This is a genomic window from Allobosea sp. OK403, from assembly GCF_900113835.1.
Classification (GTDB): domain Bacteria; phylum Pseudomonadota; class Alphaproteobacteria; order Rhizobiales; family Beijerinckiaceae; genus Allobosea.
The window spans coordinates 57,672-114,417 of record NZ_FOQV01000011.1 but is presented as its reverse complement, the minus strand read 5'-3'; the positions used below and the strand labels follow the sequence as shown (position 1 = coordinate 114,417).

The 56,746-nt window shown below is 66.5% G+C and carries 49 protein-coding genes (2 of these 49 only partly in view); 34 read left to right on the top strand and 15 right to left on the bottom strand.

Annotated elements, in window-relative coordinates; genetic code table 11:
* Positions 1-976, bottom strand: partial view of a polyamine ABC transporter substrate-binding protein gene (locus BMZ97_RS25840; RefSeq protein WP_244546599.1) — the 5' portion only. 92 nt of this gene lie to the left of the window's left edge; 976 of the gene's 1,068 nt are visible here — the first part of the coding sequence; it begins with the start codon at positions 974-976; its stop codon lies beyond the left edge, outside the window.
* A gap of 187 nt (positions 977-1,163) precedes the next feature.
* Here BMZ97_RS25840 and BMZ97_RS25835 point away from each other — a divergent pair, with 187 nt between their 5' ends.
* The 3 genes from BMZ97_RS25835 to BMZ97_RS25825 all read left to right on the top strand — a co-directional run bounded on the left by BMZ97_RS25835 (position 1,164) and on the right by BMZ97_RS25825 (position 4,005).
* Positions 1,164-1,901: a DUF3750 domain-containing protein gene (locus BMZ97_RS25835; protein ID WP_092176688.1), complete on the top strand. Its 738-nt coding sequence runs from the start codon at positions 1,164-1,166 to the stop codon at positions 1,899-1,901.
* Between the two features lie 309 nt (positions 1,902-2,210).
* The gene (locus BMZ97_RS25830) at positions 2,211-3,293 is read left to right on the top strand and encodes a hypothetical protein (RefSeq protein WP_092176685.1); all 1,083 of its coding nucleotides are present in this window, start codon (positions 2,211-2,213) and stop codon (positions 3,291-3,293) included.
* Between the two features lie 25 nt (positions 3,294-3,318).
* Complete coding sequence (locus BMZ97_RS25825; RefSeq protein ID WP_139221336.1) at positions 3,319-4,005, top strand: SH3 domain-containing protein; 687 nt, start codon at positions 3,319-3,321, stop codon at positions 4,003-4,005.
* Positions 4,006-4,190: 185 nt separating this feature from the next.
* Here the strand turns inward: BMZ97_RS25825 and BMZ97_RS25820 are convergent, their stop codons facing one another.
* Positions 4,191-5,474, bottom strand: a complete 1,284-nt coding sequence (locus BMZ97_RS25820) for a cystathionine gamma-synthase family protein (RefSeq protein WP_092176680.1) — start codon at positions 5,472-5,474, stop codon at positions 4,191-4,193.
* A gap of 149 nt (positions 5,475-5,623) precedes the next feature.
* Between BMZ97_RS25820 and BMZ97_RS25815 the strand changes: the two genes are divergently transcribed.
* Entirely contained in the window at positions 5,624-6,082 is a 459-nt protein-coding gene (locus BMZ97_RS25815; RefSeq protein WP_092176678.1) for an Lrp/AsnC family transcriptional regulator, read from the top strand.
* A gap of 125 nt (positions 6,083-6,207) precedes the next feature.
* On the opposite strand, the gene BMZ97_RS25810 is transcribed toward BMZ97_RS25815, so the two are convergent.
* From BMZ97_RS25810 to BMZ97_RS25800, 3 genes are all read right to left on the bottom strand, one after another.
* Positions 6,208-7,125: an alpha/beta hydrolase family protein gene (locus tag BMZ97_RS25810; protein ID WP_092176675.1), complete on the bottom strand. Its 918-nt coding sequence runs from the start codon at positions 7,123-7,125 to the stop codon at positions 6,208-6,210.
* Between the two features lie 296 nt (positions 7,126-7,421).
* The gene (locus tag BMZ97_RS25805) at positions 7,422-8,429 is read right to left on the bottom strand and encodes an alpha/beta hydrolase (RefSeq protein ID WP_092176673.1); all 1,008 of its coding nucleotides are present in this window, start codon (positions 8,427-8,429) and stop codon (positions 7,422-7,424) included.
* A gap of 404 nt (positions 8,430-8,833) precedes the next feature.
* Positions 8,834-9,985, bottom strand: a complete 1,152-nt coding sequence (locus BMZ97_RS25800) for an alpha/beta hydrolase (RefSeq protein ID WP_175525744.1) — start codon at positions 9,983-9,985, stop codon at positions 8,834-8,836.
* 153 nt (positions 9,986-10,138) lie between these two features.
* Between BMZ97_RS25800 and meaB the strand changes: the two genes are divergently transcribed.
* Positions 10,139-11,146 (top strand): methylmalonyl Co-A mutase-associated GTPase MeaB, encoded by a 1,008-nt coding sequence (gene meaB, locus BMZ97_RS25795; protein ID WP_092176667.1) that lies wholly within the window; start codon positions 10,139-10,141, stop codon positions 11,144-11,146.
* 320 nt (positions 11,147-11,466) lie between these two features.
* Positions 11,467-12,846, top strand: coding sequence for a TIGR03808 family TAT-translocated repetitive protein (locus BMZ97_RS25790; RefSeq protein WP_175525743.1), 1,380 nt, complete (start codon positions 11,467-11,469; stop codon positions 12,844-12,846).
* A 458-nt stretch (positions 12,847-13,304) separates the two neighbouring features.
* Here the strand turns inward: BMZ97_RS25790 and BMZ97_RS25785 are convergent, their stop codons facing one another.
* Positions 13,305-14,978, bottom strand: a complete 1,674-nt coding sequence (locus BMZ97_RS25785) for a SulP family inorganic anion transporter (protein WP_092176662.1) — start codon at positions 14,976-14,978, stop codon at positions 13,305-13,307.
* Positions 14,979-15,206: 228 nt separating this feature from the next.
* Positions 15,207-16,205: an asparaginase gene (locus tag BMZ97_RS25780; RefSeq protein ID WP_092176659.1), complete on the bottom strand. Its 999-nt coding sequence runs from the start codon at positions 16,203-16,205 to the stop codon at positions 15,207-15,209.
* A gap of 185 nt (positions 16,206-16,390) precedes the next feature.
* Between BMZ97_RS25780 and BMZ97_RS25775 the strand changes: the two genes are divergently transcribed.
* Together BMZ97_RS25775 and BMZ97_RS25770 are read left to right on the top strand one after the other, a co-directional pair.
* A complete protein-coding gene (locus BMZ97_RS25775; RefSeq protein ID WP_092176657.1) occupies positions 16,391-17,230 on the top strand; it encodes an alpha/beta hydrolase in 840 nt (279 codons plus the stop codon).
* A gap of 72 nt (positions 17,231-17,302) precedes the next feature.
* On the top strand, positions 17,303-17,539 hold the full coding sequence (locus BMZ97_RS25770) for an Lrp/AsnC ligand binding domain-containing protein (RefSeq protein WP_069690405.1): 237 nt from the start codon (positions 17,303-17,305) through the stop codon (positions 17,537-17,539).
* Positions 17,540-17,568: 29 nt separating this feature from the next.
* Here the strand turns inward: BMZ97_RS25770 and BMZ97_RS25765 are convergent, their stop codons facing one another.
* From BMZ97_RS25765 to BMZ97_RS25755, 3 genes are read right to left on the bottom strand one after another with little or no spacing between them, the layout of a single operon-like run.
* Positions 17,569-17,955: an LCCL domain-containing protein gene (locus tag BMZ97_RS25765; protein WP_092176654.1), complete on the bottom strand. Its 387-nt coding sequence runs from the start codon at positions 17,953-17,955 to the stop codon at positions 17,569-17,571.
* Complete coding sequence (locus BMZ97_RS25760; RefSeq protein ID WP_175525742.1) at positions 17,952-19,211, bottom strand: vWA domain-containing protein; 1,260 nt, start codon at positions 19,209-19,211, stop codon at positions 17,952-17,954. The genes BMZ97_RS25765 and BMZ97_RS25760 overlap by 4 nt, the downstream gene beginning before the upstream one ends.
* A complete protein-coding gene (locus BMZ97_RS25755; RefSeq protein WP_210188332.1) occupies positions 19,208-20,242 on the bottom strand; it encodes an AAA family ATPase in 1,035 nt (344 codons plus the stop codon). Before BMZ97_RS25755 ends, BMZ97_RS25760 begins: the two co-directional genes overlap by 4 nt.
* Positions 20,243-20,575: 333 nt before the next feature.
* Between BMZ97_RS25755 and BMZ97_RS25750 the strand changes: the two genes are divergently transcribed.
* The 5 genes from BMZ97_RS25750 (at position 20,576) to BMZ97_RS25730 (ending at position 28,931) form a co-directional block, all read left to right on the top strand.
* Positions 20,576-22,879 (top strand): NADP-dependent malic enzyme, encoded by a 2,304-nt coding sequence (locus BMZ97_RS25750; protein ID WP_092176649.1) that lies wholly within the window; start codon positions 20,576-20,578, stop codon positions 22,877-22,879.
* 252 nt (positions 22,880-23,131) lie between these two features.
* Entirely contained in the window at positions 23,132-24,733 is a 1,602-nt protein-coding gene (locus BMZ97_RS25745) for a peptide ABC transporter substrate-binding protein (RefSeq protein WP_092176647.1), read from the top strand.
* A 155-nt stretch (positions 24,734-24,888) separates the two neighbouring features.
* Positions 24,889-25,809: an ABC transporter permease subunit gene (locus tag BMZ97_RS25740; RefSeq protein WP_092176644.1), complete on the top strand. Its 921-nt coding sequence runs from the start codon at positions 24,889-24,891 to the stop codon at positions 25,807-25,809.
* A 10-nt stretch (positions 25,810-25,819) separates the two neighbouring features.
* Complete coding sequence (locus BMZ97_RS25735; protein WP_092176642.1) at positions 25,820-26,971, top strand: ABC transporter permease subunit; 1,152 nt, start codon at positions 25,820-25,822, stop codon at positions 26,969-26,971.
* 361 nt (positions 26,972-27,332) lie between these two features.
* Positions 27,333-28,931, top strand: a complete 1,599-nt coding sequence (locus tag BMZ97_RS25730; RefSeq protein WP_092176639.1) for an ABC transporter ATP-binding protein — start codon at positions 27,333-27,335, stop codon at positions 28,929-28,931.
* Positions 28,932-29,037: 106 nt separating this feature from the next.
* Here the strand turns inward: BMZ97_RS25730 and BMZ97_RS25725 are convergent, their stop codons facing one another.
* Positions 29,038-30,030 (bottom strand): D-2-hydroxyacid dehydrogenase family protein, encoded by a 993-nt coding sequence (locus tag BMZ97_RS25725; protein ID WP_092176636.1) that lies wholly within the window; start codon positions 30,028-30,030, stop codon positions 29,038-29,040.
* A gap of 305 nt (positions 30,031-30,335) precedes the next feature.
* Between BMZ97_RS25725 and BMZ97_RS25720 the strand changes: the two genes are divergently transcribed.
* Complete coding sequence (locus BMZ97_RS25720; protein ID WP_092176634.1) at positions 30,336-31,193, top strand: D-amino-acid transaminase; 858 nt, start codon at positions 30,336-30,338, stop codon at positions 31,191-31,193.
* A gap of 445 nt (positions 31,194-31,638) precedes the next feature.
* Here BMZ97_RS25720 and guaD read toward each other — a convergent pair whose 3' ends face one another.
* Entirely contained in the window at positions 31,639-32,937 is a 1,299-nt protein-coding gene (gene guaD, locus BMZ97_RS25715; protein ID WP_092176631.1) for a guanine deaminase, read from the bottom strand.
* A gap of 327 nt (positions 32,938-33,264) precedes the next feature.
* On the opposite strand from guaD, the gene BMZ97_RS25710 reads away from it, so the two are divergent.
* The 13 genes from BMZ97_RS25710 (at position 33,265) to BMZ97_RS25650 (ending at position 49,204) form a co-directional block, all read left to right on the top strand.
* Complete coding sequence (locus BMZ97_RS25710) at positions 33,265-34,842, top strand: xanthine dehydrogenase small subunit (RefSeq protein ID WP_092176629.1); 1,578 nt, start codon at positions 33,265-33,267, stop codon at positions 34,840-34,842.
* Positions 34,835-37,195 (top strand): xanthine dehydrogenase molybdopterin binding subunit, encoded by a 2,361-nt coding sequence (xdhB, locus tag BMZ97_RS25705; RefSeq protein ID WP_092176626.1) that lies wholly within the window; start codon positions 34,835-34,837, stop codon positions 37,193-37,195. Before BMZ97_RS25710 ends, xdhB begins: the two co-directional genes overlap by 8 nt.
* A 217-nt stretch (positions 37,196-37,412) precedes the next feature.
* Entirely contained in the window at positions 37,413-38,255 is an 843-nt protein-coding gene (gene xdhC, locus BMZ97_RS25700; protein WP_092176624.1) for a xanthine dehydrogenase accessory protein XdhC, read from the top strand.
* Positions 38,239-39,795, top strand: a complete 1,557-nt coding sequence (locus BMZ97_RS25695) for an ABC transporter ATP-binding protein (RefSeq protein ID WP_092176621.1) — start codon at positions 38,239-38,241, stop codon at positions 39,793-39,795. Before xdhC ends, BMZ97_RS25695 begins: the two co-directional genes overlap by 17 nt.
* Entirely contained in the window at positions 39,788-40,852 is a 1,065-nt protein-coding gene (locus tag BMZ97_RS25690; protein ID WP_092176619.1) for an ABC transporter permease, read from the top strand. Before BMZ97_RS25695 ends, BMZ97_RS25690 begins: the two co-directional genes overlap by 8 nt.
* A gap of 277 nt (positions 40,853-41,129) precedes the next feature.
* A complete protein-coding gene (locus BMZ97_RS25685) occupies positions 41,130-42,053 on the top strand; it encodes an ABC transporter permease (RefSeq protein ID WP_092176616.1) in 924 nt (307 codons plus the stop codon).
* 31 nt (positions 42,054-42,084) lie between these two features.
* Entirely contained in the window at positions 42,085-43,167 is a 1,083-nt protein-coding gene (locus BMZ97_RS25680) for a BMP family ABC transporter substrate-binding protein (protein ID WP_092176613.1), read from the top strand.
* 390 nt (positions 43,168-43,557) lie between these two features.
* Positions 43,558-44,727: an ABC transporter substrate-binding protein gene (locus tag BMZ97_RS25675; RefSeq protein WP_092176611.1), complete on the top strand. Its 1,170-nt coding sequence runs from the start codon at positions 43,558-43,560 to the stop codon at positions 44,725-44,727.
* A gap of 273 nt (positions 44,728-45,000) precedes the next feature.
* On the top strand, positions 45,001-45,927 hold the full coding sequence (locus BMZ97_RS25670; RefSeq protein WP_092176608.1) for a branched-chain amino acid ABC transporter permease: 927 nt from the start codon (positions 45,001-45,003) through the stop codon (positions 45,925-45,927).
* Positions 45,924-46,943 carry a branched-chain amino acid ABC transporter permease gene (locus BMZ97_RS25665; protein WP_092176605.1) on the top strand — a complete coding sequence of 340 codons (1,020 nt, stop codon included), beginning with the start codon at positions 45,924-45,926 and terminating at the stop codon, positions 46,941-46,943. Before BMZ97_RS25670 ends, BMZ97_RS25665 begins: the two co-directional genes overlap by 4 nt.
* On the top strand, positions 46,936-47,685 hold the full coding sequence (locus tag BMZ97_RS25660; protein WP_092176841.1) for an ABC transporter ATP-binding protein: 750 nt from the start codon (positions 46,936-46,938) through the stop codon (positions 47,683-47,685). The genes BMZ97_RS25665 and BMZ97_RS25660 overlap by 8 nt, the downstream gene beginning before the upstream one ends.
* Before the next feature lie 169 nt (positions 47,686-47,854).
* The gene (locus BMZ97_RS25655; protein WP_092176603.1) at positions 47,855-48,553 is read left to right on the top strand and encodes an ABC transporter ATP-binding protein; all 699 of its coding nucleotides are present in this window, start codon (positions 47,855-47,857) and stop codon (positions 48,551-48,553) included.
* Positions 48,554-48,745: 192 nt separating this feature from the next.
* Complete coding sequence (locus BMZ97_RS25650) at positions 48,746-49,204, top strand: cupin domain-containing protein (protein WP_092176600.1); 459 nt, start codon at positions 48,746-48,748, stop codon at positions 49,202-49,204.
* 165 nt (positions 49,205-49,369) lie between these two features.
* Here the strand turns inward: BMZ97_RS25650 and BMZ97_RS25645 are convergent, their stop codons facing one another.
* Positions 49,370-49,846 (bottom strand): tudor domain-containing protein, encoded by a 477-nt coding sequence (locus tag BMZ97_RS25645; RefSeq protein ID WP_244546598.1) that lies wholly within the window; start codon positions 49,844-49,846, stop codon positions 49,370-49,372.
* 249 nt (positions 49,847-50,095) lie between these two features.
* On the opposite strand from BMZ97_RS25645, the gene BMZ97_RS25640 reads away from it, so the two are divergent.
* The gene (locus BMZ97_RS25640) at positions 50,096-50,461 is read left to right on the top strand and encodes a PilZ domain-containing protein (RefSeq protein ID WP_092176596.1); all 366 of its coding nucleotides are present in this window, start codon (positions 50,096-50,098) and stop codon (positions 50,459-50,461) included.
* 103 nt (positions 50,462-50,564) lie between these two features.
* Positions 50,565-50,882, top strand: coding sequence for a PilZ domain-containing protein (locus BMZ97_RS25635; RefSeq protein WP_175525741.1), 318 nt, complete (start codon positions 50,565-50,567; stop codon positions 50,880-50,882).
* Here the strand turns inward: BMZ97_RS25635 and BMZ97_RS25630 are convergent, their stop codons facing one another.
* Positions 50,883-52,127: a flavin-dependent oxidoreductase gene (locus tag BMZ97_RS25630; RefSeq protein ID WP_092176591.1), complete on the bottom strand. Its 1,245-nt coding sequence runs from the start codon at positions 52,125-52,127 to the stop codon at positions 50,883-50,885.
* Positions 52,128-52,296: 169 nt separating this feature from the next.
* Here BMZ97_RS25630 and BMZ97_RS25625 point away from each other — a divergent pair, with 169 nt between their 5' ends.
* From BMZ97_RS25625 to BMZ97_RS25610, 4 genes are all read left to right on the top strand, one after another.
* The gene (locus tag BMZ97_RS25625) at positions 52,297-52,689 is read left to right on the top strand and encodes an HU family DNA-binding protein (RefSeq protein WP_348272132.1); all 393 of its coding nucleotides are present in this window, start codon (positions 52,297-52,299) and stop codon (positions 52,687-52,689) included.
* A 414-nt stretch (positions 52,690-53,103) separates the two neighbouring features.
* Positions 53,104-54,279 (top strand): vWA domain-containing protein, encoded by a 1,176-nt coding sequence (locus BMZ97_RS25620; protein ID WP_092176586.1) that lies wholly within the window; start codon positions 53,104-53,106, stop codon positions 54,277-54,279.
* A gap of 92 nt (positions 54,280-54,371) precedes the next feature.
* A complete protein-coding gene (locus BMZ97_RS25615; protein ID WP_092176583.1) occupies positions 54,372-54,644 on the top strand; it encodes a BrnA antitoxin family protein in 273 nt (90 codons plus the stop codon).
* Between the two features lie 113 nt (positions 54,645-54,757).
* Positions 54,758-55,360 (top strand): hypothetical protein, encoded by a 603-nt coding sequence (locus BMZ97_RS25610; protein ID WP_092176580.1) that lies wholly within the window; start codon positions 54,758-54,760, stop codon positions 55,358-55,360.
* A gap of 3 nt (positions 55,361-55,363) precedes the next feature.
* Here BMZ97_RS25610 and BMZ97_RS25605 read toward each other — a convergent pair whose 3' ends face one another.
* Positions 55,364-55,786, bottom strand: coding sequence for a universal stress protein (locus BMZ97_RS25605; protein WP_092176578.1), 423 nt, complete (start codon positions 55,784-55,786; stop codon positions 55,364-55,366).
* A gap of 225 nt (positions 55,787-56,011) precedes the next feature.
* Between BMZ97_RS25605 and BMZ97_RS25600 the strand changes: the two genes are divergently transcribed.
* Positions 56,012-56,746, top strand: partial view of an MFS transporter gene (locus BMZ97_RS25600; protein WP_210188331.1) — the 5' portion only. 504 nt of this gene lie beyond the right edge of the window; only the first 735 of its 1,239 coding nucleotides appear in the window; the start codon lies at positions 56,012-56,014; the stop codon falls past the right edge of the window.

The following is a 56,746-nucleotide window of genomic DNA, read 5'->3' as shown; positions in this document are numbered from 1 at the left end:
CGGCCTCCGACGGATAGATGCCGGGATTGCCGCGCACCGAGGCCGAGAGCAAAGGCTGCGAGGCGAGGTTGCCATTGGCGTATTGGATGAAGTCGGAGTTCTTCGCCGCCATGGCGGGGCGATTGACGAAATCGATGAAGGCCAGCGCCGCCTCGGGATTGCCGGCGTCCTTGGGGATGACGAAGGAATCGAACCACATCAGCGCGCCCTCCTTCGGAATGGCATAGGCGATCTCGACCTTGTTCTTGGCCTCCTCGGCCCGCTTCTTGGCCTGCAGCACGTCGCCAGAATAGCCGACGGCGAGGCAGATATCGCCGTTGGCGAGGGCGTTGATGTATTCCGAGGAGTGGAACTTCTGGATGTGCGGCCGGATCTTGCGCAGCAATTCGCCGGCCTTGTTGAGGTCGGCTTCGACCTTGGAATCCGGGTTCAATCCGAGATAGCGCAGGGCTGCGGGAAACATCTCCTCGACGGCATCCAGCACATGCACGCCGCAATTGGAGAGCTTCTTGAGCTGCTCGGGCTCGAAGATGATCTTCCAGCTGTCGATCACGGCGTCAGGCCCGAGCCGCTCCTTGATCTTGGCGACGTTGTAGCCGATGCCGGTGGTGCCCCACATATAATCGACGGCATATGTGTTGCCGGGATCATATTTGGCGAGCCGCCCTTGGATCTCCGGCCAGGCGTTCTTGAGGTTGGGAACCTTGCTGGCGTCGATCGGCGCATAGAGCCCGAGCGGGATGTGGCGCGGCAGGAAAGAGGCCGTGACCACGATCAGGTCATAACCGGTCTTGCCGGCGAGCAGCTTGGTCTCGACCGTCTCCATCTGGTCGAAGGTGTCGTAGACGACGGTGATCCCGGTCTCCTTCTTGAAGGCGTCGAGCACTTCGGGATCGACATAATCGGACCAGTTATAGATCCGCAGCTCCTTGTTCTGAGCCAGCGCAGCCTGCCCGGCCAGCAGCGCAAGCCCCATCGCCGCGCCCACGAGAACTCCCTTCGCCCAACCACACGCCGTCATCGAAAGCCTACTCCCCCTTGTCGCAACCGCCGCGAAGCTAGCAGCTTGCTCGCGCGCCTCAAGTCATTGTGATCGCGGCACGACGCGCAGTCGTCGCGCCCGCGACCTTGCGATGCAACATGGCGGCCACATATCCTGCCGCATGCATCACCTGCGCCGCTTCCTCACGTTTTTCGCGATCCTGTTCCTGCTGCCGCTGGCAACCCATGCCGCATGGTGGTCTCTGCAGGCCAATGCCAGCGACTGGCGTGGGGCCGACTGGTCGAGCGCGAGGCTCCTGCCTACTGCCGCGAGCGAGCCGGAGGCGGTGGTGCATGTCTTCGCCGCCCGTGTCGGGCGCTGGCGCGGCATCTTCGCGCATCACTCCTGGATCGTGGTGAAGGAGAAGGGCGCCGCCGCCTACACCCGCTTCGACGTCGTCGGCTGGGGCACGCCGGTGCGCATCAACCTGCGCGAGGCCGATGGCCGCTGGTTCGGCAACGCTCCCGAACCGGTCGCCGAAATCCGGGGCGAGCAGGCGCAAGCACTGATCCCGCGCATCCGCGCCGCCGTCGCCGATTACGCCTATCCCGCGCCGGGCAGCTATCTCGCCTGGCCCGGCCCGAACTCGAACAGCTTCGTCCAGCATGTGCTGGCCGAGGTGCCGGACCTCGCGCAAGCCCTGCCGCCGACGGCGATCGGCAAGGATTGGCGCGATGAGGGGCTCTTCGCCGGGCTCACCCCAAGCCGCACCGGCGTGCAGGCCTCGCTTTATGGCCTCGCCGGCGTGACGCTGGGCTGGGTCGAAGGCGTCGAGCTCAACCTGCTCGGCCTCGTCGCCGGCCTCGACCTGCGCCACCCCGCCCTCAAGCTGCCGGGCTGGGGGCGAGTCGGCTTCTAGGACCATGCTCGGAAACACCGCGTCATTCCGGGGCTACGCGAAGCGGAGAGCCCGGAACCCAGAACCGACGGAACTGGCAATCAGGCGTCGACATCAGCAGCGCTCATGTCGTCACCACCTGCGGTTCTGGGTTCCGGGCTCGCCCCTACGGGGCGCCCCGGAATGACGCGATGTTTCCGAGCATGAACAGCATGATCTCGGCACGCCGCTGTCGACACGCTTGCACAGCCCTATGACGCATGGTTAGCTCCGGCCCGTTGCCAACCGAAGCTGCCTGGCTCCAAGGGCCTGCCATGACGGAGCGATTGCATGCCGTGGCCTGATCTGACGATCGGCGGGCGCGATCAGCCCTCCTGGATCATCACGCCGCGTGCCGATGCGCGGGCGCATCTGGCGGTCGTCTCGAACCAGCCCGTCGTCGCGGACCAGCCCGTGGTCAATGAACATCGCCCGCCTGACTGGCTGATGGAAAGACCGCTCGATTTCGCGGCTTTCGGCCGGCAGTTGAACAAGGCCTTGTCCAGCCAAGCGCGCCTTGATGTCGAGGCCTGGCTGGCGCTGGTCGAGACCGTACCCTGGCCGCTGCAAGACTATGTCTGGCGGGCCGCTGAGACCCGCCTGGGCAAGGCGGCCAAGGCCGCGCTGCGCAGGCCCAACAACCGGGTGCTATGGGAGCAGATCGAGGCGGTGCGGCTGTGCAGGCCCGATGGCGGCAAGCTCTATTTTCAGACGCCGAAGCAGGAATTCGACGCCTACGCCGCCGTGTTCCGGCGTTTCGCCAGCCCCATGGCGTGCATGTACTTCATGGGCGGCATGGTCTCGCTTTTGTCCCTGCGCAATGAAAGCAGCACGCTCGCGCATCACGGCGAGGGCTCCTATGACGACAGGCTCGTCGTCCTGCGCAGGATCGGATCGACAGGGATGGCGACGCTCTTCCCGATCTGCACCGAGCCCGGCGCCCAGTATTCGCAACGCGCCTCCAACCGGCAGGACCGGCGCTATGGCGGCGTGCATTTCAGCAAGACCGACGGCGAAGACGTCAACAACGACAAGATCAAGGATCTCGGCCGGCTGATCGAGGGCACCTATCACTATTACGAGAAACCGGGGGGGCATGTCGGCGCCCGCGCCTTCCAGACCAGGATCACCCAGGTCGTCGAGCGCGACACCGATGGCGACGGGCGCTTCACCACGGCCGACCCCAACCGGATCGACGCCAGGAAGGCCGGCACCTCGATGTTTATCCACCAGGGCGGCAAGGACAGCGTGCTCGAGCCCGACACCTGGTCCGCCGGCTGCCAGACCATCCCGACGAACCGCTACAAGGCGTTCCTGGCGACGGTCGGAAGGCCGCCTTCGCTGTTCTACGTGCTCGTCAACGCGGCGCGCTGAGGCCATGCCCGCCGAGGCCATGCCCATGCTGCCGGCCCGAAAGCGCTTTCCGATGCTGCTCGCGGCCATCATCGCCTCGGCCTGGTCGGTCGCGGCCGCCTGCGCCCAGGAGCGCCCGATCGAGGCTCCCCCGGGCGAAACCGCCTGTGCGATCGGCGCCTTCGTCACCGAGACCGATCCCGCTGGCCTCAATGTCCGCTCGGGGCCGGGGACGGGCTTCGGCATCGTCGGGCGGCTGCCGCCCGTGACGCTCAGCAAGGAGATCGATGGGCTCTCCGTCATGGTCGAGGTCGAGATCACGGCTAGCGCCAAGGGCTGGTTCCGCATCCGCAACGCCCGCGACAACACGAAGCTGACCGGCGCGCGCGGGCGGGCGATGTATGGCGGGCGGGGCTGGGTCAGCGGCCAGAAGCTGACCGTCAAGACGCAAAGCCCGGCCGGCCGGGCCCTGCCAAGTGAGAAGGCCGCCATCGTTCTCAGTACTGAGGCCGGGCTGACGCTCGACAATGACGGCTTGCGGGCGGTGGGACGGCTGATCGGCTGCCAGGGCAAATGGGCCCTGGTCGAGTTCGGTCCCCTGCCCGCCGGCGACGCCCTGGGGCAGCGGCTCGATATCGCGCCGGCCGCGCAGAGCGGGCTGCCGCCGGGCCACTTCCGGGCTTGGCTCAACCAGATCTGCGCGATTCAGGAAACCAGCTGCAGCGGGTTCTAGAACGCAATGACTTGACCCTCCACCGTCATTCCGGGGCAGGCCTGAGCCCGGAACCCAGAACCCAGAACCCAGAACCGATGGAGTTGGGATTCAGGCCTCGTCATCGGTAGCGCCTATCTCGTCACAACCTGCGGTTCTGGGTTCCGGGCTCGACCCTATGGGTCGCCCCGGAATGACGGCGCGCCTCAGACCGCCTCCAGCGCCTGCGCCAGATCCGAGATCAAATCCTCGATGTTCTCGATGCCGACCGAGATGCGGATCAGCGCATCGGTCAGACCGATCTCCTCGCGCAACTCCTTCGCCACGCCCGAATGCGTCATCGCGGCGGGATGCGACACAAGCGTCTCGGTGCCGCCGAGCGAGACCGCGAGCTTCATGATCTGCAGGTTGTCGAGCAGCGCGAAGGCCTCTTTCTCGCCGCCCTTGACATCGAAGGCGAAGGTCGAGCCGGCGGCGGTGCATTGCCGGTCGAACACCGCCTTGCGCGGGTCGCCATCCCGGAGATCGCCGAGGTAGTGCACCTTGGCCACCTTCGGGTGGCTGGAGAGATACTCCGCCACCAGCTTGGCGTTCTCATTGGCGCGGCTCATGCGGATGTCGAGCGTCTCCAGCGAGCGCATCAGCATCCAGCAGGAGTTCGGGTCGAGCTGCGTGCCGAGCGAACCGCGCCAGCTCTTGACCTGCCGCACCAGCGCGTCCGAGCCGCTGATCGAGCCGCCGACGAGATCGCTGTGGCCGCCGACATATTTGGTCAGCGAGAGCAGCGAGAGATCGGCGCCCTGCTTCAAGGGCTTCTGGTATTTCGGGCCGAGCATGGTGTTGTCGACCACGACCGGCGGGCGATGCCCCTGGGACTTCTCCAGCTCGTCGGCGATCATGGCGCAGGCGGCGAGATCGACCAGCCCATTGGTCGGGTTCGCCGGCGTCTCGACCAGGATCATGCCGACGCGGCCCTTGGCGGCCGCGGCCTTGGCGGTTTCGCGCATCTGCGCGATGTCGAGACCATCGGTGAAGCCGAAGGGCGTGACGCCGAAGGCGCCCATCTGGTTCTTCAGCAGCGTCTCGGTGCCGCCATAGAGCGGGCGCGAGTGGATGACGGTGTCGCCGGGGCGCAGGAAGGCGAAGCAGGTCGTGGCGATCGCGGCCATGCCGCTGGCGAAGACGGCGCATTTCTCCGCCTCGTCCCAGATCGCCAGGCGATCCTCGAGGATCTCCATATTGGGGTGGTTGAAGCGCGAATAGACCAGGCCGGGCTTTTCGCCGGGCTTGGGCCGGCGCCGGCCGGAGGTAAAGTCGAAGAAATCCTTGCCCTGCTGGGCGTTCTCGAAAACGAAGGTCGAGGTCAGGAAGATCGGCGGCTTGAGCGAGCCTTCCGACATCGCCGGCGAATAGCCGAAGCCCATCATCAGCGTCTCCGGATGGAGCTTGCGGTTGGCGATCCGGTCCTTGTGATAGCTGTCTTCGCTCATCGATAATGTCCTCCGCGGCGGCACGGTTCGCCCATGGCTCGTGAGCGTCAGGTTACGCCTTTCGCCACGGCATTGCATGACCGATCATCATTGCCGTAAAGGCCCTTAGTGCAGCTTTCTGCCAATGATGAGCCGAACAGGAGCAGACCATGCTCGATTCCATCGATCGCCGTATCCTCGCCGTGCTGCAGGAGGATGGCCGCATCACCAATCAGGAGCTGTCGGAGAAGGTCGGGCTTTCGCCGACGCCCTGCCTACGCCGGTTGAAGCGGCTGGAGGAGACCGGCGTCGTCAAGGGCTATGCCGCGATCGTCGATGCAAAAGCCTATGGCCTGCCCTTCAGCGTCTTCGTCTCGGTGCGCCTGTCGCAGCAGACGCAGGAGAACATCTCCGAGTTCGAGAAGGCGGTCGAAAGCTGGAGCGAGGTCACCGAATGCTATCTGATGACCGGCAGCCAGGACTACCACCTGCGCGTCCTGACCGATGGCATCGAGGGCTATGAGCGCTTCCTGAAGCAGAAGGTTACGCGCCTGAAATGCATCCAGTCGGTCGAATCCAATTTCGCGCTGGCCGTGATCAAGAAGCGCAACGGCCTGCCGCCGCTTTAGGGGCCACAGCAAACCACGCCGTCATTGCGAGGAGCGAAGCGACGAAGCAATCCAGAGCGGCAGAGCTCGACGTCCCCTGGATTGCTTCGCTGCGCTCGCAATGACGGCGCGGACGGTCTTGCCCCCTAGTTCCCTCCGAAGAGCGCCGCCGCCGCGGCGCTCGCCATCTTCTTCTGTTCATGGGCGACACCGGGCACGGTGATCTCGCGCCAGCGGCTCGCGACGCCAAGCCGTTTCGCCTCGGCTGCGGCGACCGCGACGAAGTTCTGGCCGCGCGTGAAGCGGTTGGGGCCCTGCGCCTCCGCGCCCTTGCTCGTGTTCAACTGGGGATGGTTGGGGTCGATATCCTTGTCTCCCAGCATGATCAGCAGCGGCTTGGCGAAGGCGGCCTTGAGATTGGCGTCCGTCGCCGGCGTGCCGTCGAGCGAATAGGGAAAGCTGAACCCGCCCGCCGCATCCTTGCCGACAGGCAAGGTATAATAGCCGGCATTGGCCGAGATCGCGGTCGAGAAGCGCGCATCGGGCATCAGCATCACCATGCGGTGGACGAACTGCGCCCCGGCTGAATGGCCGAAGAGCACATAGGTCGAGCCCGAAACGCGGCCGCTCTTCAGGCCTGCGTCGAAGAAGCGCTCGATCACCGCATAGAGCCATTTCGAGCGGTCGGGCTCATTGCGGACGCCGCCTTGCTGGAACAGCCGGGTCGGGAAGCGGTCCTTGTCGAAATGCGGCGCCGCAATCAGCAGGCCATGGCGGTCGGCCGCCTCGATCCAGTAGTCGCGCGTATTGGCGGCGTTACGCCCGAGGCCGTGCACCGCGATGACGAGGGGACATGGCTTGCTGGCGCAGGCCTGCGGAACATAGGTCTCGATATTAATCGTTTCGCTGCCCGCGGGCGAAACGTCTTCGTAAAGCACATGGCCGCTGCCGACCTCCTGGAACGGCGTCAGGTCATGCGCCGCCACGGGCGTGGCAAAGGATGCGGCAAGAGGCGTAGAAAGACAGGCGGCCAGCATCGCCGCCATCGTCGAGAGCTTGATCATCGTCAGTGCCTTGAAGCATCGCCCGACACGATCCTGCGCTGGGAGGCGATAACGGGCAAGTGCGATGACTCATCTTGACGGCCTTCAGCACTGAGCGATGGCGTTATTCTCGCCCGTCATTCCGGGGCAGGCCGCAGGCCTGAACCCGGAACCCAGAACCGATGCGTGTGGTCATGAAGCGAGCCGGCGACCCGCACCTTCCCAAGCAGCGGCATCGGTTCTGGGTTCCGGGCTCGATCCTTCGGATCGCCCCGGAATGACGGGGGAGGCTCCGCCATAAGCCGGTCTCAAAACCCTCAGGCGCCCACGCGCTCCATCGCCCGGCGCACCACCAGCGTGACCTCATTGTCGGAGAGGAAGAGGTCGTGGCGCAGCATGCTCCAGCCGCGCCCCGAGGTATCGGCGACGCGCACGCCCAGCGCCTCAAGCCGCGCGCGCTCGGCCGCGCCGGCGCGGGCGACGCCGCCGGCGATGCGGGCGGAGACGGCGAGCGCCCGGTCGCCCGGGTCGATGATCAATGTCATCCGCTGCGCCAGCGGGCCGAGCTTCGAGACCGTCTGCTCGAAAGCGTCGATATCGATATCGGGCGAGGCGAAGATGACGGCGCCGATGCGCGAGGAGACGTCGGTCTCGGTGCGCAATTCGCGCAGCGCCTCCAGCGTCAGGAAGGTGCCCATCGAATGCGCGACGATATGGATGCGCCCGACGGTCGGGTTGTTGACCAGGGCCCGCAGCGCCTGGACGAAACCGTCACGCGACCAGAGCGCGCTCTCGCGATCATAGCCATAGTCGAGCAGCGCGCCGCCGGACGGCCAGCTGAACAGGGCCGTGCGGCCCTGGAATTCGAGCGCGTGCGAAAGCTGCGCCGCGCTGCGTGCCGCGGATTCGAAGGTCTCGTTGTAGCCATGCACGTAAAGCAGCACGTCGCGGCCGTTGACGGCCTCGGCGAAGCTGCGGGCCGCCCCCGTCGAGGTCCGCCGATCGAGGCCGAGCACGGCCCAGTCGCCATTGACGACGGAGGAGACCCGGCCGGCAATGCCGCGCCCGGGCGGGGAGAGCTGCGCCTCGGCGAAGGTCAGGGTCCCGCGCTCCGGTCCGAAGAAGGGCTGGCCGCTGCCGGTCGGCTTGCGCGTGGTCACCACCAGGAGCGTCGGCTCCTTGCCGAGCGCCGAAGCGTCCGCGCGCGTCGGCTCGGAAAATGGTGAGACGGCGGCTTCGGTCTGCGCGCAGGCTGCCAGGGTCGTGGACAGCAGCGCCAGCAGCAGGGAGCGTCGGCAAAGGGAAGCGTGCCGCGAATCTGGCATGGGTGAAGACGATCCAAAGGGTCCGGAGGTGGCCGACTTGGCCAGCATCGGCTTAACGCCACGCTAACGCGGCCAGATTGCGGCGTCTTCGAGGCCGATTAGGAGTTGGAGGCTGATTGAGATTTCGAGCCCTCGTCCTGGCGAGCCTAGCCCGGATGGGGCCAATGATTTCAATGGCTCTGCCTTGACCACCTACACGCCGTCATTCCGGACGCAGCGAAGCGGAGATCCGGAATCCATCGTAGAGCTCCGGTGGCCTCCGATGGATTCCGGATCGGCGCCGCTGACGCGGCTTGTCCGGAATGACGGCGCGGGTGACGGCTAGCGAAGGGAAACCGTTGATAACGCTTGCCTCATGCCAAGCCAGGCTCCTCAGGATGAGGACAGGATTATCGAACGCTCGCTCAGCGGGCGATGATGGCGCCGGGCGCGGTGACCACCAGCTCGACGGTCGAGCCGACCGCGCCGACCACCCCACCGGCGATGTCGCCGAGCTTGTCGCCCAAGCGTGGGCCGGCGATGGCGATGCCCTTGTCGGCCTCGAGGCGGCGGCCGATCAATTGCACGATCTTGGGCGAGGATGCGAATTTGGCGTGGTTCAGGCGGTCATCCGTCGAAATCTCCGACAGGTCGATGATGCGCGCACCGAGCTTCTCCAGCTCGGAGACGATTTCGGTATCCTTGGCCGAGATCGCTCCCAGCCGCGTCTTGTCGCCGGCGAAGCGCCTGGAGAAGGCGAGCGCCCGGTCGTCGGCCGAGACGAAGACCGTCACCGGCCGCTTGATCTGGCGCATCTGCGTCTTGAACACGTCGAGATCGACATCGGGCGCGGCGAGGATGATGTCGCGCAGCTTGCCGCCGAAGCCGCCATCGCCACGAATCGCGGCCTGCCGCACCGCCTCCAGCGTCAGGAAGGTGCCCATCGAATGGGCCAGGATGTCGATGCGCGTGGTGCCGAGATCGCGTGAGATGGCGTGAAGGTTCGCCTCCAGGAAATCGCGCGAATAGAAGGCGCTCTCGCGATCATAGGGGTATTGCAGCAACTGCCCGCGCGAGGGCCAGGTGAACAGCACCGGCACGCCCTTGAAGCCGGAATCATAGATGATCTGGGCGAAGCGATAGGCCGCATCGGCGAAATTGGTGTTGTAGCCGTGCACGAAGACCAGCACGTCGCGCTCCGAGGCCGGGCGGCGCTGGATCTCGCGCTTCACCTCGGCGACGATCGGCGGCAGGTCGAGACGGTCGACATCGACGACGGCAAAATGCTTGGCCGGGTCGGCGGCGGCGCCGATATCAGGCAGTTCGAGGTCGCCGGTCTTGTGCGTGCGCGGCACGGTGATGTCGAGCTTGGCGAAGGCCAGCTTCGGGCTGCGCTCGCCATTGAAATATTGCGGCAGATCGGCCGCCTCGCGCGTGGTGGCGACGAAGATGCGCACCTTGCCGGCGGCATCGCCCTGCTTCTCCGACGCCGTCAGCAGCAAGCTCCGCTGCTCGCCGCCGCAGGCCGACAGCACCAGCGCGGCCGACAGCACCAGCGCAACCCAACGAAACCGCAACACCGCATCCACCATATCGAAGTGCTCTCACCGAAGCGGCCGATGATCAAGAGGTATCCATGACACAGTGACGACGGGAGCGATGCCTTGTCGCGCAAACCTTGCCATGCCCAAGCCTTGTCGCCCATGCCCAAGCCTTGTTAGCTCAGCGCCATGAGCGATGCTTCCTCCTCCGCCACCGTCTCCTCCGCGTCCGTCCCGGCGCTTGGCGACGCGATCCTCGCCGGTGAGCGGGCGGCGCTGGCGCGCGCCATCACCTTGGTGGAATCACGCCGGGCCGATCACCGGCAGCAGGCGCAGGCGCTGATCCAGCAGCTCCTGCCCAAGGCGGGCAAAGCGATCCGCGTCGGCATCACCGGCGTGCCGGGCGTCGGCAAATCGACCACGATCGACGCACTCGGCAGTTATCTCACCGCCAAAGGCCACAAGGTCGCGGTGCTGGCGGTCGATCCATCCTCGACCCGCACCGGCGGCTCGATCCTCGGCGACAAGACCCGGATGGCGCGGCTCGCGGTCGACCCGCGCGCCTATATCCGCCCCTCCCCCTCCTCGGGCACGCTCGGGGGCGTCGCGGCCAAGACGCGCGAGACCATGCTGCTCTGCGAGGCGGCCGGCTTCGACGTCATCCTGGTCGAGACCGTCGGCGTCGGGCAGTCGGAGACGGCGGTCGCCGATCTCACCGATTTCTTCCTGGTGCTGATGCTGCCCAATGCCGGCGACGAATTGCAAGGCATCAAGAAGGGCATCATCGAGCTCGCCGACATGATCGCGGTCAACAAGGCCGATGGCGCGGGCTCCACCGCAGCGCGGACGGCGGCCGCGCAATACCAGGCGGCACTGCATATCCTCGCCCCCGCCTCGCCGCTCTGGTCGCCCCCCGTCATCACCATCTCCGGCCTGACCGGCGACGGGCTCGAAGCGCTCTGGAGCAAGGTCGAGGCGCATCGCGCCCGGCACGAGGCGAATGGGCTGATCGCCGAGAAGCGCCGCCGCCAGGATGTGAAGTGGATGTGGGCTATGGTGCAGGACCGGTTGCAGGCAAAACTGCGCCACGACCCAGCCCTGAAGGCGCGCACGCCGGAGCTGGAGGCGGCGGTGGCAGGGGGCAGGCTCGCGCCGACGCTCGCAGCCGAAGAGATCGCGCGGGCGCTCGGGCTGTGAGAGCGTGCCTGGAGCTTGATGATTTTCATCGGAAACACGCGTCATTCCGGGGCTTCGCCCTCGGGTCCGACCTTTGGTCGGCCCAAGGATAAACTCCGCGAAGAGCCCGGAACCCAGAACCATTGCCGCTGCCGAACGAAGCTGCCCGGTCGCGTGCGCTTTCTTTTCCACCTGCGGTTCTGGGTTCCAGGCTCAGGCCTGCGGCCTGCCCCGGAATGACGGTGGTGGTTCCAGCGTGCTCTCAAGCCCGGCCACCATCTCAAAGCGGCACAAAGGTCGCGGCACGCCGCTTGAAGCAGCCGGCGCTCACGGAGGCTTCGATGGCTCTATCCCGGCGTTCCCTGCTGGCTGCGGCGCTTTTTGGCACAGGCATGGCCCATGCGCCCGGCGTATCGGCGCAAGCGCCCAAGCGTGCGGCGGGCCCCGCCGCGCTCGGACAGTTCGGCCTGGAGGCGGCGCAGCTCGGCCTGCGCGCGGGTTCGCCGGACGACCAGTCGCGCGCGCTGCAGAACGCCCTGATCGAGGCGGCCAAGCGCGATGCGCCCCTGATCGTCGCGCCGGGCCGATACCGCATCGCCAATGTGACCCTGCCCGAGGGCGCCCGGCTCATGGGCGTCACTGGAGCGACGCAGTTCATGGCCGCGCAGACCGGCCCCATCCTGCTGGCGCGCGGGATCAAGCGCGCCACGCTTATCGGCATCGGGCTCGACGGGCTGGATATCCGCACCGCCCAGCGAGGCGGCCTGCTGAGTGCCGACGAGGTGCTGGATTTCAGCCTGCAGGATTGCGAATTCAGCAATGCCGGCTCGATCGGCCTGAGCCTGAACCGCACGGGTGGCCGCATCCTGGGAAACCGCTTCCGCAACATGCGCGATGCCGCGCTGTTCTCGCTGGATTCGCGCGGGCTCTCGATCGAGCAGAACCAAATCGAGGATTGCGGCAATAACGGCATCCAGCTCTGGCGCAGCCAGCCCAGCGACGACCAGTCGATCATTCGCGGCAACCGCCTCAACCGCATCCGCTCGGATGCCGGCGGCGACGGCCCCAACGGCAACGGCATCAGCCTGTTCAAGGCCGGCGGCGTCATCATCGAGGGCAACAGCCTGCGCGATTGCGCGCTGACCTTCATCCGCAACAATTCCGGCTCGGGCGTGCAGATCATCGGCAATCAGGGCCGCCGCTGCGGCGAGACCGGGCTCTATGCCGAATTCGCCTTCGAGGGCGCGCTCATCACCGGCAACCTCGTCGAGGATTGCGCGCAAGGGATCAGCGTCACCAATCTCGACCATGGCGGCAGGCTCAGCGTCGTCGCCAGCAACATCATCCGCAACGCCCGGAAGGGTTTTGCGCCGAAGGGCAAGGAGCTCATCGGCGGCGCCGGCATTCATGTCGAGGCGGAAACGGCGGTGACCGGCAACGTCATCGAGGACGCCAGCGATATCGGCATCTCGCTCGGCTGGTCCTGGGGCATGCGCAACCTCGTTGCGACCGGCAACATGGTGCGCAAGACCGGCATCGGCATCTCGGTCTCGCTGGTGCCGAAGGAGCGCAACGCGCTGATCGCCAACAACACCATCACCGAGGCGAGGAACGGCGCGGTGGTGGGAACCGAATACGGCCGGGCCGTGACGGGCGATCTGACGAAGACGGCCGATGCCAGAGCCGCCGGCGTCAAGGTGGAGAACAACGCGGTCGGCTGAGGCGAGGCGGCGGCCATCGGCACGGCGCCGTTCCAGTTCGTCATGCTCGCCCTTGTGGCGCGGCTGTCCGGTTGGGGTTTTGTCCCCTGAGTGGATCATGCACAGCTCTCCCCTCGCGCGAGATGACGCGAAGTGCCGGATGAAGGGCGCGGGGAACCCTTCTCCCGTGTGGGAGAAGGGCAGGGATGAGGGCCCGCCGCTGATTATTGAGGCGCGACCGCGCCGCAGCGCCTTCTACTGCAAGGGCACACCCTCACCCCTGCCCCTCTCCCATCCGGGAGAGGGGTTCCCCGCGCTTGCCCGATCCGTCCCCGCCCGCTGGAAAGCCTGCGATGAACGGAGCTTTTCGATCGGGCGCTCGCGGCGAACCGGATAGTCGTGTCGCAGGCCCGACCATGACGGAGAGGCTTCGGGCTCAGGCCTGCTCCGGAATGGCGCCGCGGTTCCTGCCGCAATCATCAGGCGCGAGCCGCGTCCCCTCGAGCGCCGGGTCGCAGCGCCCCGACGGCCTCGTCGACGCTGTGGAAGAGATGGTCCTGGCCGATCGCGGCGACGACGCCGAATTGCTGCAGGGCCTGGCGCGCCCGCACCGATTCGACCCGGGCGATCGCGAAGGCGATGCCCCGATCGCGGCAGACCCCGGCCAGGGCCAGGAGAGACTGGGCGGCGGTGTAGTCGATCGCTGCGATGCCGCCGGCCTCGAGGACAAGGAGCGCCGGGCGCTGGCGCTCAAGCAGGTCCAGCATGCCGCGCTGGAAGCTCTGCGCATTGGCGAAGAGCAGCGGCGCCTGGAAGGCGACGACGAGGACATCGGGAACCAGCTCGGTCTCGCCACCCTCGCCGGGCGGCCACCAGATCGTCGTCCCCGCGATCTTGTTGAATTCGATCGGCTGGCTGCGCGTCGTCATCCAGACACCGTGGATCAATGACAGGCCGACGCCGATGGCAACGCCGGTCTCGATCGGCAAAAGAATGATCGCGAGCGCGGTGAACGCGATCAGGGCGAATTCGCCCGGCGCCTGCCGCGCTATGGTCAGGATTGTGCCCAGCCGGAAGATCCGCTGGGCGACGAAGAGCAGGACGCCCGCCAGCGCCGCCTCGGGCACATGGGCGAGCAGCCTGCCTCCCGCCAGCGCCAAGGCGAGCACCAGGGCTGCCGCCGTCAGCGCGCCGAGCTGGCTGCCACCGCCGCTTTCGACCACGACCGCGGTGCGCGGCGGGCTCGCATTGACGGGAAAGGCGCCCGCCAGCCCGGCGAGCAGATTGGCGGCTCCCAGGCCGAGGAAGTCGCGATCGACATTGGCCTCCCGCCCGTCGGGATCGCGGAAGGAGCGGCTGACGGTTGCCGTCTGCATCATGACGACCAGGCTGATGATCAACGCCAGCGGCAGGAGCTGGCGGAAATCCTCCCAGCCCAGATCCGGGCTGAAGCGCGGCGGCAAGCCCTCGGGCAGGACGCCGAGGACCGCGACTCCACGCGCCTCGAGCCCGAACAGAATCACCGCCATCGTCGCCAGCCCGAGCGCGATCAGCGCGCCCGGCAAGCGCGCCGCGATGCGCTCGCAGACCAGCATGATCGCCAGCACGGAAAGGCCGATCGCCGTCGACACAGGGTTGATCGCGCCGCGTTGCGCATAGATCTCCTGAACCTGCGAGACGAGCTTGTGGCTGCCGCCGGGAAGGCCGAACAGACCAGGCAATTGCGACACCAGGATATGGATCGACACGCCGGCCAGGAAGCCGGTGATGACGGGCGTCGACAGCAAAGCCGCGACCCAGCCGAGCCTGAACACGCCGCTGAGCAGCAGCAGCACGCCGACCAGGAGCGCCAGCGTCGGCGCGGTCTGGCTCAGATTGCCGCCGCTGGCGGCGAGTATGGCGAGCCCCCCGGCGAAGATCGGCGTGATCGTCGAATCCGCGCCGACGGTGAGGAGGCGGCTGGCGCCGAAGACGGCGAAGCCCAGCGTCGCCGCGACGAAAGCGAAGAAGCCGATCTGCGGCTCGAAGCCACCGAGCCGAGCGGTCGCCATCTGCTCGGGAATGGTGATCGCCGCCAGCGTCAGCCCGGCGACGATGTCGCGGCCGAGCCCGGGAGAGCTGGATGCGAAAAGGTGGGTAGCGGTCTTTCGCATGGGCAATGCACCGTGATCAGGTGGCGAGGATCGTCCCGATCAGGCGCGATGGCAATCGGCCGCGTCGTGTTTGTACCGACGACCTACAGCGCTGAGCGATGGCGTTGTCCTCTGCCGTCATTGCGAGCGTAAGCGAAGCAATCCAGAGAGTTGCGCGAGCCCTCCTGGATTGCTTCGTCGCTCACGCTCCTCGCAATGACGGTTCAAGCCAGACGTCCAAATCGTCGCTCAGAAGCCTGCCGCCCTCACCCGCCCGACCTCGATGCCGTTCCAGTTCTTCAGCACGCTTTCGCGCAGTGGCGCGAAGGCTGTCGCCTCAGCCTCGTTCAAGGGCAGGAAGCGCGCGATCAGCGCCGCCATGACGACCTCGGCCGCCCTGCCCGCGCCATCGTCGCATTTCAGCGCGATGCCGTAGCCGAGCTCCGGCAGCGAGCCGCAATAGACGCCCTCCGCGCCCGTCTTGATGAAGGCGCGCTCGCGCAACTGCTCCATCGCGCGGGTGTCGAAACGCCCGGTTCCGGCCACCATGAAGGGATGGGCCGCCACCGCCTTGCGGATGCGGGCCGCCGCCTTGGCGCGCTCGGGGCCCAGGCCATGGCCCGTTCCAAGGCGGGCGAAGCCGAGCGCCAGCGCCTTCAACGGCACGGCGTAGGACGGAATCGAGCAGCCATCCGTGCCCATCCGATCGCTGCTATGCGCTGCGCCGGTGACGCCTTCCAGCGCCCCGCGCACCGCCTGCTGCACGGCATGGCCAGCCCCTACATAGCCGGCCGGATCCTCGTCCAGCCCACAGGCGAGGCAGACGAAGCCGGCATGCTTGCCCGAGCAGTTGTTGTTCAGCGCGCTCGGCTCTGCACCGGCCCTGGCGATGGCGCGGGCGGCGGCCTCGTTCATCGGCCAATGCGCGCCGCATTCCAGGCAGCCGGCATCGCGTCCCGCCTTCCTGAGCATGGCGAGCGAGGTCTCGGCATGGAGCGGCTCGCCGGAATGGGAGGCGACGGCGAGCGCGATCTCCGGCTCGCTCAGGCCGTAGCGGTCGGCCGCGCCGCTCTCGAACAGGGGCAGCGCCTGGATCGCCTTGACGGCCGAGCGCGGGAACACCGGCCGCTCGACATCGCCGGCCGAGAAGACCACGCCGCCATCGGCATCGACCACGATCAGCGCGCCGCGATGGCGCGACTCGACGGTGTTTCCGCGGGTAACCTCGGCGAGAACGGGATTTTCCATGGCAGGCTCCGATATCCGACAGGCCACTATGCGACAGGATCATGCGGCCGGCGCGTGGCCTTGTGGCGTTTGGCGCTCGACCTGTCAAAAGCGATGGCGCAGATTGGCGCGGCCTGCGATGAAAGCGGCGCTCGCCCGCGCCGATCCGGGCTGCAATCAGGAACCAGGAAGCCTTCGAGCCGCTGATGCCAGAGACCGCAACCTCGCCGGACTACGAGACCGAATACAACAACCGCGCCCGCGTGCCCGAGCATCCCGGCATCATCGCCGGCTGGGCCAGCGACGCGGCGGCCTATCGTGAGGTGGCCGTCTGCGAACTCGGCGTGTCCTATGGCGAAAGCGCGCGCCAATATTACGACCTGTTCAAGCCCCAGGCCGTCCGCGGCAACGCCATCGTCATGTTCATCCATGGCGGCTACTGGCAGGCGCTCGATCCGAGCTTCTTCTCGCATATGGCGCGCGGCCTGAACCAGCTCGGCGTGCCGGTCGCGGTCGCGGGCTATGATCTCTGCCCGCAGGTCGAGCTTGGCCACATCGTCTGGGAGATGCAGCAAGCGGCCGCCGCGCTGTGGCGGCGTTTCAACCTGCCCGTCGTTGCGGCCGGTCATTCCGCCGGCGGGCATCTCTCAGCCTGCCTGCTCGCGACCGGCTGGAAGAATGTCGGCTCCGACCTGCCGGAGAAGCTCGTGCCGGCGGCTTATGGCATCTCCGGCCTCTACAATCTGAAGCCGCTGACCGAGACCAGCATCAACGGCGCCCTGAACCTCACCATGGAAGCCGCCGAGCGCGAGAGCCCGCTATTCTGGCCGGCGCCGTCGCGGCTCGCGATGGATGCCGTCGTCGGTGGGGCCGAGAGCGAGGAATATCTCAAGCAGAGCCGCCGCATCGTCGATGTCTGGGGCATCGAGGGCGTGCAGACCCGCTATGGGGAGATCGCTGGGGCCAACCATTTCACCGTGCTCGCCGACCTCGCCGATCCCGCAAGCGCGATGAGCCGCAGGCTCGCCGAACTCGCCGGCGCTTGATTTCGGCGCGGGCGCGGTTCTATCCAGAGACGAAGTTCTATCCAGAGAATCTGTCACGGTTCGGAGCGCGCGATGCAAACCTTCTTCGTCGAGATCAAATGCAAGCTCGGCAAGACCTATGCGGTCGCCAGCGAACTCGCCGACCGAGAGATCGCCTCGGAAATCTACTCGACCGCCGGCAATTACGACATCCTGGCAAAATTCCATGTCGCAGCCGATGTCGATATCGGCCATTTCATCGCCCAGAAGGTGCAGTCGATCCCCGAAATCTCCGACACCCACACGATCATCACCTTCAAGGCGTTTTGAGCGGGCACGCCTGCTCGTTCTCCACCCATTCAGATCACTGAGAGCTGCCACGCATATTGGTAGCTGCCATATTCGGTGCTGGTCACGCCGTAGCGTTCGGTGCCGGGGAATTTGTCCGGCGGCGCCACCACCGTGACCCGGAAGACGCCGGTCTTGCCGGGCTTCAGCAGCCCCATATGCACGGCGGCAGCTCCAAGCGCCGAATCGCCGCTATAGATGTCGGTGCCCCAGAGCTGGCCCTCGACCACGCCCGTGATGCGGAAATAATAGACCGCGCCGACCTTTTCGCAGAGGCCGTGCATGTTCGGCGGCGCCTCGGAGGCGACGGAGTTCTGGTCGAGCAGCCTTTTGAGCTGCCGGCGCGACAGCTTTCCGCGCCGGTCGAAATAGGCGATCAGATCCTGGACGACTTTCATGACATGTCTCCCGGCTGCAGCGTGATGACCCGCCCATAGGGCGGCTGGAAGGTCGAGGAGGGTTTCGGCAGCACCCAGAGCACCGCATAGGGAACGGGCTCGGTCGGGTAGGAGATGTCGCCATCGGTGATGACGACCGCGGCGGTCACGCGCGCATCCTCAGTCAGGGCGGCGAGTGCCGGCGTCAGGTCGCTGCCGCCATAGCCTGAGATCTCGTAAGTCGCGAGCCCGGCGGGCGAGAGGATCTCGTCGGAGGTCACGACCGTGTCGCACTGGACGACGCGGATCTCGTCGACCCCGGCCACATCGCAGAAATCGGCGATGGCGCCGAGCACAAGCGGGATCTCGTCGCCCATCGAGGCGCTGGTGTCGAGGATGACGTTGAGCATCCAGGAATGGCGCTTGCGGCCCGGCATCACGAGATCGGCGCGGTCGTTGCCGCGCCGCGAGGCGCGGGTGAAGGTCCGCTCGCCCGGCGCCGCACCTTCGAGCCAGGTCTGGAGCGCGACATGCCAGGGCGTGCGATAGAGGCCGCGCTGCGCCTGGATCTTCTGCTGCGTGCCGCCCGGCCCGTTGCCGCGCCCACGCATCGCGCCCATCGCCTTGGCGAGCAGCATGCCGCGCCCCGCCAGATCGCGGATCGCCCGGCTGCGCTCGGCCTGGTCGGCCGTGTCCTGCGGGAAGAGCTCGCGCTCGCGCCTGGCGTCGAGCGCATCGCCCATCGTGCCGTCCGGCGCCTGCCGCGCAGCGCCTAGCACCTGCTCGACCGTTGCGATCTGCCCCTCCCAGACCTGCGTGCGGGAGGACATGAATTGGCTGCTGCGGCGCATGTCGAGGACGATCTCCTCGGCCGATTTCTCGCGCGCGCCAGGCATGTCGAGCCCGCCCGCCGGGATCGTCACCGTGCCCAACGCATGCCGCAGCATGTCGTTGATGATGTAGTCATGGGCGTAGTTGAACTCGAGCGCGGCGCTGCCGCGCGCCCGGTCATGGGTGCGCAGCGCCAGATGCAGGAGCTCGTGGGCGAGCACGAAGACGAGATCGTCCGCCGAGAGCCGCGCGGTGAAGGAGGGGTTCACCAGCATCCGGCCCGACGCGAAGACGCCCATGGTCGGCACGCGCGCATCGATCTCGACGCGCACCGCCGCCGCGAGGCCCGAGAGATGCGGGAACGGGGCCGTGACCAGCCGCAAGCCCTTCGCGATCCGCGCCCGGGTGGCGCGTTCGTCGAGAGGCCCCTCCGGAGCGCCGTTCATGTCGCCGCGACCTTGCGCAGGAGATCGTGCATGGCGCGGTCGGCCCCGAGCGCCCCCCATGTCTCGACCATGTCGTTGAGCAGGAGGAGCTGATGCTCGCTGGAGAGGGCGCGCAGGAAGCGGTTGACGACGGGCGGCCTGATGCCATCAGCCCGGCCGTCGCGGACGAACTGGCGGATGCAGTCGAGGATGAACCAGCGCGCGGAATCGCCCTTGGGCAGAAGCTCCGGCTTGCGCAGATACTCCTCCAGCGGCCGCACGGCGCCGATCGAATCCTCCGCCAGCGCGCAGAACACCACCGCATCCTCCGGCGAGAGCCGCCCGAAGGCGAGCGCCCGGCGCGTCTCGTTGCTGAGCAGGCCGGCCTTCTGGGCCATGTCGAGCGCACGCGACAGCAGCGCCCAGGCGCGTGGCGTCGAGAACGGCATCGGCTCGGCCGGCACCGGGCGCATCAGGGCGTCGGGAATCGTCGCAATGAAGCTGCGGATCTCGGCTCGGACGCCGGCGCGCTGCGCCCAGGCGAGCCATTCCGCGACATCGACCCGCAATTGCAGGATGGTGACGCGGTTGACCAGGGCCGAGCTCATCGCCCGCACCAGAGCGCGGTCCTGCAGGCGGTTGCCCGCCGCGACCACCCAGGTGCCCTTCGGCAGGGCATGCTCGCCGAGCCGGCGCTCGAGCAGGAGCGAATAGAACGCCTTTTGGACGTCGGGCGAGCAGGCCGGCAATTCATCGAGGAACAGGCAGAACGGTTCGGGCTTCTCCGGCAGCAGGACCCGCGGCGGGCAGAAGACCGAGCGCTCGCCGATGATGCGCGGAATGCCGCTCACATCCTCGGGAGCGATCTGCGTGCCGAGCAGCGAACGGCAAGGCAGGCCAGCCTCGCGCGCCGCCTCATAGACCAGCTCGGATTTGCCCAAACCAGGGGCCGAGAGCAGCAGAAAGCTCTGCTCATGAGCCATGCACTGGATCAGTTGCTTGGCTTGACGCAGCGTGACGACTTCGTCGAACGCCGATCGCATCGCGTCCATCATCCCCTCCCAAGAATAACCGGCAGGAATAGCCGGCCAATGACCGAGCGCCGGGCATGTGGGAACGATAATTCAGCGCTGCCATGGCGCTCCAAGGGCATTATTTTTTCGCGATGTTGGCCCTGTTAAGCCGCCATTCATGCTGCGCTGACGGCGGGCTTCCACGCTGCATTCGCAGGTGGGCTTGCAAGTGGACTCGTAGCTGGGCTCGGTGCCGAATTCGAAGAATTTGCCTCAGTGCGAGCCCTTCATCTCCTGCCCGCGCTTGACGCCGCCCCTTTTCCGCGCGACCCCGTTGGCTCGGGTTGACGGCGATATGAAGGAAGCGTGGGGATGGCCAAGAGTACCTTGTCGGCGGATATGCGCTCGGGCGCGCTCGTCTACCATCGCAGCCCACGCCCCGGTAAGATTGAAATCCAGGCGACCAAGCCGCTCGGCAACCAGCGCGATCTGGCGCTGGCCTATTCGCCCGGCGTCGCCGCCGCCTGCGAGGCGATCGTCGACGATCCCAGCCAGGCCGCAGAACTGACCTCGCGCCAGAACCTCGTCGCCGTCATCACCAACGGCACCGCCGTGCTCGGCCTCGGCGACATTGGGCCCCTCGCCTCCAAGCCGGTGATGGAGGGCAAGGCGGTCCTGTTCAAGAAATTCGCCGGAATCGACTGCTTCGACATCGAGGTCGAGCAGAAGAACATCGAGAAATTCGTCGAGGTCGTCGCGGCGCTGGAGCCGACCTTCGGCGGCATCAATCTCGAGGACATCAAGGGTCCCGAATGCTTCGAGATCGAGGAGCAGCTCAAGGCCCGGATGCAGATCCCGGTCTTCCATGACGACCAGCACGGCACGGCGATCATCGTCAGCGCGGCGGTCCTGAACGGGCTCGATCTCTCCGGCAAGCATATCGGCGATGTCAAGATCGTCGTCTCCGGCGCGGGCGCCGCCGCGCTTGCCTGCCTCAACCTGCTGGTCTCGCTCGGGGCCCAGCGCCGGAATATCTGGGTCACCGACCTCGAAGGCGTGGTCCATAAGGGCCGCAACACGCTGATGGATCGCTGGAAGGAGATCTATGCGCAGGAGACCGACGCCCGCACGCTGGCCGAGGTCATCGGCGGCGCCGACATCTTCCTCGGCCTCTCGGCCGCGGGCGTGCTCAAGCCCGAGATGGCCAAGCAGATGGCCGCCAAGCCCCTGATCCTGGCGCTCGCCAACCCCAACCCCGAGATCACGCCGGAGGACGCGCTCGCCGTGCGACCGGACGCAATGATCTGCACCGGGCGCTCGGACTATCCGAACCAGGTCAACAACGTCCTGTGCTTTCCCTATATCTTCCGCGGCGCGCTCGATGTGCAGGCGACGACGATCAACGAGGCGATGAAGCTCGCAGCCGTGCGTGCCATTGCCGCGCTCGCCCGCGAGGCGACATCGGACATCGCGGCGCGCGCCTATGGCGGCGAGGCCTCGACTTTTGGTGCGACCTCGCTGATCCCCAACCCCTTCGATCCGCGCCTGATCCTGCGCATCGCGCCCGCCGTCGCCGAGGCCGCGATGGCGACTGGCGTGGCGCGCAAGCCGCTCGAGGATGTCGAGGCCTATCGCGAGGACCTGTCGCGCTTCGTCTTCCGCTCCGGCTTCATCATGAAGCCGCTCTTCGCCCAGGCGAAGGCCGACCCCAAGCGCGTGATCTATGCCGAGGGCGAGGATGAGCGCGTGCTGCGCGCCGCCCAGGTCGCGCTCGAGGAAGGGCTCGCGATCCCGATCCTGATCGGCCGCCCGAGCGTGATCGAGACGCGCATCGAGCGCTTCGGCCTGTCGATCAAGCCCGGCCGGGATTTCGAACTGATCAATCCGGAGGACGATCCGCGCTATCGCGACTACGTCCAGACCTATCTCGACATCGCCGGCCGGCGCGGCATCACGCCCGATGCCGCCCGCTCGCTGGTGCGCACCAACAACACGGTCATCGCGGCTCTCGCCGTGGCGCGCGGCGAGGCCGACGCCATGATCGCCGGGCTGGAGGGACGCTATCTCTCGCGGCTGCGGCACATCAAGGACATCATCGGCCTGCAGCCCGGCGTCTGCGACATCTCGGCGATGACTTTGATCATTACCAACAAGGGCGCCTTCTTCCTGGCCGACACCCATGTGAAGGCCGATCCGACCGCCGAGGAGATCGCCGACATGACGGTTCTCGCGGCGAGCCATGTCGCGCGCTTCGGCATTGAGCCCAAGATCGCCTTGCTGTCGCATTCGGATTTCGGCGCTGCCGACACGCCCTCCTCGCTCAAGATGCGAAAGGCGCTCGGCCTGATCCGCGAGCGTGCGCCGGAGCTGGAATGCGATGGCGAGATGGAGGCCGACACCGCACTCGTCGCCATGGTGCGCGAGCGCGTGCTGCCCTCGTCGCGCCTGAAGGGCGTGGCCAACGTCCTGATCTTCCCCAATCTCGACGCCGCCAACATCGCCTATCAATTCGCCAAGGTGCTGGCGGATGCGCTGCCGGTCGGGCCGATCCTGATCGGCGCGGCCAAGCCCGCCCATATCCTCACCGGCTCGGTGACGGCGCGCGGCGTCGTCAACATGACGGCGCTGGCGGTGGTCGAGGCGCAGGAGCGGGCGGCGGCCGCAGTGGCTGGCTAAACGCGTCATTGCGAGCGCAGCGAAGCAATCCAGGGGCCGTCGAGCGAGACCTCCTGGATTGCTTCGTCGCTCGCGCTCCTCGCAATGACGGCTCTTCGCTTCGCGAAGCTCCGGAATGACGGCAGTGGCTCCAATTCAACCCGTCGGTCTCCAAGGCCTGTTTTTCCGCCTTGGCAGGCGCCGAAAGCCGGGCTCTACTTCCCCCACGATGTCTGTGCGCCGCAGAGTCGGCCACCGCCAGGGGAGGCTTCCATGTTCGACGTCACGCGCCGCGCCGCGCCCTTCCTGCTTGCCGCAGCTCTCGCCATCTCCGGCGCGGCGACGGCCGCGGCGCAGGTGGTCTTTCACCGTGGCAATGACGGAGACCCCGAGACGCTCGACGCCCACAAGACCTCGACGGTCACCGAAGCGCATCTGCTGCGGGACCTCTCCGAGGGGCTGGTCATCCACAATATGAAGGGCGAGGTCGTGCCCGGCGTCGCCGAGAGCTGGACGATGTCGCCGGACGGCAAGACCTATCTCTTCAAGCTGCGCGACACGGCGAAATGGTCGAATGGCGACCCGGTCACTGCGTCTGATTTCGTGTTCTCGCTGCGGCGGATGGTGAACCCCGAAACCGGGGCGAAATACGCCAATATCCTCTATCCGCTCCTCAATGCCGAGAAGATCAACAAGGCCACCGCCGGCACCAGGCTCGACGATCTCGGCGTGAAGGCAATCGACGAGCACACGCTCGAACTCAAGCTGGAGCGGCCGACGCCCTATCTGCTGGAACTGCTGACGCATCAGACCGGGCTGCCGGTCCATCCGGCCTCTGTCGCGAAGTTCGGCAACGATTTCGTCAAGCCGGAGAACTGGGTCTCGAACGGCGCCTATGTGCTGAAGGAGTTCGTACCGAACTCCCATATCCGGCTCGACAAGAACAAGGCCTTCCACGACGCCGCCAACGTCAAGATCGACACGGTGATCTACTACCCCTCCTCGGATCTGGCCGCCGCCGCGCGCCGCTTCCAGGCCGGCGAACTGCACCTGACGACCGACATCCCGGCCGACCAGATCAAGCAATTGCGCGAGAAGCTCGGCGACCAGGTCAAGGTCGGGCCGTATCTGGGCACCTATTTCCTGATCATCAACAGCGCCAAGAAGCCCTTCGACGATGTCCGCGTGCGCCGGGCGCTGTCACTGGTGATCGACCGCGAATTCATCGCCGACGAGATCTGGAGCGGCACGATGCTGCCGGCCTATGGCGTGATCCCGCCCAATATCGGCAATTACGGCGAGCGCGCCGAGGCCGATTTCAAGAACGCCTCGCCGCTCGACCGCGAGGACGAGGCGAAGAAGCTGCTCGCCGCCGCTGGCTTCGGCCCCGGAGTGCCGCTCAAGGTCCAGCTGCGCTACAACACCACCGACAATAACCGCCGCACCATGATCGCCATCGCCGAGCAGTGGAAGGCGATCGGCGTCGAGACCTCCTTCATCAACACCGACGGCAAGACGCATTTCGCCTTCCTGCGCGATGGCGGTGATTTCGACGTCGCCCGCTATGGCTGGATCGGCGATTATTCCGACCCGCAGAACTTCCTCTTCCTGTTCCAGAGCGACAATACCGGCTTCAATTCGGGCAAATACGACAACCCGACCTTCGACAAGCTGATGAAGACCGCCGCCGACGAGGTCGACCTCGTCAAGCGCGCCGCGATCCTGCGCGAGGCCGACGCGATCCTGGCCGCCGACGTGCCCTGGATCCCGATCCTGTATTATTCGACCAAGAACCTGGTCTCGCCCAAGCTGGTCGGCTTCGAGCAAAACCTGCGCGGGGCGATCCCGACGCGGTTCCTGAGCTTGAGACCTTGAATCTTGCTGTCATTCCGGGGCGCGCCAAAGGCGCGAACCCGGAACCCACGACTGGACGGGCGATTGCGACTGGTTTGGGCGCAAGTCTCACCCGGTCGTGGGTTCCGGGTTCGGCCCTTGCGGGCCGCCCCGGAATGACGCGGCGTGTCTGCTGAATGCTCCCCTTCATCCTGCGCCGCCTCGCGACCGCGATCCCGACGCTCTTCGTCGTGGTGACGCTGTCGTTCTTCCTGATGCGCGTCGCGCCGGGCGGGCCGTTCGATCTCGAACGGCCATTGGAAGCCAAGGTGATGGAGAACCTGCGGCGCATCTACCAGCTCGACCAGCCGCTCCTTCAGCAATACCTGACCTATCTCGGCGCGTTGCTGCGCGGCGATTTCGGCCCGTCCTTCTATTTCCGCGATTTCTCCATCGGCGAACTGTTCGCGCAGGGCCTGCCGGTCTCGATGCGGCTCGGCGCTTCGGCGCTGGCGCTCGCCCTCCTGATCGGCGGGCCGCTGGGAGCGCTTGCCGCCTTCCGCCAGAACGGCAATGCCGACCATGCGGTGATGGGCTTCGCTGCGGCCGGCATCACCATCCCCAATTTCGTCGTCGCACCGGTGCTGCAGATCGTCTTCGGGCTGACGCTCGCCTGGCTGCCGGTCGGTGGCTGGAATGGCGGGGCCTTGCGCAACGTCATCCTGCCGGTCGTCACGCTCGCGCTGCCGCAGATCGCGGTGATCGCGCGGATGACGCGGGCGGCCATGATCGAGACCCTGCGCGCCAACCATATCCGCACCTTGCGCGCCCAGGGGCTCGACGGATCGACGGTCGCGCTGCATGCGCTGCGAGCCTCGGCCCTGCCGGTCGTCTCCTATCTCGGCCCGGCGGCTGCGGCCCTTCTCACCGGCTCGGTCGTGGTCGAGACGATCTTCGGCATTCCCGGCATCGGCCGCTATTTCGTCGAGGGTGCGCTCAACCGCGACTACACGCTGGTGATGGGCACGGTCGTCGTCATCGCCGTCTTCGTGCTCGTCTTCAACCTCGCGGTCGACCTGCTCTACGCCCTGCTCGATCCCCGCGTCAGGCTGGATTGAGCATGGCGCGATGAGTGATTTGCCCCCCAGTTCCTTGCCCCCAAGCCCCCTAACTCTCACCCCCCTGCCCACGATCGGCCGCTCGCTCTGGCAGGATGCGCGCAACCGCCTGATGCGCAACCGCGCGGCGGTCGCGAGCCTGATCGTGCTGGGGCTGATGGCGCTGGCCTGCATTGCCGGCCCCTGGCTCACCGGCCACCCTTACGATCGGGTCTATCCCGACTATGTCCGCGTGCCCGCCAGCCTGGAGAGCTATCCGAAAGCCGAGGCGATCCCCGCCGCCGTGCAGCGCATCGCCGCCCGCATCCGCGCGACACCGGGCGATGTCGTGGTCGCGGGCGAGAGCTTGCGGCTGACGCTGACCTCACAACGCCCGATCGACCAGCGGCTGCTGGTTTATTTCGACCGCTCCGACCAGTTCGGCACGCCCCGGATCACGGCGAGTGAAGAGGATGGCCGCAGGCTTGCCCTCGAGGTCCCGCTCAAGCGGCAGCATTTCCTGTTCGGCACCGATGCGAATGGCCGCGATCTCCTGACCCGCACCCTGATCGCGGGACGCGTCTCGCTCGCCATCGGCCTGCTCGCGACCGGCGTCGCGCTGATCATCGGCGTGCTCTACGGCGCGACCGCCGGCTATCTCGGCGGGCGCATCGATATGCTGATGATGCGCGTGGTCGATGTGCTCTATGCCCTGCCCTTCATCTTCTTCGTCATCCTGCTGGTGGTGTTCTTCGGCCGGAATTTCATCCTGATGTTCCTGGCGGTGGGGGCGATCGAATGGCTCGACATGGCCCGGATCGTCCGGGGCCAGACGCTTTCGCTCAAGCGGCAGGAATATGTGCTGGCGGCCGAGGCGCTAGGCGTCAGCACCGGTGGCATCATCCGACGCCACATCATCCCCAACACGCTCGGCCCCGTGATCGTCTATGTCACGCTGCTGGTGCCCAAGGTCATCCTGCTGGAAAGCTTCCTGTCCTTCCTCGGGCTTGGCGTGCAGGAGCCGATGACGAGCTGGGGCGTGCTGATCTCGGATGGCGCGCGCGCCATCCAGGGCGCCTGGTGGATGCTGGTCTTCCCCGCCGCCTTCCTGGTGACGACGCTGTTTGCGCTCAACTTCCTCGGCGACGGCCTGCGCGACGCGCTCGACCCGAAGGATCGGTGACGGTGCGCACCAGCCAGTCCAATAAAGGGCGCGGGATCCCCTCTCCTGCATCGAAGTCGGGTCTACCCGACTTCGACACTCAAAGTGCTGAACCCCGGGTATACCCGGGTTCAGTGAGAGGGGCAGGGGTGAGGTGTAGGCCGTTTGACCAGTCGTGTGACGACCTTGCCGTCATTGCGAGCGCAGCGAAGCAATCCAGGGGACGTAGAGCGAGCCCTCCTGGATTGCTTCGCTGCGCTCGCAATGACGATGGAGCAGCGGCGAGGCCACAGCCAAATCGTCAAACGGCCGACCCCTCACCCTGCCCTCTCCCTCCGGGAGAGGGTTCCCCGCGCCTCTTTCACATTGGGGCGCAGCTAGGATGACGACTGGCGATCCCATCCTTTCGATCCGCGACCTGCGCATCCGCTTCCGCACCAATGACGGCATGGTCGAGGCCGTGCGCGGCGTCGATCTCGATGTCGGCGCCGGGGAATTCGTCGCGATCGTCGGTGAATCCGGCTCGGGCAAGAGCCAGAGCGTCATGGCCGCCATGGGCCTGCTCGCCGGGAATGGCGAGGCGACGGGCTCGATCCGCTATCGCGGCGCGGAACTGCTCGGCCTCAAGCCGGCCGCGCTCAACGCCTATCGCGGCCGCAGGCTCGCGATGATCTTCCAGGAGCCGATGACCTCGCTCGATCCGCTGTTCCGGATCGGTGCGCAGATCGCCGCCCCCTTGCGCAAGCATCAGGGCCTGTCGCGCAAGGCGGCACGCGCCAGGGCACTCGAACTGCTCGAACTGGTCAGGATGCCGCGGCCCGAGGCCAGGCTCTCATCCTACCCGCACGAGCTCTCCGGCGGGCAGCGCCAGCGCGTGATGATCGCGATGGCGCTGGCCAACGACCCCGACATCCTGATCGCCGACGAGCCGACGACGGCGCTCGACGTCACCATCGAGGCGGAGATCCTGGCGCTGATCGCCGAGCTGCGCCAGCGTCTCGGCATGGCCGTGATCCTGATCACCCATGACCTCGGCCTCGTGCGCCAGCATGCCGAGCGCGTCTATGTGATGAAGGCGGGCGAGGTCGTCGAGAGCGGAACGAAGCGGCAGATCATCAGCGCACCCGCGCATCCCTATACCCGGATGCTGCTCGCAGCCGAGCCGGAAGGCCGCAAGCCGCCGCCGCGCGACGATGCGCCCATCCTGCTCGCAGCGCGGGATCTGCGCGTCAGCTATGATCTGTCGCGCGGCTTCTTGCAGCGCGAGACCGCCCTGCTCCATGCCGTGGACGGCGTCGACCTGACGCTCAGGCGCGGTCAGACCATCGGCATCGTCGGCGAATCCGGCTCCGGCAAGTCGACGCTCGGCAAGGCGGTGCTGAAGCTCGTGCCGTCGGCTGGCACGATCCGCTTCGAGGATCGCGCCCTCGCGCCGCTCGACCGCGCCGCGATGCGGCCCTTGCGCAGCAGCCTTCAGGTCGTCTTCCAGGACCCGTTCGGTTCGCTCTCGCCGCGCCTGACGGTCGGCGAGATCGTCAGCGAGGGCCTGCTCGTGCATGCGCCTCATCTGACGCGCGCCGAGCGCGACATCCGCGCCGCGCAGGCCCTGGCCGAGGTCTCGCTCGAGCCCGCCTTGCGCAATCGCTACCCGCATGAATTCTCAGGCGGCCAGCGCCAGCGCATCGCGATCGCCCGCGCCATGATCCTGCATCCCAAGCTCGTCGTGCTGGACGAGCCGACCTCGGCGCTCGACCGCACCGTGCAGAAGAGCATCGTCGCGCTGCTCAAGGACATGCAGGCCCGGCACGCCCTCTCCTATCTCTTCATCAGCCACGACCTCGGCGTGATCCGCGCCATGGCGGACTGGATCATGGTGATGAAGGACGGCCGCGTCGTCGAAAGCGGGCCGACGGAAGCGATCTTCGAGGCGCCGCAGGAGGATTACACGCGCCGGCTGATCGCGGCTTCGATCAAGGGCTAGCGGCTGCACCAACCGTCATTGCGAGCAGAGCGAAGCAATCCAGCATCGCGCTCGACGCCCCCTGGATTGCTTCGTCGGCTTCGCCTCCTCGCAAGGACTAGGTGTTTCAGGCCCCGCGCCCCTCCAAAACCTCCGGGTTCATCACCCGGCTGGGCTTGCCGGCGAGGAAGGCGAACGCGTTCTCGATGCTCTCGCCATAGTACTCGGCGAGGACCGGCGCGGCGGAATAGCCCTGATGCGGCGTCAGCACGACATTGGGCAAGCTCCGCAGCGGGTGCTCGCGCGGCAGCGGCTCCTGATCGTAGACGTCGAGCGCGGCTTTGATCGCGCCCTTGCGCAGATGCTCCAGCAGGGCGGCCTCGTCGACCAGCGGCCCGCGCGCCGTGTTCACCAGGCAGGCGCCGCGCTTCATCGCGGCAAGCTCGGCCCCGCCGACGATGCCGCGCGTGCGCTCGGACAGGACGAGATGCAGCGAGACCACGTCCGAGGTCGCGAACAATTCATCCTTCCCGACATAGGCTACGCCTGCCGCTGCGGCGGCCTCAGCGGTCAGGTTCTGGCTCCAGGCGACGACCTCCATGTCGAAGGCCTTGGCATAACGCGCCACGCGCTGGCCGAGCTTGCCGAGACCGACGATGCCGAGCCGCTTGCCGGCGACGACATCTCCCAGCGGCAGGCCCTCATGCCAGCCGCCGGCCCGCATCAGCGCATCGGCCTGCGGCAGGTTGCGGGCATTGGCGAGGATCAGCGCGAAGGCGAGTTCGGCGGTTGCCGCGCCGACATGTTTTCCGCCGGTGTTGCTGACGATCACGCCCGCCGCCGTGCAGGCGGCGAGATCGAGCGTCTGGGCGCGTCCGCCCGTTAGCGCCAGGAGCCTGAGCTTCGGCAAGCGGCCGATCAAGGAGGCGCCGAAGACCGTGCGCTCGCGCGTCGGGATGATGATCTCGGCGTCGACCAGCGCAGCCGCGACCGCCTCCTCGCTGGTGAAAGCCTCGCTCAGGAAACGAACTTCGGCCCTGGCCTCCAGCCCGGACCAGTCGGCGCATTGCCGGGCGACATGCTGGCTGTCGTCGAGGACGATGACGAGGGGACGGTTCATGCGGGCTTCCTTCACTTCAGCTCGGCCGCCTCAGCTGCAACGCATCCTACTCTCGCGGCGCGGGCACAGTGTTGCGCGCCGCGCTGATCCGCAAGCCGGCTTTGAGGCTCGCCTAGTCGGAAAGCCTCGGCCAGAGCAGGATACGAAAAAGTGGGAACCGGTTTTTCGCAATCGATCCTGCTCTCGCTCTTAGATGAGAGCCGGATTCAGATTTCAGGTGGGATCACTTTGTGATTCCATCTGAAATCATCCGGCTCTAGGAAAGAGCGCTATCCCCCAAGCCCTCCGATCCAAGAGTCTGCCCCATGAGCCGCATCGTCTACGTCAATGGCGAATACATCCCCGAGGAAGAGGCGAAGATCTCGGTCTTCGATCGCGGTTTCATCTTCGCCGACGGCATCTACGAGGTCTCGGCCGTGCTCGGCGGCAAGCTCGTCGATTGCGAGGCGCATCTGGCCCGGCTCGAGCGCTCCTGCGGCGAGATCAACCTGCCCCTGCCCTGGTCGCGCGCCGAACTGGTCGCGATCCATGAGGAAATGATCAAGCGCAACGCCCTCGACGAGGGCGGCGTCTATCTGCAGGTCACGCGCGGCGCCGCCGACCGCGACTTCGCCTTCCCCAAGGACATCAAGCCGACGCTGGTGCTGTTCACCCAGGCCCGTAATTATGTGAATGCGCCGACCGTGAAGACCGGCATCAAGGTCGTGACCTTCCCGGATCTGCGCTGGGAACGGCGTGACATCAAGAGCGTCGGCCTGCTCGGCCAGGTGCTGGCCAAGCAATTCGCCGCCGAGCAGGGCGCCAATGATGCCTGGCTGGTCGAGAACGGCGTCGTCACCGAGGGCGCCTCGGCAACCGCCTGGATCGTCAAGGGCAAGACGCTGATCTCGCGCCCGCTCTCCAACAAGGTGCTGCCCGGCATCACGCGCAAGGCCGTGCTCGCCTTCCTGGCCGAGACCGACTTCACCTTCGAGGAGCGGACCTTCACCCTTGAGGAGGCGCTCGACGCCGAGGAGGCCTTCATCACCTCCGCGACGGCCTTCGTCATGCCGGTGACCTCGCTCGACGGCCACACCATCCATAACGGCGCGCCGGGCCCGACGACGCTGCGCCTGCGCGAGATCTATGTCGATTTCGCCAGGAAGGGCGGCGTTCTGGGGTGAGAACGGCTCCGGCGCATCCTGTGTTCAACAATCTCCGAGTTTGTTGAATACGGGCGGGGCCGGGATCAGTGAGAGGGGGCAGGAGTGAGGTGTAGCCCCCTCGACCAGTTGCATGACACCCTGCCGTCATTGCGAGCGCAGCGAAGCAATCCAGGGGACGTAGAGCGAGCCCTCCTGGATTGCTTCGCTGCGCTCGCAATGACGATGGAGCAGCGGTGAGGTCACGGCCAAAGCGTCAAACGGCCGACCCCTCACCCCAGCCCTCTCCCTTCGGGCTACCGCATGCACACATCGTGTTTCGAGCCCTTTGGGGATTCCAAATGGAATCCGCAGCGGGCCATCTCGATTCCAATTGGAATCGAGATGGCCTTGTTCACGCAATTTTCGAACATGAAATCGGCTCCGATGGAGATGTGTGAATGCCGTAGCCCTTCGGGAGAGGGAGTCACGTCGGCGTCACCCGCTCCCCCATCACATAGGTCGCGGCGACATTGCGCTCGTCGCCGAGCGTGACCAGCACGAAGAGCTCCTCAGTGAGATCGCGCGCCGTCTCCAGCCGGTGCGCCATCGCCCGCGTCGCAGCGGGGTCGAGCACCACGACATCCGCCTCATGGCCCGGCTCGAGCGAACCGATCAGATGGTCGAGCTTGAGCGCGACTGCATTGCCGCGCGTGATCGCATGAAGCGCCGTGAGGGCCTGGAGCGACTGCCCCTGCAATTGCAGCACCTTGTAGGCCTCCGACATCGTCCGCAGCATCGAATAGGAGGTGCCGCCGCCGATATCGGTCGCGACCGCGACCGGCACGCCCTCGCGCTTGGCGCGCGCCCAGTCGAACAACCCCGAGCCCAGGAAGAGGTTCGAGGTCGGGCAGAACACCGCGACCGCCCGGGCTTGCGCAAAGGCGCGCCATTCGCGTTTGGTCATGTGGATGCAATGGCCCATCAGGCTCCGGGGGCCGAGCAGGCCGTATTGTTCGTAGACGCCGGCATAGTCGGGCGCATCCGGGAACAATTCGCGGGTGAAGGCGATCTCACCCTGGTTCTCGTTGATATGGGTCTGGACATGGCAGTCGGGATGCTCCGCCGCCAGCCGCCCCGCAGCCGCCAATTGCTCGGGCGTCGAGGTGATCGCGAAGCGCGGCGTAATGGCGTAAAGTTGCCGGCCCTTGCCGTGCCAGCGCGCGATCAGCGCCTTGGAATCGGCATAGCTGCTCCCGGCCGTATCGATCAGGGCATCGGGCGCATTGCGGTCCATCATCACCTTGCCAGCGACCATGCGGGTGTTGCGGCGCTCGGATTCCAGGAACAGCGCTTCAACCGATTGCGGGTGGACCGAGCAATAGACCACCGCCGTCGTCGTGCCGTTCGCCAGCAATTCATCGAGGAAGAAGCGCGCGAGCTTTTCGGGATGGCCCTGCTGCCCGCATTTCTGCTCCTCGACGAAGGTGTATTTGTTGAGCCACTCCATCAATTGCGCGCCATAGGAGGCGATCACCTGCGTCTGCGGCATGTGAAGATGCGCGTCGATGAAGCCAGGCATGATCAGATGCGGGCGATGGTCGGTGATCTCCGCCCCGGCCGGCAGCCCCGGCAACAGCGCGGCGGCCTCGCCCACAGCCGCGATCACGCCATTGGAGATGACCAGCAGCCCGTCCTCGACATAGCGATGGGCGGCGTCACCCGCGGTCTCGGGATCGTCGACGAACCAGAGCAGGCGGCCGCGCAGCGCCCGGATGGCTTTCATTTCGGTCACTGGTTGAGGCTCCGGCTCAAATTCAGGTCATATCTGCACCAAATCAAAGCTTTCGGCCAAGCAGCGATCATGCCTAATCTGAGGGCATGATTTGGGTCCCAACGCTGCCCGACAATCCGTTTCCGTATCCGAAATCTGCGCCGTCGTCCCGGACGCAGCCCTCGGGTCCGATCTTCGATCGGCCCAAGGATAAACTCCGCGGAGATCCGGGACCCATTCCGGAGCATCAGCGGGACAGGCTCAGGCACGGATCCCGGGTCTCCCTCCGGTCGCCCGGGATGGCCCGCGTGGGGATTGCATGGATCGTGGGAGGCGCCGATGCGTGATCGCTTGCGCTTCCTCCTCGGCGACAGGCTGGTCGAGATCGCATCCTGCGATCCGACGCTGACCGTGCTCGATTGGCTGCGCCTCGACCGGCGCCTGACCGGCAGCAAGGAAGGCTGTGCCGAGGGTGATTGCGGCGCCTGCACTGTCGTCATCGGGCGGCTCGACCGGGGCGCCTTGCGCTATGAGGCGATCAACGCCTGCATCCGCTTCCTGCCGACGCTGGACGGCTGCCAATTGCTCACCGTGGAGCATCTGAAGGGCGAGGACGGCGCGCTCCACCCGGTCCAGCAGGCGCTGGTCGACTGCCATGGCTCGCAATGCGGCTTCTGCACGCCGGGCTTCGTGATGTCACTGTTCGCGCTCTGGCTGAACGAGGATGCGCCCGCCGTGACGCGCATCGAGGATGCGCTGGCGGGGAACCTATGCCGCTGCACCGGCTATGAACCGATCATCGCCGCGGCGCAGCGCATGTATGGGCCAGGCCAGCGCTCGCAGGACCGTTTCGCGACGGACCGGCCGCAGGTCGCAAGCAAGCTCGGCGCGCTCCAGGACCAGGCGACGCTGGCGCTCGGCAACAGGGATAGCCGCTTCTACGCGCCTGCAAGCATCGACGCCCTCGGCGAACTCATGCTCACCCACCCCGATGCGACGCTGGTCGCCGGCGCGACCGATGTCGGGCTCTGGGTGACCAAGGGCATGCAGCGGCTCTCCCCCGTGATCTCGCTCGGCCGGATCGAGGCGCTGCGCGACATCGCGGATGAGGGAGACCATCTGCGCATCGGCGCGATGGTCACTCATGTCGATCTGCGCAAGGCGCTGGCGGGTTTGTCGCCGCAGCTCGACGAATTGATGCGGCGCTTCGGCGGCGAGCAGGTCCGCAATGCCGGCACGATCGGCGGCAACATCGCCAATGGCTCGCCGATCGGCGACCTGCCGCCGGCGCTGATCGCGCTCGGCGCGCGGCTGGTGCTGGCGCGCCGTCATTGCGAGGAGCGCAGCGACGAAGCAATCCAGGGGGACGTCGAGCGAGCCCCCCTGGATCGCTTCGCTACGCTCGCGATGACGGAGGAGACAGGAGCACTCCAGCGCCGCACCATCCCTCTCGAAGACTTCTTCCTCGATTACCGCAAGCAGGATCGGCGGCCGGGCGAGTTCGTCGAGGCGGTCCTGGTGCCGAAGCTGCCGACAGACGCACTCTTCCACGTCTCCAAGATCTCGAAACGCTTCGACGAGGACATCTCGGCCGTCTGCGGCGCCTTCTTCCTGCAGCGCGACGCCACTGGGCGGATCAGCCAAGCGCGCCTCGCCTATGGCGCCATGGCCGGCATCCCCAAGCGCGCGAAGGCCGCCGAGGCTGCGCTGACGGGGCGCACATGGGACGAGATGGCTGTCTCTGACGCCATCTCCGCCTTGGCGAACGATTTCCAGCCGCTCAGCGACATGCGCGCTTCGGCGGGATACCGCCTCAAGGTTGCCGGCAATCTGCTGCGGCGATTCCTGATCGAGACGACGCAAACCGGGACGGCCACACGCGTCGCCGGGCTCTTGGCGGAGGCCGACCATGGCTGACGCGCGCAAGCGGCTCGATCCCGAGAGCGCGACCGGGCCGGCCGGCGCGGCACGGCCGCATGATTCCGCCAGCAAGCATGTCGCCGGCGAGGCTGTTTATATCGACGACATCCCCGAGCCCGCCGGCCTGGTCCATGCCTGCCTCGGCCTGAGCGAGATCGCCCATGGCCGATTGATCGCGCTCGATCTGGAGCCCGTCCGCGCCGCGCCCGGCGTACTCTGCGTGCTGACGGCCACGGATATTCCGGGCCAGAACGACATCTCCTCGACGCATCGCCATGACGAGCCGGTCTTCGCGACGGATATGGTGCTGCATCACGGCCAGCCGCTTTTCGCAGTCGTCGCCGAAACGCGCGATCAGGCGCGGCGCGCCGCCCTGCTCGCCAAGGCGGAGTATCAGGAGACCGCGCCGCTCCTCGACGTCGCCGCCGCCCGCGCCCATGGCGGAGAGCTCGTCACCGACCCGCTCAAGCTCGAACGCGGCGATGTCGCAGGCGCGCTTGCCGCGAGCCCGCGCCGCCTGAAGGGCTCGGTGGCGATCGGCGGGCAGGATCATTTCTACCTGGAAAGCCAGATCGCGCTCGCCATTCCCGGCGAAGACGAGGACATGTTCGTCGCCTCCTCGACGCAGCACCCCAGCGAAGTCCAGCACATGGTCGCGCAGGTGCTCGGCGTCGGCTCGCATGCGGTCACCGTCGAGATCCGGCGCATGGGCGGCGGCTTTGGCGGCAAGGAGACGCAGGCCAATCTCTTCGCCTGCGTCGCCGCGCTCGCTGCCCGCAAGCTCAGGCGGCCGGTGAAGCTCAGGCCCGACCGCGACGACGATATGGTCATCACCGGCAAGCGCCATGATTTCGTCTGCGATTACGAGATCGGCTTCGACGATGACGGCCATATCCTGGCGGTCGACACGGTCTATGCCGCGCGCTGCGGCTGGAACGCGGACCTGTCGGGCCCGGTGACCGACCGGGCGCTGTTCCACATGGATAATTGCTATTTCTACCCGGCGGTCCGCGCCCGCTCCGAGCCCTTGCGCACCAACACCGTCTCGAACACCGCCTTCCGCGGCTTCGGCGGGCCGCAAGGCATGGTCGGGGCCGAGCGTTTCATCGAGGAGGTCGCCTTCGCGACCGGGCTCGACCCGCTGGAAGTGCGCCGACGCAATCTCTATGGCGGCAGTTCCTCCAATGAAGGGCCTGGCCGGGACATCACGCCCTATCACCAGACCGTCGAGGACATGATCGGCGGCGAAGTCATCGCGGAGCTCGAACGGCGCTGCGACTACAAGGCACGGCAGGAGGCGATCCGCGCCTTCAATGCGGCAAGCCCCATCATCAAGCGCGGCCTCGCCCTGACCCCCGTCAAATTCGGCATCTCCTTCACCGCGACCTGGTACAATCAGGCCGGCGCGCTGGTGCATATCTATACTGACGGCACCGTCATGCTGAACCATGGCGGCACCGAAATGGGCCAGGGGCTGCATGTGAAGGTGGCGCAGGTCGTGGGCCATGCCTTCGGCATCGGACTGGACCAGATCAAGATCACCGCGACCACGACCGGCAAGGTGCCCAACACCTCCGCCACCGCCGCCTCCTCGGGCTCCGACCTCAACGGCATGGCGGCGCTCGACGCCTGCGAGACGATCAAGGCGCGGCTTATCGCCTTTGTGGCCAAGCATTGGCAGGAGGAGCCCGCGGCCATCGCGTTCCTGCCCGGCCGCGTGCAGATCGGCGCGCGCGAGATCGCCTTCGCCGAGCTCGTCCAGGCCGCCTATATGGCCCGAGTCCAGCTCTCCGCCACCGGCTTCTACGCGACGCCAAAAATCCATTGGGACCGCAAGGCCGGGCGCGGCCACCCGTTCTATTACTTCGCCTATGGCGCGGCGGCCGCCGAGGTCGCGATCGACACGCTGACCGGCGAATACAAGGTCGAGCGGGTCGACATCCTGCATGATTGCGGGACATCGCTGAACCCGGCGATCGACAAGGGCCAGATCGAGGGCGGCTTCATCCAGGGCATGGGCTGGCTCACTACGGAGGAGCTGGTCTGGGACGAAAAGGGCCGGCTCAAGACCCATGCGCCCTCGACCTACAAGATCCCCGTGGCGTCGGACCGGCCGCGCATCTTCAATGTCGATCTTCTGGACAACGCGCCCAATCGCGAGCCGACGATCCACCGCTCCAAGGCGGTGGGCGAGCCGCCGCTGATGCTGGCGATCTCGGTGCTGCACGCGCTGTCCGATGCGGTGGCGAGCGTCGGAGGGCATCGTGTCTGTCCGAGGCTCGATGCGCCGGCGACGCCCGAGCGCGTGCTGGCGGCGGTGGAGCGGGTCAAGGCGGAGGGCGGGATATGACGCCGACCACTTGCCGATCCATGCGCGGGGAACCCTCTCCCGTAGGGAGAGGGCAGGGTGAGGGGTCGGCCATTGGACGCTTTGGCCGCGGCCTGACCGCCGTATCGCTGTCGGGCAACCACCCCACTGGTCCAGGGGCCTACACCTCACCCCTGCCCCTCTCCTTACAGGAGAGGGGTTCCCCGCGCCTCGCCGTCGCCAGGATGGAGGGTGCGATATGACCCTCTCCACCTTCCTCAATGCGCACCTGCATGAAGGCGTCGTGCTGGTGCAGATCGAAGCCGCCGAGGGCTCAACCCCGCGCGAGGCCGGCGCCACCATGGCGGTCAGCGCCCACGCCACCGCCGGTACCATCGGCGGCGGCCAGCTCGAATTCCACTGCATCGACATCGCGCGCGAGATGCTGACCGAGGGCGCAGCGCAGCGCGCACTCGACATCCCGCTCGGCCCGCAAATGGGCCAATGCTGCGGCGGGCGGGTGCGGGTCGCGCTGAAGCGTGCGACGGCGGCCGATCTCGCCAGGCTCACTGCCAGCGAGAAGGCCGACGCGGTTCTGCGGCCCTGCGTCCTCCTGTTCGGCGCCGGCCATACCGGCCGGGCGCTTGCGCATGCCCTCGCCCCCCTGCCGCTCGCTACAATGCTGATCGACGACCGCGACGGCGTCATGGACGGCCTGCCGCCTGCGATCACCTGCATCAGAATGGCCGATCCCGTCACGGCGATCGAGGCGGCCAGGCCCGACTGCGCCTTCGTGATCCTGACCCATAGCCACGCGCTGGATTACCGCCTGACGGAAGCGGCGCTGGCACGCAGCGACGGGTCTTATGTCGGCATGATCGGCTCGGCGACGAAGCGGGCGCGTTTCGAGTCCAGCTTCCTGCGCTCGGGCGGGCGGCGCGAGACACTCTCCCACCTCACCTGCCCGATCGGCGGCGCGGATGTGGACGATAAGCGCCCGGAGGTGATCGCAGCCTTGACGGCGGCCGAGCTGGTGCGTTGCTTGCTTGGCCACCGGCAGCCGGCGAAGGGGAGACGGGCCAGACATGAACCAGCCGCGTGAGCAGGAGGTGCCGCCGCGGCTGGCGCTTGCCCATATCTCCAAGAGCTTTCCCGGCGTGAAAGCGAATGAGGATATCAGCCTCAGCGTCCGCCCCGGCGAGATCCACGCGCTGCTCGGCGAGAACGGCGCCGGCAAATCGACGCTGGTCAAGATCATCTACGGCGTCCAGCATGCCGATGAGGGCACGATCAGCTGGGACGGCGAGACCGTCTCGATCCCCTCCCCCAAGGCCGCGCGCCGGCTCGGCATCGGCATGGTGTTCCAGCATTTCTCGCTGTTCGACGCGATGACGGTGATCGAGAACATCGCGCTCGGCCTGGACGAGGCGGTCGATCGCGAGGTGCTGAAGGCCCGCGTCGCCGCGATCCTCGACAGTTACTCGCTGCCGCTCGACCCCGAGCGCGCGGTGCATACGCTCTCGGTCGGCGAGCGCCAGCGCATCGAGATCGTGCGCTGCCTGCTGCAGAAGCCGAAGCTGCTGATCATGGACGAGCCGACCTCGGTGCTGACGCCCCAGGAGGTCGAGCGCTTGTTCGAGACCTTGCGCCAGATCGCTTCCGAGGGCTGCGCGATCCTCTACATCTCGCACAAGCTGCATGAGATCAAAGCGCTCTGCGAGGCGGCGACGATCCTGCGCGGCGGCCGGGTCGTGGCGACCTGCGACCCCAAGCTCGAAAGCACCAAGCGCATGGCCGAGCTGATGATCGGCGCGGAATTGCGCCAGATCGAGCACAAGCCCGGCGCCGGCGCGGGCGCTGTCCGGCTCAGCGTCCAGGATCTGTCGCTGGCGGGCGAGCCGCCCTTCGGCACCGATCTCGAAGCGGTCTCCTTCGATGCGCGCGCCGGCGAGATCCTCGGCATCGCCGGCGTCGCCGGGAACGGACAGTCGGAGTTGCTCACGGCGCTCTCGGGCGAGCGATTGGCCTCCAGCCCCGACGCGATCCTGCTCGACGGCCGGCCGATCGGACTGCATGGCGCCGGGCAGCGCCGAGCGGCCGGCCTCGCCTGCGTGCCCGAGGAACGCAACGGCCATGCCGCCGTGCCGGATTTCTCGCTCGCCGACAACAGCATCCTGACCGCACGCCACCGCCTGCCGCTCGCCCCGCTCGGTTTCGTCGCGCGCGGCGACGTGCTGCGCTTCGCCCAGAGCGTGATCCAGCGCTTCGACGTGCGCACCACCGGCCCCGGCGCGCTGGCGCGCTCGCTCTCGGGCGGGAACCTGCAGAAATTCATCATGGGTCGCGAGATCGGCCAGCAGCCGGCCGTGCTCGTGGTCTCGCAACCGACCTGGGGTGTCGATGCGGGTGCTGCCGCCGCGATCCGGCAGGAGCTGGTCGACCTCGCCGCCAAGGGCTCGGCCGTGGTGGTGATCTCGCAGGACCTCGATGAACTGCTCGAACTCGCCGACCGGCTTTGCGTTCTCAATGAAGGCAGGCTGTCCGCCCCGCGCGCCATTGCGAGCCTCGGCATCGACGAGATCGGCCTGATGATGGGCGGCGTGCATGGCGCCGGCGAAAGCACGGGAGCAACCCATGCTTGAATGGCGCCGCCGCCGCGAGCCAAGCTCGCTCATGCTCTATGCGAGCCCGCTGATCGCGGTCCTGCTCACCATGCTGATCGGCATGATCGTCTTCACCGCCATGGGCTATGACGGTTTCCACGCCGTGCGCGACATCTTCCTGACGCCGTTCCTGGAGCCGCAGCGCTGGCCCGATCTCGGCGTCAAGGCGGCGCCGCTCGTCATGATCGCGCTGGGGCTTGCCATCGGCTTCCGCGCCAATGTCTGGAATATCGGGGCGGAGGGGCAATACATCATGGGCGCGATCGCCGGCACCGGCGTGGCGCTGGCGACCTATGACATGACGGGATGGTGGATCCTGCCGGCCATGGCGCTCGCCGGCATCCTTGGCGGCATGGCCTGGGCCGCGATCCCCGCCTTCCTGCGCGTGAAACTCCAGGTCAGCGAGATCCTGACCAGCCTGATGCTGACCTATGTCGCGGTGCAGGGCCTGTATTACCTCGTACGCGGGCCCTGGAAGGATCCGGACGGCTTCAACTTCCCGCAGACGCGGATGTTCACGCCCGACCAGACGCTGCCCGTGCTGGCGGAAGGCTCGCTCATTCATCTCGGCATCCCGCTCGCGCTGGTCATCGCCGTCATCGCCTGGCTGGTCATGGAAAAGACGACAGCGGGCTATGCGGTGAAGGTCGTGGGCCTCGCACCAGCCGCTGCGCGCCATGGCGGCTTCAGCTCGGACACGGTGACCTGGGCGACGCTGCTGGCGGGTGGCGGGCTTGCCGGCCTTGCCGGCCTCTTCGAGGCGGCCGGGCCCTTCGGCCAGCTCACCCCGCAATTCCCGACCGGATACGGCTTCACCGCGATCATCGTCGCGTTCCTGGGCCGGCTGAACCCGCTCGGCATCGTCTTTGGCGGCATCGTGCTGGCGGCGACCTATGTCGGCGGCGAGATCGCGCAGACGACCGTCAAGCTGCCGCAAGCCGCGACCGGCATGTTCCAGGCGCTGCTGCTGTTCATGCTGCTGGCGACCGACGTGCTGGTGCGCTACCGGATCAGCTGGAAGGTGCGGGCGGTATGAGTATGCGTGCTCCCGCCAACCTCTGTCATTCCGGGGCTTCGCGCAGGGCCGAACCCGGAACCCACGACTGGGCGAGACGGATGGGCGCGGGATCCCCTCTCCCGGATGGGAGAGGGGTAGGGGTGAGGGCCCGCCCTCATCGAATGAGGCAGGCGATATCCGCAGCACCGGCTGTGATCGTCGCGCTCAGGTGTTTTCGCGCACACCCTCACCCCTGCCCCTCTCCCATCCGGGAGAGGGGTTCCCCGCGCCCATTCGTTAAGACCTGCAGTTCGCCATGACCTCCGCCATCCTTATCTCGATCCTGATGACCCTCGTCGCCGCCTCGACGCCGATCCTGCTGGCGGCGCTGGGAGAGCTCGTCGTCGAGAAGGCGGGCGTGCTCAATCTCGGCGTCGAGGGCATGATGCTCACCGGCGCGGTGGCGGGCTTCGCCGTCGCCTATAGCAGCGGCAGCACGACGCTGGGTCTCATCGCAGCGCTCGCTGCTGGCGTCGCCACCGCCATGATCTTCGCCGTGCTGACGCTCTCCCTCACCGCCAACCAGGTCGCGACGGGGCTGGCGCTGACGATCTTCGGCATCGGCGCCTCCTCGCTGATCGGGGCGGGCTTCGTCGGGCGCACCATCACGCGGCTGGGGCCGGTCTTTCCCGAGGCGCTCGCGGGCCATCCACTCCTGCGCGCCGTCTTCGGCCACGACATCGTCGTCTATCTCTCGCTTGCGCTGGTGCTGGCGGTCAGCCTGTTCCTGCGCAAGACGCGGCCTGGGCTGGTCCTGCGCGCCGTCGGCGAGAACGACGCCTCGGCCCATGCCATCGGCTACCCCGTCATCGCCATCCGCTATGGCGCGATCGCCTTCGGGGGAGCACTCGCCGGCCTCGGCGGAGCCTATTTCTCGCTGGCATTAACGCCGATGTGGGCCGACCGCCTGACCGCAGGGCGCGGCTGGATCGCGCTCGCGCTCGTCGTCTTCGCCGCCTGGCGGCCCGGACGATTGCTGCTGGGGGCCTATCTGTTCGGAGCGGTGATGACGCTCGAATTGCAGGCCAAGGCGGCCGGAATCACCTGGCTCGCGCCGGAGCTTCTGGCGATGGCCCCCTACCTTGCGACAATTGCCGTTCTGACCATGATGTCGCTAGGACGAAAGACCGGCCGGCTCGATGCGCCGGCCTGCCTCGGCAAGCCATTCTCGGCGTCGTGACGCCGCAAACCATAAACGGGGAGACCACATCATGACCTCCATCATCACGCGCCGCAGGTTCAATTTCGGCGCGGGCGCCGCTGCTGCGACCCTGCCGCTGATCGGCGGGCAAGCTTTGGCGCAGGCCCCGCTCGGCGTCGGCTTCATCTATGTCGGGCCAGTCGGCGACCATGGCTGGACCTGGACGCATGACCAGGGCCGCAAGGCGCTGGAGAAGGAGTTCGGCGACAAGATCAAGACCAGCTTCATCGAGAACGTCGCCGAGGGGCCCGACGCCGCGCGCGCCATCCGCCAGCTCGCTCAGGCCGGCAACCGGATCATCTTCACCACCTCATTCGGCTTCATGAATCCGACGATCCAGGTGGCCAAGCAGTTCCCGAAGATCCATTTCGAGCATGCGACCGGCTATCAGCGCGCCGAGAACGTCGCGACCTACAACGCCCGCTTCTATGAGGGCCGGGCCGTGATCGGCACCATCGCCGGGCATATGTCGAAGACCGGCCAGGCCGGCTACATCGCCTCCTTCCCGATTCCGGAAGTGGTGATGGGCATTAACGCTTTCACGCTGGCCGCCCGCAAGGTGAACCCGAACTTCAAGACCAAGGTGATCTGGGCCTCGACCTGGTACGACCCCGCCAAGGAGGCCGACGCGGCCAAGGCACTGATCGACCAGGGTGCCGACATGATCACCCAGCACACCGACTCGGCTGCAGCCCTGCAGGCGGCCGAGCAGCGCGGCGTCTTCGCCTTCGGCCAAGCCTCGGACATGAAGGCCTTCGCGCCCAAGGCGCATCTCTCGGCGATCGTCGACGACTGGTCGGGCTACTACATCAAGCGCGTCAAGGAGGTCATGGACGGCAGCTGGAAATCCGGCGACGTCTGGGGCGGCATCAAGGACGGCTTCGTCAAGCTCGCGCCCTATAACGACGCGGTGACGCCCGCCGCCCGTGCGGCGGCCGACGAGGTCCAGAAGGGCATCGTCGCGGGCACGCTCCACCCCTTCTCCGGCGAATTGAAGGATCTCAAGGGCGAGGTCCGGGTCAAGGCCGGCGAGAAGGCCTCCGACGAGATGCTCTCCAAGATGGACTGGTATGTCGACGGCGTGCAGGCGTAACGCTTGTCTTTCCGGGGCTTTGCGTGAGCGAAGAACCCGGAACCCACGACCGGTGAGACGGAAAACCCGTCATGGTCGGCCTTGTGCCGACCATCCAAGTCTTCCTTCCTGCCCAAGTCTTCCTTCGGCAGGTGCCGTGTTCAAGACGTGGATTCTCGCCACAAGGGCAGGAATGACGCTGGAGGACAAAGCGCGCCCAGTCGTGGGTTCCGGGTTCGGCCCTGCGGGCCGCCCCGGAATGACACTGAGGCGGCCCCCCAAAAATTCTTCGCCTTGAGCCCCTTGCAGATATTTTAAGCTTGAAACAATATGCCTTCGTCGCGCGGTGGAGAGGGTGAGGGTCCCCTGCCGCGCCGTCGCTTTCTCGTTCGTCCCGGGAGGACATCGGACATGACACTCAAATTCGCGTTCTCGCTCGGCGTCGGCCTGCTCGCGCTCGGTGCGGCCAGCGCCCAGGCGCAGGAGCCGATCAAGATCGGCGTGGTCAGCGTGCTGACCGGCCCCGCGGCCGCGCTCGGCCAGCAGGTCCGCGACGGCTTCCAGCTCGCGGTCGACCAGAAGGGCGGCAAGCTCGGCGGTTTGCCGGTGCAGATCACCGTCATCGACGACGAATTGAAGCCCGATGTCGCGGTCGGCAAGGTCAAGGCCTTCGTCGACAGCGGCAAGGTCGATTTCGTCGTCGGCCCGGTGTTCTCGAACATCCTCGGCGCCATCGCCAAGCCCGTGCTCGATTCCGGCGCCTTCCTGATCAGCCCCAATGCCGGCCCCTCGACCATGGCCGGCAAGGCCTGCAACCAGAACTTCTTCGTGACCTCCTACCAGAACGACCAGGTCCACGAAGTGCTCGGCAAATACGCGCAGGACCAAGGCTACAAGCGCGCCTATATCATCGCGCCGAACTACCAAGCCGGTAAGGACTCGCTCGCCGGCTTCAAGAACTACTTCAAGGGCGAGATCGTCGACGAGGTCTATGCGCCCCTGACCTCGATGGACTTCGCCTCCGACCTCGCCAAGATCGCCTCGACCAAGCCCGATGTCGTCTTCGCCTTCCTGCCGGGCGGCCTCGGCGTCAACTTCGTCAAGCAGTGGTCGCAGGCCGGCCTCCAGGGCAAGATCCCGTTCCTCTCGGCCTTCACCGTCGATGAATCGACGCTGCCGGCGCAGCAGGACGCGGCGGTCGGCCTGTTCGGCGGCATGACCTGGGCGCCGAACATGGACAATCCGCAGACCAAGGCCTTCGTCAGCGCCTATGAGGCGGCCTACAAGATCGTGCCGGGCTCCTATGCCCAGCAGGCCTATGACGCCGCGCTGCTGATCGACTCCGCCGTCAAGGCGACTGGGGGCACCGCCGACAAGGACAAGCTGCGCGCCGCGATCAAGAAGGCCGACTTCACCTCGCTGCGCGGCAAGTTCAAGTTCAACACCAATGGCTACCCGATCCAGGACTTCTACCTGGTCAAGGTCGCCAAGCGCCCGGACGGCAAGTTCCAGACCGAGATCGCCCAGAAGGTGTTCACGGACTATGCCGACCCGCATGCCAAGGATTGCGCGCTTAAATGAGGCTCCGCGCGGACTCCCCTCTCCCGTAGGGAGAGGGGTTGGGGGTGAGGGGTCGGCCGTTAGACGCTATAGCCGCGCCCTCCGGCCCTTCCATCGTCATTGCGAGCGTAGCGAAGCAATCCAGAGCCGCAGCGTGAGACATCCTGGATTGCTTCGCTACGCTCGCAATGACGGCAACGGCCACCCGACTGGTCCAACGGCCGACCCCTCACCCTGCCCTCTCCCTCCGGGAGAGGGTTCCCCGCGCCCTTCCGGCATCGTCGCGGCTTACCCATGACCACCAGCCTCCTCATCGTCCAGATCCTCAACGGGCTCCAGTTCGGCATCCTGCTGTTCCTGGTCGCGGCGGGGCTGACGCTCGTCTTCGGGGTGATGGATTTCATCAACCTGGCGCATGGCGTGCAGTACATGCTCGGCGCCTATCTCGCCGTGACCTTCGTCGGGCTCACCGGCAGCTTCGTGCTCGGCCTGGCGCTGGCGCTGGCGGCAGCGCTGCTGATCGGGCTCGCGCTCGAATTCCTGGTCTTCCGCCATCTCTATGAGCGGGACCATCTCGACCAGGTGCTCGCCACCTTCGGGCTGATCCTGCTGCTGAACCAGGGCGTCAAGATGCTCTGGGGTGCGGCCCCGCTCTCCGTGCCGGTGCCGGAATTCCTGACCGGTTCGATCAGGCTGATGGATGGCATCCTCTACCCCGTCTATCGCTTCGCCTTGATCGGCTCGGGGCTCGCGGTCGGCGGGTTGCTCTGGTTCATCGTCGAGAAGACGCGCACCGGCATGCTGCTGCGCGCCGGCGCCTCCAACGCCTCGATGGTCTCGGCGCTCGGCGTCGACATCCGCAAGCTGTTCATGATCGTCTTCGCCTTCGGGACCATGCTCGCGGGTTTTGCCGGCGCGATGGCGGCCCCCATCCTCTCGGTCGAACCCGGCATGGGCGATACCGTGCTGATCCTCGCCTTCGTCGTCATCGTGGTCGGCGGCATCGGCTCGATCCGTGGGGCGTTCGTGGGCGCCTTGATCGTCGGCCTCGTCGACACGCTCGGCCGCTCCTTCATGAACGACCTGCTGCGCCTGTTCATGAGCGCACCCTCGGCAAGGGCTACGGGAGCGGCGCTCTCCTCGATGCTGATCTATCTCGTCATGGCGATCGTGCTGTTCGTGCGGCCCGAGGGCCTGCTGCCGGCCAAGGGCCGCTCATGAGCGCCGAATTCGCCACCATCCGGCCCACCCTTGCCGAGGCTGCCCTGCCCGCCACGCCGCCGCGCCGGCGGCCGGTCGTCGCCATCGTGCTGTTCCTGGCGCTGGCCGCCATGCCGCTTGCGGTCTCGCTCGGCCTGCCCGCGCATTGGCTGACGCTGGTGACGCGCGCGATGATCTTCGCCATCGCCGCGCTCTCGCTCGATCTCATCCTCGGCGTCGGCGGGCTGGTCTCCTTCGGCCACGCCGCCTTCATCGGCATCGGCGCCTATGCCACCGGGATCATGATCACCGAGGGCCGCAGCGAGGCGCTGCTGATCCTGCCGGTCATCCTCGCGGCCTGCGCGCTTTTTGCGGCGATCACCGGCGCCGTCTCGCTGCGGACCCGCGGCGTCGCCTTCATCATGATCACGCTCGCCTTCGGCCAGATGGCCTATTTCCTGGCGCAGGCGCTCTCGGCCTATGGCGGCGATGACGGACTGACGCTCTATGAGCGCAGCACGCTCGCCGGCTTCAAGCTCTTCGCCAACCGGACATCCTTCTTCTACGTCACGCTGACGACACTCGCCGGTTGCTACGCGCTGATCAGCACCATCGTCGCCTCGCGCTTCGGCCGGGCCTTGCGCGCCGCACGCGAGAACGCGACGCGGGTCACCGTGACCGGCTACGATGTCGGCCGGATCCGCCTGATCGCCTATGTCATCTCGGGCATGATCGCGGGCCTCTCCGGCTTCCTCCTCGCCAACCAGACCGATTTCGTCAGCCCCGCCTTCATCTCCTGGCAGCGCTCGGGTGAGCTGATCTTCATGGTGGTGCTCGGCGGCGTCGGCAGCTTGCACGGCGCGATCATCGGGGCGCTGGCCTATCTCTTTGCCGAGGACGTGCTGTCCAGCTGGACCGAGCATTGGCGGGTGATCTTCGGCCCCTTGATCGTGCTCTTCGTGCTGTTCACACGCGGCGGCCTTGTCGGCATCATCGGCAAGCTTGCAAGCAAATTTGGGGGCGGGCGCGATGACTGAGCCGGTGCTTGCGCTCAGCGGCGTCAGGAAGGCCTTCGGGGCACTCAAGGTCACCGACGGGGTCGACCTTGCGCTCGCGCCCGGGGAACTACACGCGCTGATCGGCCCCAACGGCGCCGGCAAGACCACGCTCGTCCACCAGATTTCCGGCATGCTGCGGCCCGATGCCGGCAGCATCCGCTTTCGCGGCGCCGAGATCACCGGCTTCACGCCCGAGAAGCGGGCGCGCGCCGGCCTCGCCCGGACCTTCCAGATCACCTCGACCATCGCCTCGCTCTCGGTGCTGGAGAATGTCGCGCTCAGCGTGCAGGCGCGCGCCAGCCACCCGCTTGCGCTCTTCCGCAACGCGGCGCGCGACGAGGCGCTGAACCGGCCCGCCTGGGTGGCGATCGAGGCCGTCGGGCTCACCGAGCGCGCCCATGTGCTGGCCGGCCGCCTCTCCCATGGCGAAAAGCGTGCGCTCGAGATCGCGATGGCGCTGACGCTGGAGCCCGCCGCGATCCTACTCGACGAGCCGCTGGCCGGCGTCGGCCGCGAGGAAGGCGAGCGCCTGATCTCGTTGCTCGCGAGCCTCAAGGGGCGCTACGCCATGCTCCTGGTCGAGCACGACATGGAGGCCGTGTTCGCGCTCGCTGACACCGTCAGCGTGCTGGTCTATGGCCGCGTCATCGCCTCGGGCGACCCGGCGACGGTGCGGGCCGACCCCGCCGTGCGCGAAGCCTATCTCGGCGAGGAGGGGTGATGGTGACGCGCAGACCCTCCCCTGTCATTCCGGGGCATGCCGAAGGCATGAGCCCGGAACCCACGACTGGGTACGCCCGTCATGACGCCTTCGGATCGCCGAACCCGGTCGTGGGCTCCGGGTTCGGCCCTGCGGGCCGCCCCGGAATGACAGAAGGGGCCGCCGCGCCATGCTGATCGTGGAAGCGCTGGATGCCGGCTATGGCGAGGCGCAGATCCTGTTCGGGATCGACCTCACCATCGGCGAAGGCGAGGTGGTGACCCTGCTCGGCCGCAACGGCATGGGCAAGACCACGACGATCCGCGCGATCATGGGCCTGATCCCGCCAAAGGCCGGGCGGATCAGCGTGGCCGGCCGCGACCTCACCGGCGCCGCCCCGTTCAGGATCGCGCAGGCCGGCATCGGGCTGGTGCCGGAAGGCCGCCAGATCTTCCCGACGCTCTCGGTCGAGGAGAACCTGATCGCCACCGCAGCCAGTCGCTTCGGCAAGGCGCGCTGGGACATCGGGCGGATCTATGATTTCTTCCCACGCCTCAGGGAGCGCCGCGCCAATCGCGGCAACCAGCTTTCGGGCGGCGAGCAGCAGATGCTGGCGATCGGCCGGGCATTGATGACCAACCCCAAACTGATCATCTTGGACGAGGCGACCGAGGGCCTCGCCCCGATCATTCGGCAGGAGATCTGGTCCTGCCTGACGGCGCTGAAGGCCGAGGGCGAATCCATTCTGGTGATCGACAAGAATGTCGACGCGCTAGCGAAATTCGCCGACCGGCATGTCGTGCTGGAAAAGGGCCGCATCGTCTGGCGCGGCTCGAGCGACGAGCTGCGCAGCGACAGCGCGGTCAAGGACCGCTTCCTGCATTTTTGAGAGATGATGTGACTGCGGGCATGGTTTGCGATGCGTATCCTCGCCGTCATCCCGGCCGAAGCGAAGCGCAGAGCCGGGATCCATTCCGGAACGGGTCAGGAATGGATCCCGGGTCTCCCTTCGGTCGCCCGGGATGACATCGCGTTTTAGAATTAGGCCGCCAGAATCAGGACAGAAGAGGAGAACCACCCGATGAAACCGCTGACCGCCGGCGTGACCAAGGCCAATGAAGGCATCGATGCCATCTCGTGGAACATCCTGGGCCAGACCTATGTGCCCAAGACGCTGAGCGAGGATTCGTTCTCCTGGCATGCCACCTTCCCGCCCGGCACCTTCGTGCCGCCCCATATCCACCCGACCCAGGACGAGTTCATCTATCTGCTCGAAGGCCGGCTCGACCTCGTGCTCGACGGACAGGAGAGCTTCGCCACCGCCGGCGACCTGATCCGCCTGCCGCGCAATGTCCCGCACGGGCTGTTCAACAAAAGCGAGGCGATGGTGAAATGCCTGTTCTGGGTCGCGCCGACCGGGCGACTCTACGACCTGTTCTGGGCGATCCATTCGATGCCGCAGCAGAACCCGGCCGAGGTCGTGGCCTTGGCGGCGAAATACGAGATCGACTTCCTGCCGCCGCCGCCCGAAGGCGCGTGAGCGGCGGCGGGACCGAGGTCAGCAGCTTGTCCATTGACCTCGAGCCGTCATCGCGAGCGCAGCGAAGCAATCCAGGGGGAGTGCGTGAGGCCCCTGGATTGCTTCGCCGGCTGCGCCGCCTCGCAATGACGCTTCAAGCCGTGTGAAAAACGCTCAGGAAAGCCCTCAGCTTGAGCGGCAAAGCCCCGTCTTGGTGCGCTCCTTGTCGCCATCGTCATAATCGATCGCGAGCGCGGTCCCGCCCAGAGAGGTGATCTTGCCCGGAAACCACTTGCCGCCGCCCTTGAAGTTGCACTCGACGCGGCTGCCGATCGTCCAGTTGTAAGGACGCACGCTGGCGAGCGGGAGCGTTTCGCGATCACCATCATCATATTGAATTGTGAGACGATCGCCTGAAACGCTCTGGAGGACGCCTGGAAACCAGTAATTGCCGTTCTTGAAGCGTGCGAGCACCCAATCACCGGGGGTCTGCGCCTGCGCTATAGCGGCGCCGCCAAGAAGCGCACCGATCACCAGCCAAATCTTCATTGCCCATCTCCAAATCGAACTGCCGCTAAGAGTGACGTAACACGCCATAAAAAGCCTTTCGACAATAATGCATTGTTGCCGTGGGGTGATCTCAATGCGGAATCCGGCACGCACCGGAACCAACTCTGCGTCATCATCGCGACCGCCGATCCAACGAAACGCGGCAGCGCCCCGCCGAAGCTACGTCATGATGCCTGGGCATCGCCGGAACACGAGATCGAAGCTCAACCGCTGTCCGGAAACGCCCGAAAGGCGCTCCGTTAAGGTTAAGCAAAGCTTAAGGCTGCGCCTCGTTGCGGCTTCCGCCATAATCGCGTCCAGGTTGCAATACGCAACGACGACGCGACTGGATCAGAGCCTGCGATGACGACCACGGAACGCCGGAAGAACCCGCGCCTGCGCACCCTGCTGGGCGGCACGGTCTGCTTCAACCAGCGGCGCTCGACGCTGGATTGCCTCGTCCGCAACCTGTCCGACGAGGGCGCACTGCTCCTGCTCTCCGACGCTGTGGCGCTGCCCGGCGCGTTCGATCTCGACATTGCCCAGCGTCAACGCTCCTACAACGCCCGGGTGCGCTGGCGCGATGGCGGGCGCATCGGCATCGCCTTCGAGGCGCAGCCCGAAGGCCAGGGTGTGGTGCCGCTCGACATGGCGCGCCGGCTGAAGATGTACGAGCAGGACAATGCCCGCCTCAAGAGCCGCATCCGCCAGCTCACCGAAGCCGGCTGAACCGGATCAGGCGCGTTTCAGCAGCTGTTCGCGCAATGCTCTCGACTTTTGGAAGCGATCACGAGCCGGCGATATCTGGCTCGTCCGCGAAGGGAACCGCGCCATGACACTTGAACGTCGTCAAACGCCGCGCAGCCGGGTCCATCGTGGCGCGAGCGTCGTCTTCAACGGCCGTCAGTCGGTGCTCGACTGCACCCTGCGCAACTGGTCGGACACCGGCGCGCTGGTCCGCATGAGCGACTGGATCGCGCTGCCGAGAACATTCGAGATCGATATCGCCAGCGGGGACGAGAGCCTCCGCGTCCGGCAATGCTGGCGTCGCGGAGACGATGTCGGCGTCGCCTTCCTGACGCCGGGGGAGTGCCAGCCGGTCGCGCCGATTTCGCTCGACGCCATGCGAAAGCGGCGTCAGTTCGGCTGATCAGGCGCGCTTTAGCAGCTGTTCGGCGGCAAAGCCGGCCTTCCCGGCATAGGATTTCACGATCGCCTCGCGCTTGGCGTAGCTCAGCACGCGCTCGACATCATCGAAGCCATTGGGCGCCAGAGCCTCGACGGCATCGATGACGCGCTCTGGGCCGCCGACCCGGTTCATCGCCACGATCTCGGCGGTGGCGGGCAGGCGCACCGCCTCATAGGCGGCGAGCGCATGGCGCGGATGCTCGGCACGAACCAGCAGATCGGCGAGGCAGCGCGCATCGAGGATCGCCTGCGAGGCGCCGTTCGAGCCGACCGGATACATCGGATGGGCGGCGTCGCCGAGCAGCGTGACGCGGCCATGGGTCCAGCGCGGCAGCGGGTCGCGATCGCACATCGGATAGTCCCAGAAGCCGGGCGAGGCCTGGATCAGCGCCATGATATCGACGCCGGGCACGCTGAAGCGGCGCGCGAAGGGCAGCACATCCTCGAGCCGACCGGGCTTCGACCAAGCCTCCTTCGGCGGCGGCTTGGTCGGGTCGCCGGTACGGATATTGACGACCCAGTTGGTCAGGCGCGTCTGCGGCGTCGCGCCTGATGCAATCGGGTAGAGCACCAGCTTCCCCGCCATGCCGCCGGCGATGATCATGCTCTCGCCATCGAGAAAGAGCGGCCAGTCGCAGGCGCCGCGCCACATCTGCACGCCATTCCAGCGCGGCGGCCCCTGATCGGGGAAATAATGGCCGCGCACGGCCGAGTGGATGCCGTCGGCGGCAATCAGGATATCGGCGCGGGCGGTCTCGCCGCCCTCGCCGCGCCGGGAATCTGCGAAATGGGCGGTGACGCCGCCCTCATCCTGCGAGAAGCCCTGCAGGCGGCGGCCGGTGCGCAGCGCGTCCGGGCCGAGCCGTGCCACCACCGCATCGCGGATCACGCCCTGCAGGCGGCCGCGATGGATCGAGAATTGCGGCACCGGTGCGCCGGCATGCAGGCCGCGCAATTCGCGCCAGACGGTCTGGCCGAAGCGGTTCATGTAGACCAGCTCGCGCGTGCGGATGGCCACGGCGTCGAGAGCGGGCAGCAGCCCAAGCTCGGCGAGCTCGCGAATGGCGTGCGGCAGGGTGTTGATGCCGACGCCGACCTCGCGGATCTCCCCGGACTGCTCGTAGACGGTCGGCTTGAAGCCCCGCGCATGCAGCATGAGCGCCAGCGTCAAACCACCGATCCCGCCCCCGACGATGATCACTTTCATGCCTGCCCGCCCCTGCCCGTCGAATTATTTTAAGCTTGAAATAACCAGCCCTGTTTTGTCAATCGCGCCACTGCCGCGCCGGAATCGTACGACATTAGCCGCACGGAAAGCGGAACGAAGCGGATTTCTGTGCGTATCTACGGCCGCAGCTGTCGTCTTTCGATTTTAGCTGTGCCAACTGGCGCCTTCGCGCGCCGCAAATTGCGGGAGCAACGATCCGTGGGAGCAACCCCGTACGAACGCTCGGCCTTGCGCGACGCTGTACAACCCCCTTCTCAAGGAGGAATTCATGACCAAGAATGAACTGATCGCCGCCATCGCCGAAGAGACCGGCAAGACCAAGACCGACGTCTCGGCCGTCCTGGCCTCACTGGGCGCGGTCGTCGCCAAGACCCTGAAGTCCGGCGACGACGTCACGCTGGGCGGAGTTGGCAAGCTCTCGGCCGCCAAGCGCGAGGCCCGCGAGGCCCGCAACCCCTCGACCGGCGCGATGATCAAGGTTCCGGCCAAGACGGTCGTCAAGTTCAAGGTGACCAAGGATCTCGCTGACGCCGTCGCGTAATCCCAAAAATCGAGAGTATTGCTCACGCGAAAAACCGGTACCCGGTTTTTCGCGCAATGCTCTGCTCGTTGCCCTCCCCGTCATCCCGGACAAGCGGCGCAGCCGCCTGAGCCCGGGATGACGGCGGAGGGAACGGTGCTAGCCGCTGCGTGAGACCTTCCCGTCATTGCGAGCGCAGCGAAGCAATCCAGGAGGGCTCGCTCTACGTCTCCTGGTTTGCTTCGCTGCGCTCGCAATGACGATGGAGCAGCGGCCAGGTCGCGGCCAAAATATCAAACGGCCGCCCCTCACCCTGCCCTCTCCTCACGGCAAGGGTTCCCCGCGCCATCTGAAATCATCCGGCTCTGAAACGACCACAGCAGGATGTGCGCAAGAGCGGCTTGACCGCAGGCCCTGGCCCCGCACATTAGCCTGATGTTCCTCCGCCTGTTCACAGAGCTGCGCGCCAACAAGGTTCCCGTCACGCTGCGGGAGTACCTGGCGCTGCTGGAAGGCGTCGAGGCCGACCTCGCCGAGCACCGCGTCGAGGAATTCTACTACCTCGCCCGGACCTGCCTGGTGAAGGATGAGCGCCATCTCGACCGCTTCGATCAGGTCTTCGCCCAGGTCTTCAAGGGTATGGAGACGCTGGGCCAGGCCATCGAGCAGGCCGGCATCCCCGAGGAGTGGCTGCGCAAGCTCGCCGAGAAATACCTCACCGACGAAGAGAAGGCGCAGCTCGAGGCGCTCGGCTGGGAGAAGCTCTGGGAGACGCTGAAGCAGCGGCTCGCCGAGCAGAAGGGCCGACATCAGGGCGGCTCGAAATGGATCGGCACCGCCGGCACCTCGCCCTATGGCGCCTATGGCTACAATCCCGAAGGCGTGCGCATCGGCCAGGACAAGAACCGCAATTTCCGGGCGGTGAAGGTCTGGGACAAGCGCGAGTTCAAGGATTTCGACGACACCCGCGAGCTTGGCGTGCGCAATCTGCGCATCGCGCTGCGCCGCCTGCGCAAATTTGCCCGCACCGGCGCGGCCGAGGAGCTTGACCTCGACTCGACGATCTCCGAGACCGCGCGGCACGGCTATCTCGACGTGAAATTGCGGCCCGAGCGGCGCAACGCCGTGAAGGTGCTGCTCTTCCTCGATGTCGGCGGCTCGATGGACTGGCATGTCGAACTGGCCGAGGAGCTGTTTTCCGCGGCCCGCGCCGAATTCAAGCATTTCGAGCATTTCTACTTCCACAACTGCCCCTATGAGCGGGTCTGGCGCGAGAATCGCCGCCGGTACGATCAGGTCATTCCGACCTGGGACATCCTGCGGACCTATCCGGCCGATTACCGCGTCGTCTTCGTCGGCGACGCCTCGATGAGCCCCTATGAGATCGCGATGCCGGGCGGCTCGGTCGAGCATTGGAACGAGGAGGCGGGCCAGGTCTGGATGGAACGATTGACGGGACGGTTCCAGAAATCGGTCTGGCTCAACCCGGTACAGCAGCATCTCTGGGGCTATACCCAGTCGATCCGCCAGATCGGCGGGCTGATGGCCGGTCGCATGTTTCCGCTGACGCTGGACGGGCTGGATGGGGCGATGAAGGTGCTGGCGCGCTAGCTGGAATGGTCAGGTTCCGGCATTCGATCGCCGGTCGAGCTTGATCCGCGTTGTTTCCGCTCGCGACATGAATCATGGGGAGCGCAGGCATTATGGGCAAGACGTTTAAGCCGATCCCGACCTTTCAGAGCGAGGCTGAAGAGCGCGCTTTCTGGGAGACCCATGATTCCACCGATTATGTCGACTGGACCAAGGCTGTCTCCGTCCGGTTTCCGAATCTGAAGCCATCCTCCACGTCGATTTCGATCCGGCTACCCAATGCGCTGCTTGAAAGTATCAAGATAGCCGCCAACAAGCGGGACGTCCCCTATCAGTCGCTGATGAAGATCTGGCTGTCAGAGAAAATGGACGCCTCCAAAGGGTGAGATGCGAAAGCGCTCGTCATCCTCGTCTGATCTCGATCGCTTTGGCTGAGCAGATCAATCGCGGATTCCATGACCGGCGACAAGCGTCCGCTAAGCCGCTAAGGCTCGCCGCCATGCAGTCTCACCCCGACCACGACACCCCTCCCCCGGTCTGGCGCCAGCGCCCGAAGCCGATCGGCTTCGAGATCGCCTACAGGCTCGACGGCGACACGCTGGAGATCGACACCACCCGCAAGGTCGATCGCGTCAGGCTGGCGGCCATCGAGCAGATCCGCTTCTTCTACGCGCCCGGCAATATCAGTTCGAAGGGCTACAGGACGCAGCTGCGCCTCAGCGACGGCAAGAGCATCACCTTCGGCAACCTGTCCTGGCGCTCGCTGACCGATGTCGAGCGTGACGATGCCGGCTACCACGCCTTCGTCGCGGCGCTCGCACGCGAGGTCCAGCGCGCCAACCCCAAGGCCAGCTTCGTCGCCGGCAAGCCCTTCGCGCTCTGGCTGGCGCTTGCCCTCGTCGGCGGACTGTCCCTGCTGATGCTGGCCTATTTCACCGCGCGCGCCTTCCAGCAGGGCGCTTATGCGGCCGGCTGGCTCGGAGTGGTGCTGGCGGCAGCCTCGTATTGGCAGGTGGGACCGATGATCAGGCTGAACCGGCCGCGCGACCTGACGAGCGGCGAGGTGCCCGACGAACTGGTGCCGGGTCGCGTCCAGGCGTGAAGCCTACCGCACGACCAGGACAGAGCATTTCGCCCGCCTGACGATGGTCGAGGCGTTGGAGCCGATGACATAGGCCAAGATGCCGGGCTCATGCGAGCCGATGACGATCAGATCGGCTCCGCTGGCGTCGGCCTCGGCCAGCACTTCGCCATGGACGGAGCCGACCAGCACCTTGGCCGAGACCCTCTCAGGCGGCAGCGGGATGGCGGCGGCAATGGCTGCAAGCTTCGCCTCGGCGTCGCTCTGTTGCTCGGAATCGAAATCGGCCGGCACGAATTCCATATAGGTGATCGGCACGAGCGACCGGACGTAGACCAGCCTGACGGTGCCGCCGGAGGTTTCGGCGAAGGCGACAGCCGCAGCGATCGCGGGATCGGCCAAATCGGCCTCGGCGAGATCGACAGGAACCAGAATCGATTTGTACATCGCATCCTCCTGGCTGTTGGCGTCGTGACGTCCTGCTTTCGCAAGAGCATCATACCACGATCCGCGGCGAACCACGCATGTGCATGGACGCCATGACGGAACGGAATTGACGCTCCCACGCCTGGCCCTAAGAGTACCGCGGCGCGCCAGCTGCAGCTTGCGAAGCCAGCAATGGCGCCTCCCGCCGCTCCTCTTGCCAGCTGTTCCTCTTTGCCAGGCCCTCCGATGACCGACGCTCCTTCCACCCCGCGCGGCTTCAGGATGCTCCTGCAGTCCCCAACAGCCTTCCTGATGGTGCTGGCCTTTGTGAACTGGCTCGGCTTTGCCAGCTGGAACGCCCTGATCAATAATTTCTCCAAGGAAGCCGCCGGCTTCACCGGCCAGGATATCGGCATCCTGCAGTCGGTGCGCGAGATTCCGGGCTTCCTCGCCTTCACCGCCATCATCCTGTTCTGGATCATGCGCGAGCAGATGCTGGCCTATCTCAGCCTCGTGACGCTCGGCATCGGCATCGCCATCACCGGCTTCCATCCGACGCTGGGAGGCCTGCTGCTGACCACGACGGTGATGTCGCTCGGCTTCCACTATTACGAGACCTCGCAGCAATCGCTCCAGCTCCAGCTCCTGCCGAAAGCGGAGGCGCCGCGGCTGCTCGGCAAGGTCGCCGGCGCGTCTGCGATGGCGCAGCTCCTCGCCTTCGGGTCGATCGCCGTGGTCTGGCGGGTTTTCCAGCCGGGCTATGTCGCCGTCTTCATGGTCGCGGGCCTCGCCACGGCGACGTTGGCGCTGGCGGTCTGGCTGCTGTTTCCGCGCTTTCAGGGCACGGTTCCGCAGAACAAGGGCTTCGTGCTGCGCAAGCGCTACTGGCTCTATTATGCACTGACCTTCATGTCGGGCGCACGCCGGCAGATCTTCATGGCGTTCGGCGGCTTCCTGCTGGTCGAACGCTTCGGCTACGAT

Bases quoted from the DNA above. Each gene is read 5' to 3' on its own strand.
- BMZ97_RS25760 (WP_175525742.1), bottom strand. From the start codon at position 19,211: ATGAACGGCGCTCCGGAGGGGCCTCTCGACGAACGCGCCACCCGGGCG.
- BMZ97_RS25610 (WP_092176580.1), top strand. From the start codon at position 54,758: ATGCAGTCTCACCCCGACCACGACACCCCTCCCCCGGTCTGGCGCCAG.
- BMZ97_RS25725 (WP_092176636.1), bottom strand. From the start codon at position 30,030: ATGAACCGTCCCCTCGTCATCGTCCTCGACGACAGCCAGCATGTCGCC.
- BMZ97_RS25685 (WP_092176616.1), top strand. From the start codon at position 41,130: ATGACCTCCGCCATCCTTATCTCGATCCTGATGACCCTCGTCGCCGCC.
- BMZ97_RS25735 (WP_092176642.1), top strand. From the start codon at position 25,820: ATGAGTGATTTGCCCCCCAGTTCCTTGCCCCCAAGCCCCCTAACTCTC.
- BMZ97_RS25810 (WP_092176675.1), bottom strand. From the start codon at position 7,125: ATGATCAAGCTCTCGACGATGGCGGCGATGCTGGCCGCCTGTCTTTCT.
- BMZ97_RS25690 (WP_092176619.1), top strand. From the start codon at position 39,788: ATGCTTGAATGGCGCCGCCGCCGCGAGCCAAGCTCGCTCATGCTCTAT.
- BMZ97_RS25675 (WP_092176611.1), top strand. From the start codon at position 43,558: ATGACACTCAAATTCGCGTTCTCGCTCGGCGTCGGCCTGCTCGCGCTC.
- BMZ97_RS25805 (WP_092176673.1), bottom strand. From the start codon at position 8,429: ATGCCAGATTCGCGGCACGCTTCCCTTTGCCGACGCTCCCTGCTGCTG.
- BMZ97_RS25730 (WP_092176639.1), top strand. From the start codon at position 27,333: ATGACGACTGGCGATCCCATCCTTTCGATCCGCGACCTGCGCATCCGC.
- meaB (WP_092176667.1), top strand. From the start codon at position 10,139: ATGAGCGATGCTTCCTCCTCCGCCACCGTCTCCTCCGCGTCCGTCCCG.
- BMZ97_RS25825 (WP_139221336.1), top strand. From the start codon at position 3,319: ATGCTGCCGGCCCGAAAGCGCTTTCCGATGCTGCTCGCGGCCATCATC.
- BMZ97_RS25780 (WP_092176659.1), bottom strand. From the start codon at position 16,205: ATGGAAAATCCCGTTCTCGCCGAGGTTACCCGCGGAAACACCGTCGAG.
- BMZ97_RS25765 (WP_092176654.1), bottom strand. From the start codon at position 17,955: ATGAAAGTCGTCCAGGATCTGATCGCCTATTTCGACCGGCGCGGAAAG.
- BMZ97_RS25670 (WP_092176608.1), top strand. From the start codon at position 45,001: ATGACCACCAGCCTCCTCATCGTCCAGATCCTCAACGGGCTCCAGTTC.
- BMZ97_RS25750 (WP_092176649.1), top strand. From the start codon at position 20,576: ATGGCCAAGAGTACCTTGTCGGCGGATATGCGCTCGGGCGCGCTCGTC.
- BMZ97_RS25835 (WP_092176688.1), top strand. From the start codon at position 1,164: ATGCATCACCTGCGCCGCTTCCTCACGTTTTTCGCGATCCTGTTCCTG.
- BMZ97_RS25710 (WP_092176629.1), top strand. From the start codon at position 33,265: ATGCGTGATCGCTTGCGCTTCCTCCTCGGCGACAGGCTGGTCGAGATC.
- BMZ97_RS25720 (WP_092176634.1), top strand. From the start codon at position 30,336: ATGAGCCGCATCGTCTACGTCAATGGCGAATACATCCCCGAGGAAGAG.
- BMZ97_RS25665 (WP_092176605.1), top strand. From the start codon at position 45,924: ATGAGCGCCGAATTCGCCACCATCCGGCCCACCCTTGCCGAGGCTGCC.
- BMZ97_RS25745 (WP_092176647.1), top strand. From the start codon at position 23,132: ATGTTCGACGTCACGCGCCGCGCCGCGCCCTTCCTGCTTGCCGCAGCT.
- BMZ97_RS25785 (WP_092176662.1), bottom strand. From the start codon at position 14,978: ATGCGAAAGACCGCTACCCACCTTTTCGCATCCAGCTCTCCCGGGCTC.
- BMZ97_RS25770 (WP_069690405.1), top strand. From the start codon at position 17,303: ATGCAAACCTTCTTCGTCGAGATCAAATGCAAGCTCGGCAAGACCTAT.
- guaD (WP_092176631.1), bottom strand. From the start codon at position 32,937: ATGAAAGCCATCCGGGCGCTGCGCGGCCGCCTGCTCTGGTTCGTCGAC.
- BMZ97_RS25640 (WP_092176596.1), top strand. From the start codon at position 50,096: ATGACGACCACGGAACGCCGGAAGAACCCGCGCCTGCGCACCCTGCTG.
- BMZ97_RS25740 (WP_092176644.1), top strand. From the start codon at position 24,889: ATGCTCCCCTTCATCCTGCGCCGCCTCGCGACCGCGATCCCGACGCTC.
- BMZ97_RS25635 (WP_175525741.1), top strand. From the start codon at position 50,565: ATGACACTTGAACGTCGTCAAACGCCGCGCAGCCGGGTCCATCGTGGC.
- BMZ97_RS25755 (WP_210188332.1), bottom strand. From the start codon at position 20,242: ATGGACGCGATGCGATCGGCGTTCGACGAAGTCGTCACGCTGCGTCAA.
- BMZ97_RS25775 (WP_092176657.1), top strand. From the start codon at position 16,391: ATGCCAGAGACCGCAACCTCGCCGGACTACGAGACCGAATACAACAAC.
- BMZ97_RS25815 (WP_092176678.1), top strand. From the start codon at position 5,624: ATGCTCGATTCCATCGATCGCCGTATCCTCGCCGTGCTGCAGGAGGAT.
- BMZ97_RS25630 (WP_092176591.1), bottom strand. From the start codon at position 52,127: ATGAAAGTGATCATCGTCGGGGGCGGGATCGGTGGTTTGACGCTGGCG.
- BMZ97_RS25680 (WP_092176613.1), top strand. From the start codon at position 42,085: ATGACCTCCATCATCACGCGCCGCAGGTTCAATTTCGGCGCGGGCGCC.
- BMZ97_RS25660 (WP_092176841.1), top strand. From the start codon at position 46,936: ATGACTGAGCCGGTGCTTGCGCTCAGCGGCGTCAGGAAGGCCTTCGGG.
- xdhC (WP_092176624.1), top strand. From the start codon at position 37,413: ATGACCCTCTCCACCTTCCTCAATGCGCACCTGCATGAAGGCGTCGTG.
- BMZ97_RS25820 (WP_092176680.1), bottom strand. From the start codon at position 5,474: ATGAGCGAAGACAGCTATCACAAGGACCGGATCGCCAACCGCAAGCTC.
- BMZ97_RS25620 (WP_092176586.1), top strand. From the start codon at position 53,104: ATGTTCCTCCGCCTGTTCACAGAGCTGCGCGCCAACAAGGTTCCCGTC.
- BMZ97_RS25790 (WP_175525743.1), top strand. From the start codon at position 11,467: ATGGCTCTATCCCGGCGTTCCCTGCTGGCTGCGGCGCTTTTTGGCACA.
- xdhB (WP_092176626.1), top strand. From the start codon at position 34,835: ATGGCTGACGCGCGCAAGCGGCTCGATCCCGAGAGCGCGACCGGGCCG.
- BMZ97_RS25830 (WP_092176685.1), top strand. From the start codon at position 2,211: ATGCCGTGGCCTGATCTGACGATCGGCGGGCGCGATCAGCCCTCCTGG.
- BMZ97_RS25615 (WP_092176583.1), top strand. From the start codon at position 54,372: ATGGGCAAGACGTTTAAGCCGATCCCGACCTTTCAGAGCGAGGCTGAA.
- BMZ97_RS25695 (WP_092176621.1), top strand. From the start codon at position 38,239: ATGAACCAGCCGCGTGAGCAGGAGGTGCCGCCGCGGCTGGCGCTTGCC.
- BMZ97_RS25655 (WP_092176603.1), top strand. From the start codon at position 47,855: ATGCTGATCGTGGAAGCGCTGGATGCCGGCTATGGCGAGGCGCAGATC.
- BMZ97_RS25650 (WP_092176600.1), top strand. From the start codon at position 48,746: ATGAAACCGCTGACCGCCGGCGTGACCAAGGCCAATGAAGGCATCGAT.
- BMZ97_RS25605 (WP_092176578.1), bottom strand. From the start codon at position 55,786: ATGTACAAATCGATTCTGGTTCCTGTCGATCTCGCCGAGGCCGATTTG.